This window comes from Agrobacterium sp. 22-221-1, assembly GCF_053522445.1.
The window spans coordinates 1-54,539 of the sequence record NZ_JBNWCL010000024.1; the positions used below are offsets into that span (position 1 = coordinate 1).

A 54,539-nucleotide genomic window follows, 5' to 3' on the forward strand; every position below is an offset into this window, starting at 1 on the left:
ACGAGGAACTTGACCACGACCGCAGACCCGAAACATACCTAACAGGCGGGTCAATTCTCGGTGGAAACGCCGGGTCAGTTCTCAGTGGCAATCAACAGCGTACGACGATCAAGGAGTGGCTCGAATTGCGACATGACGACATCGATACCAAGCGAGCTGCCGCAAGTCGCGCGGCGGATACCGTGCACGACATTCGTAAGCGTCAGGAGGCTACTCGATCGTCTCTGGCAGCAGAGAAGAGCCAGCGGTCAGCCAGCGCGGTGGAAGATGCGCGACTGAGGATCCAGCAAGCAAAAGATCGCCTGAAATAAGAGGGAGAAGACCGATGGCACCACGTCGTCAGCCGCTGCGTCTCTATCTGGAGGACGCGCGCACACACAAGAACGGATGCGTCACACCTGCAACATGGCATATCCGCGGAACGTGCGAATTCACAAATGAGCGGATCAAAAAGTCCACAGGATGCATCATCGATCCGAAGAACGGGATTGACCAAACTGCGGCGGCAGAAGAGGTCCTTGCCGATTTCGTGAAGCAGCGTCGCGCTGCGCAGCGACCCTCGGCAAAGGTCAAGAACGCTAGCGCAGACGAGGTGTACGTCGCTGATGTCGTCAGCTACTACATCGACAACCGGGTGTTCGGCGAGCCGAGCGACCGATATCCGAAACCTCTGTCCCGACCGAAGGAAGTCCTCGCCCGCCTCGAAGTCATCCTTGGCTTCTTCGGTGAGATGACAATGGACGAACTCGATCCGGAGGTCTTCAAAGAATTCCGCAAAACGCGCAGAACACAGGAGGCGGCGCGTCGTCCGCTCGAGGATCTGCGATCGGCTATCAACCTGTATGTCGAGGATGGCAAGATGCGGCACGCGGTCAATGTTCCGCTGCCCGCAAAGCTTCCGGAACGCCGTGATTGGCTGACCCGATCCGAGGTGCGCCATATCGTGAAGGTTGCTTGGTATAAACAGGGGGTCTACTTCGACGAGGACAAGCATCCGGCCAAGGGCTTCATCTGGCGCCACCTCGTGCCATATATCCTTGTGGCCGTGATGACAGGCAGTCGCTATGACAGGATCGTTCGCGCGAGCTTCAAGCGCCGTCCCGGCAAGCCGTGGATCAACTTGGAGACGGGAGAGTATTGGCGCGTCGCACCTGAAGAAATCGAATATAGAAACAAACTCAATCCCGGCATCTTCCTGCCACGCCTATTGATCCGGATCCTGCGCCGCTACCGAGACGCGGGGGCGGAGTATGTCGTGGAGTGGAAGGGGCAGAACGCCACGAACCTGGGTAAGTCGATGCGCAAGCTGCTGGACGAGGCGATTCCGGACGAGAACCGTCACATCGTCCCGCACACGTTCCGCCACACTGCGGCGACCTGGCTCGTGAGTGATCCGACTATTCCGCTGATCGAAATTGCCAACTATTTGGGCATGTCATTTGAGACCATCCACCGTCGGTACGCCAAGATCCGCGACCGCCAGGGCAGTCAGGTGGCTGCAGCTATGGACCGTCTCCGGAAGGAGGAGTTTACCCCACTTTCAACTAAGGGTTCGTGGCGCGATCCCTCGAACCGGAAGAACACTCCTGCAAAGGCTCCGACAACATTCGACAACATCAACGAAAATGAGCAGAAACGAACGCGAACCAAGTCGAACGAAAAGCCAGTAAAATCAACGAAAGCCGCGTAGGTGCTGGGTGGGCGAGGAGTGGCTGATCTCGTTCGGGACGTGGGGGTCGGAGGTTCGAATCCTCTCACTCCGACCAGCTTGAAGCCCAATAGTTACAGCGGCTTGCAACTCATCCCGAAAATTCCAAGATCGAAATCTCGCACCGAAACCGGACCTGTGAAAACCTGTTCCGGCTGGACTGCATTCGCCGCTTGCGTCTGAAATCAGGGCGCAGGTGCGAATAACTGCGTTCAAATTGCCGTTCTTCAACCGGTATCCGCTTTGGGAGGGAGTGTTTCTTTCCACATCCGCTCACGGATGCGAATCGTCGCCGTCAAACAGGGGATGGATCGCTTCGGCGGGCTTTTGTTGTCGCCACCCGGCATCCCAACAAAAGAGGCCCGTCGCTCCGCCAAGCGCCAGGCCTCAATGTCGCGGCCTGTTTCAGGGGACGCGCGACAGGAATCGTCTTAGAAGCCTCAATTCTTCTTCACAATCCAAGAAGTTATCCATCACCGTCATACGCCCTGAATTTCAGGGGCATCGTCACGATCAACTTATCGCGATCAAAAAAGAGGCCCGCTGCTTTTTCAAACAGCGAGCCTCTGTTGGGCCGCTTGGCGGAGCGACCGCATGCAAATTCGCCTTTCGTGCATGAACGTCGAATGAACAAACAGCTTTTTATGCTGCCGAGAAACAACCCGTAAAAATCAGGAGAGCGGCATGGATCGGAAAGCCGCCTCAGCCGTTATTCAACCATACAACAATGGAGGATAGCATGCTGAAGGGTATCGCATTGTGGGCTATGGGCGTTCCGATCTTCGTGATCATTCTGCTTTATATGTTCGTGTTTTAGGCCATCCGCAGTCTCTGACACGGAAAAGGCTCTGAAACGAAAAAGGCGACCGCTTTGACGGTCGCCTTTTGTTTGTTTGAGGGGGCGTGTCAGCCCAGATCGCCGATCAGCCGCGCGGCCGTTGCGCCGTCCGTGCGGCGGATGTCGATCTCGTCGCGGTGCTTGGCGAGGAGCTCGCTGGCCAGCAGTCTTTCCGCAAGATCGGCGGGCAGCGAGAGAATGACCCGGTCGCCCTTTTCTTCCGTCGCACCGACGCTGCGCTTGCCGGCGATCATGCCGCCCGCAACCGTATTGTTGGTGTCGGGATCGATCAGGATGAAGGAGCCGGTCGAGCGGTTCTGTTCATAGGGATCGAAGATCGCCGTCTCGTCGAAGGAAAGCCGCACCTTGCCGATGGCGTTCATCGGCAGCGAGGTTTCATGCGCCTGCCATTCGCCTTCCTTCAGGTTCAGCTGGCTGACAGGCTGCACGCTGACGCGCTGGCGGCGGCTGCCGCTTTTCAGCCAGTAGCGCTTGCCTGCCTCGATACCGCCCGGCTGCAACGCCACGATCTGGGCGTCGAAGGCAAGGCCGGTCTGCGGCTGCGCCTCGATGGAGACGATCATGTCGCCGCGCGACACATCCACCTGGCGGTCGAGGACGAGCGTGACCGCATCGCCCGCGACGGCGGCGTTGCGCACCAGATCGAAGGTGACGATCTGCTTGACATTCGCGACCATGCCGGAAGGCAGGACGACGACACTGTCGCCCGGCTTTACCGAACCGCCGGCAACCGTGCCCTGATAGCCACGGAAGCTTTCACCGGGGCGCGAGACGCGCTGCACCGGCAGGCGGAAGCCGCCGGACTGCGCGGAACGCACCGTGGCAAGCTCCAGCGTTTCCACCAGCGTCGGGCCTTCATACCAGGGCATGGAGGACTTGCCGGAGAGAACGACGTTTTCACCCTTCAGCGCCGACATCGGAATGGCGGTGATCTGCTTGATGCCGAGATTGGATGCGAAATCGCGGAACTCGTGGGCGATGAGCTCGAAACCGGCCTTGTCGTAATGCGTCAGGTCGATCTTGTTGACGGCCAGCACGAATTGCCGGATGCCCATCAGCGCCGCAATGGTGGCGTGGCGGCGCGTCTGTTCCAGAATGCCGGTGCGCGCATCGACGAGCAGCACGGCGAGATCGGCGGTGGAAGCACCGGTCGCCATGTTGCGCGTATATTGCTCATGGCCGGGCGTGTCGGCCACGATGAAGGCGCGCCGGTCGGTGGCGAAATAACGATAGGCGACATCGATGGTGATGCCCTGTTCGCGCTCCGCCTGAAGACCGTCGAGCAGCAGCGCGAAATCGGGCAGGCCGAGATCGTTCTGCTTGCCGCTGTCGCGGTGCAGGGTTGCGGCCTGATCTTCCTTGACGGCCTTGGTGTCCCAGAGAAGACGGCCGATCAGGGTCGACTTGCCGTCATCGACGCTGCCGCAGGTGATGAGACGCAGCGGGCGCGTGTCGCGCGCCGCCTTCGAATGCTCGGCGAAGGGCAGAATGGTTGCGGAAGAGGAGGGGGTGTTGGCGGCGGCAGTGCTCATCAGAAATACCCCTCGCGCTTCTTCTTCTCCATCGAGCCGGACTGGTCGCGGTCAATCGCGCGGCCCTGCCGTTCGGAAACGGTGGCGATTTCAAGTTCCGCGATGACTTCCTGAAGTGTCGCCGCCTCCGACCGGATCGCGCCGGTCAGCGGGAAGCAGCCGAGCGTGCGGAAGCGGATCGAGCCGTGCTTGATCTCTTCGCCGGGCAGCAGTTCCAGCCGCTCGTCTTCGGCAAGGATCATCATGCCGTCGCGTTCGACATAGGGGCGCTCGGCGGCGTAATAGAGCGGCACCAGCGGAATGTTTTCCGCCTCGATGTAACGCCAGATATCCACTTCGGTCCAGTTGGAGAGCGGGAAGGCGCGCACGCTTTCGCCCTTGCGGACCATGCCGTTATAGATGTTCCACAGTTCCGGGCGCTGGTTGCGCGGGTCCCATTTATGGTCGGGCGTGCGGAAGGAATAGATGCGTTCCTTGGCGCGGCTCGCCTCCTCGTCACGGCGCGCGCCGCCGAAGGCCGCATCGAACTGGCCGGCGTCGAGCGCCTGGCGCAGCGCTTCGGTCTTCATGATGTCGGTGTAAAGCGCCGAACCGTGGGTGAAGGGCGTTACGTTTTCGCTCGCACCGCGCGGGTTGGTGTAGGAAATCAGATCGAGATCGTATTCCTTGACGATATTGTCGCGGAATTCGATCATTTCCTTGAACTTCCAGCCGGTATTGACGTGCAGCAGCGGGAAGGGAATGCGGCCGGGGAAAAACGCCTTGCGCGCGAGATGCAGCAGCACGGACGAATCCTTGCCGATGGAATAGAGCATCACGGGCTTGTCGAATTCGGCGGCGACTTCGCGGAAGATGTGAATGGCTTCGTTTTCAAGCGCCTTCAGATGGGGATCGAGCGGCGGCTTGGATGCGACAGTATTCTTGCTGTCCGTCTCGTGGACTGCGTTGGACATTGTGAACTCCGGGAATGTACTGAATGATTATCGTTGCGGGATGGCGGAAACGGCGGGTGTCTGCTCCGCACCGGCGACGTGAAGACCGCATTCGCGCTTCTCGTCGTTTTCCCACCACCATCGTCCGGCGCGCTCAGGCTCGCCGGGCTTGATGGCGCGCGTACACGGCTCGCAGCCGATGGAGGGGTAACCGCGCTGATGCAACGGATTGACGGGAATGTTCTCCTGGGCGACATGCGCCCGGATGAGGTCGATATCCCAGTCAGCCAGGGGATTGATCTTGATGAGATTGCGCTCCGCATCGAATTCGGCGAAAGGCGTCGTGGCGCGATTGCCGGACTGGCCGCGGCGAAGGCCGGTGATCCAGAAGGCAGCACCATCAAGCGCCTTGCCGAGCGGGATCAGCTTTCTGACATGACAGCAGGCGTGACGGGCTTCAACGCTTTCGTAAAAACCGTTCAGGCCGTATTTTTCGGCATAGGCGTCGATATCGTCCTGCTCCGGGCGGAAGCGGCGGATTTCAATGCCGAAACGCTCTTCGGTTTCATCGATGAGATCGACGGTTTCCTTGAACAGCCGGCCGGTTTCGAGCGTCACGACGTCGATCGGCAGGCGATGCGTGCCGATGGCGGCCGTAATGACCTGATCCTCAATACCGAGGCTGGTGGTGAAGACCGCCCGCCCGCCGAGGCCGGCGATAAACGAAAGCCGACCCGCCAGATCGAGCCCGGCAAGCGTGGCGTCGAGGGAAGCGGCATCGGCAGAGGCATTTGCTGAATTGATCGTCATTGTCACGTCCGGGATTTCCATGGCCGATTATTGTTGAAATCCTTATCCGCGAACAGAAATGACAGTCTTTGTGCGCTGCACTTGAGAGCAAAAATGCCTCACGCGCGCAGGGTATGAGCAAAAGATACCCGTTCACCTTCTTCGCAGCTTGGATTTGAATTGTGACAACTTCTGCGCTAAGCCGGAATTGCCGGGTTTCCGGGCTTGTGGTCTACTGGTTTTACGATGATTTCGCAGAAGGCAAAATATGCGCTGAGGGCGCTCCTTTCGCTGGCCAAGGCCGACGGGGCCTGTCCTGTGCAGATTTCCGACATCGCCCGCGAACAGGCCATTCCGAAAAAGTTTCTGGAGCAGATCCTTCTCGAAATGAAGAAGGAACGCCTTGTCGAAAGCCGGCGCGGCAAGCAGGGCGGTTATCTCTTGGCGCGCCCGGCTGCGGATATCACCTTCGGCGAGGTGCTGCGCCTCATCGACGGGCCGCTTGCCCCCTTGCCCTGCCTCTCGCAGACCGCCTATCGCCGCTGCGAGGATTGCGACGGCGAGAAGCAGTGCGAGATCCGCCATGTCTTTGCCCGCGTGGCCGATGCCACCCGCAACATCCTTTTCAACACCACCATCGCCGACGCCGTGGCCGGTGTCGAAGTGCCCGAGCTTTTGACAGCCTGACGAAAAAATCGTCTAAAACCCCGTAATATTTTTCGCCGCCAGCGCAAAAAATCGTCAAAAATGTGAAACGGTTTTGCATTCAGCAAAGTTTTACACGACGCTTGTTGCGCCTTTCGCTTATGCTGCGCTGTATTTGTTGCCCGGGAAAACGCTCTCGGGAAACACTTTTTCGATCGTATTCGGCCTCATTGACCAACTCTACTCAACCGGTAGAGTTAAGCCATCGCAATCAGGAGGGAATACCGATGTCCAAGCTTCTGTCCGGTTTGAGCGTTGTTGCGCTTAGCCTCTCACTGGCACTTGGCGGCGCTGGCTCGGCCGCCGCGCAGACCAAGCTGCTCAACGTGTCCTACGATCCGACCCGTGAACTCTACAAGGACTTCAACGAAGCCTTCGCCAAGAAGTGGAAGGCCGACACCGGCGAGGACGTCACGATCCAGCAGTCGCATGGCGGCTCCGGCAAGCAGGCGCGTTCGGTCATCGACGGTCTGGAAGCGGACGTCGTGACGCTGGCGCTGCAGAGCGATATCGATGCCATCGTCCAGAACTCCGGCAAGATCAACAAGGACTGGCGCACCCGCCTGCCGCATAATTCCTCGCCTTACACCTCAACAATCGTGTTTCTGGTGCGCAAGGGCAACCCGAAGGGCATCCATAATTGGGGCGATCTGGTGAAGGGCGACATCCAGATCGTCACGCCGAACCCGAAGACCTCGGGCGGCGCCCGCTGGAACTATCTGGCGGCCTGGGCCTGGGCCAACGAAGAGTTCAAGGGCGATCAGGACAAGATCAAGGCCTATGTCGGCGAGCTCTACAAGCGCGCCCCGGTTCTCGATACCGGTGCCCGTGGTTCCACGGTGACCTTCGCCCAGCGCCAGATCGGCGATGTGCTGCTGGCCTGGGAAAACGAAGCCTATCTCGCCGGCCAGGAATTCGGCGCTGACGCCTTCGATATCGTCGTGCCGCCGATCTCGATCCTTGCCGAACCGCCGGTCGCCGTGGTTGACGCCAATGTCGACGCCAAGGGCACGCGCAAGGCGGCGGAAGCCTATCTGCAATATCTCTACTCCGACGAGGGCCAGAATATTGCGGCAAAGCACTTCTACCGTCCGTCGAACCCGGCTGTCGTCTCCAAGGATCTGCTCAAGCAGCTGCCCGACATCAAGCTCGTCACCATCGACGACCCGCAGTTTGGCGGTTGGGCCAAGGCGCAGCCTGAACATTTTGGTGACGGCGGCATCTTCGACCAGATTTACAAGCCCGCAAAGTAAGCGGATGATGGGCTGAAAAGAGATCGCCCGCGTCCGCACGGACAACAGAAAACAAAACCTGATCGACCGGACACCGTGCCGGTCGATACTTTATAATAAACGCCGGGGAACACCGGCTCCCAGAGAGCATTTCCAGGAAAAGCGGACCCCGGTTTCCTGTCCGGAAATGCGCAAAACTAAAGATTATCCGGAGCCTTGATGAGCAATAATACTTCCGGAAACAGGTGGAAATGGCGGCAGTCGAGCGTCATACCGGGCTTCGGCCTGACGCTTGGTTACACAGTGACCTATCTGTTTCTCATCATTCTTATTCCGCTGGGCGGCCTTGTCTGGTCCACGGCGAAACTGGGTTTTTCAGATTTCATTGCGATTGCCACGGATAGCCGCACGCTGAATGCGCTGCGTGTCAGTTTCGGCACGGCATTTCTTGCCGCGCTGGTCAACGCGGTCTTCGGCGTCATCGTCGCCTGGGTGCTGACGCGTTACCGTTTTCCCGGTCGCCGCTTCGTCGATGCCATCGTCGATCTGCCTTTCGCCCTGCCGACGGCGGTCGCCGGTATCGCGCTGACCACGCTTTACGCCAATCGCGGCTGGGTCGGTTCGCTGTTCGAACCCTTCGGCATCAAGATCGCCTTTACGCCGACCGGCATCGTCATCGCGCTGATCTTCATCGGCCTGCCTTTCGTGGTCCGCACCGTGCAGCCGGTCATGGAAGAAATCGACCGGCAGGTGGAGGAGGTGGCCGCCACGCTTGGCGCCAATCGTTTCCAGACCATCACCCGCGTCCTGCTGCCGAGCCTCACGCCCGCGATCCTCACGGGTTTCGCGCTCGCCTTCGCACGCGGCGTCGGGGAATATGGTTCGGTCATCTTCATCGCCGGCAATATTCCCTACGTCTCGGAAATCGCGCCGCTCCTCATCGTCATCCGGCTGGAGGAGTTCAATTATGCGGCCGCGACCGGCATCGCCACCATCATGCTGATCATCTCGTTCGCCATGCTGTTCCTCATCAATCTCATTCAGGCCTGGAGCCGCAAGAGGTACGGTTATGTCTGAGACCGCTTCCCGCACGTCCCCCCGGCCGTTCCGCGACCCCGCCAGCGAGAGCTTTCCCGCCCGGCTGGCGTTGATCGCGATTGCCTTCGTCTTCCTCGCCGCCTTTCTGGTTCTGCCGCTGATATCGGTCTTTTTCGAAGCCTTCCGCAAGGGTGCGGAAAGCTTCTGGGAGGCGATTGTCGAGCCGGATGCACTCTCCGCCATTCGCCTGACGCTGCTCGTCGCCGCCATTTCGGTGCCGCTCAACCTCATCTTCGGGGTGATGGCCGCCTGGGCGATTGCGAAATTCGAGTTCAAGGGCAAGGCCTTCCTGATCACGCTCATCGACTTGCCGTTCTCGATCTCACCGGTCATATCGGGCCTGGTCTATGTCATCCTGTTCTCGTCCCACAGCGTGCTGGGGCCATGGCTGAAGAGCTACGGCATCGAAATCCTCTTCGCCGTGCCGGGCATCGTGCTCGCCACCATCTTCGTCACCTTTCCCTTCGTCGCGCGCGAACTGATCCCGCTGATGCAGGATCAGGGCAATGGCGACGAGGAGGCGGCGATTTCGCTCGGTGCTTCCGGCTGGCAGACCTTCTGGTATGTCACGCTGCCGAATATCAAATGGGGCCTGCTTTACGGGGTGCTGCTCTGCAACGCCCGCGCCATGGGCGAGTTCGGCGCCGTCTCGGTGGTCTCGGGCCATATTCGCGGCGAGACCAACACCATGCCGCTGCATGTCGAGATACTCTATAATGAGTACAATATGGGCGCGGCCTTTGCGGTGGCGACGCTGCTCGCCGGTCTGGCGCTCGTGACGCTCATTCTCAAAACCATTCTCGAAATACGCTTTGGCGCGGGCAACGCAGCCGGCAAGCATTGAAAGGCATCTTCATGGAAGTGAAAGTTTCCGGCATCACCAAGCAGTTCGACCGCTTTCCGGCCCTGAACGATGTGTCGCTCGACATTCGTTCCGGCGAGCTGATCGCGCTGCTCGGTCCTTCCGGTTCCGGCAAGACGACGCTGCTGCGTCTCATCGCCGGTCTCGAGCAGCCGACGACCGGCCAGATTTTCTTCGGCAACGAGGACGCCTCGCACCGCACGGTGCAGGAGCGCAATGTCGGTTTCGTGTTCCAGCACTACGCCCTGTTCCGCCATATGACGGTGGCCGACAATATCGCTTTCGGTCTCAAGGTGCGTCCCTCCGCCAAGCGTCCGCCGAAGGCCGAAATCCGCAGGCGGGTCTCCGAGCTTCTCGACATGGTGCACCTCTCCGGGCTTGAGAAGCGTTACCCCTCGCAGCTTTCTGGCGGTCAGCGCCAGCGCGTGGCGCTTGCCCGCGCCGTCGCCATCGAGCCGAAGGTGCTGCTTCTCGATGAACCCTTCGGCGCACTGGACGCCAAGGTGCGCAAGGAGCTGCGCCGCTGGCTGCGCGAATTCCACGACCGCACCGGCCATACCACCGTCTTCGTCACCCACGATCAGGAAGAGGCGCTGGAACTGGCCGACCGCGTCGTCGTCATGAGCCAGGGCAAGATCGAACAGGTCGGCACGGCGGACGATGTCTACGACACGCCCAACTCGCCCTTCGTCTTCTCCTTTATCGGCGAATCCTCCAGCCTGCCGGTGACGATCCGCGACGGCCACGTGCTGTTCCAGGGCGAAAGCATCGGCATCGACGAGAGCGGCTCTGGCGAGGGCGAGCTTTTCTTCCGTCCGGAAGATGTGGTGCTGACGCAAGAGAAGGACGCGCTTTACGGCAAGGTCACCACCTGTCGCCGCCTTGCCGGCACCCGCATCGCCGAAATCGACATCGCCAATAACGGCCATGAGCCCTATCACCTCGAAATCGAGGTGCCGCTCAACGCCGCCGTGGCCGTGGGGGCGGAACTACGTTTCAGGCCGACGCGATGGAAGGTTTTCGGGAAGAAATAAGGGAGAAGTGAGCGCAGTTGACGGTCGATGATCCGGCGCTCTCCCCCAGTTCTCCGTCATACCGGCCTCGAGCCGGTATCCAGCCAGCCCAAGTCTTTGGGCTGAAAGGAGTCCTCTCGTCGCGCAGACGCGCGCCGGCTGGATGCCGGGTCATCCTCGGGCTTGCTCCGGGGACCGGCATGACGGAAGAGACGTGTCACGAGTAGCATCGAGCATAGAGCTTGCCGCCCCGGCATTCGAGGCACAGATTTCCCCAATAGTCGAAACAATACGCAAAAACGGAAAAGGGCCGCCGAAGCGACCCTTCCATGAGTTTGGTCCTGTTTACAGACCCGGGACTGTTTCTCAACGTTCCGAAGGCAGAAGGTTTACAACGAGGGCTGCCCCGTCGAAAACACACCCTTTCCATTGCCTGCACCAGAGACCGAAATCTCACTAGACATTGGATCACCTCCTTCCGATACGTTGAACATAACTAGAAGGTAGTACGATTCGTCAGTAATGCAAGAGGGATTACTTCCAGGGGGACGCCCTGCACCTATGCCGCATCTGCGGCCTTCACGTCGAATTCGAAGTGGATGCTGTCATAGGGAAACTCGATGCCAGCCTCGTTCCGGTCGATAACGCCCGCATGGAGGAGCGACGTCACGTCGCGATGAACGGCCTGTACGTCCCGTCCGACCCGACGGGCAACCTCCCGGATAGAAAGCGGCCCCTGTCCGGCCAAAGCCTTGACGATGGCAAGGCGAAGCGGCGCGAGAATGCGGTGCAGGTCCTCATAGCTGGAAAATTCGACGGATGGTTTCGCCTCCACCGGCTTCCCGGACATGGCCAGATTACCGGCGGCAACAAAGCGGCTCTTGATATCCTTGATCGTGCTGAGACGGACGGTGAGTGCGGTCATGACAAAATCCTTTCCATATCCGCCTGAACAACGATCCAGCTCAAAGCGTCACGACACCCGCATCACGATCTTGCCGATATGATTGCTGCTTTCCATCAGCCGGTGCGCTTCCACGACCTCGTCCAGCGTAAAGACCCGGTTGATGACCGGTGCCAGCTGACCGCTTTCGATGAGCGGCCAGACCTCTGCGACGAGGTCGTCGCGGATGGCGCGTTTTTCGTCGGCCGTGCGGGGGCGCATGGTGGAGCCGGTGACGGTGAGGCGTTTGACCATGATGGGGGTGAGGTTGACCTTCTCGGCCACGGCGCCGCCCAGAAAGGCGATGATGGACAGGCAGCCGTCCTTGGCAAGTGCCGAAAGGTTCTTTTCGAAATAGGCCGCACCGATCATGTCGAGAACGACATCGACGCCCTTGCCGTCGGTTTCGGCCTTGATGACGGCGGCGAAATCCTCCTCGCGGTAGTTGATCGCCCGTCTGGCGCCGAGCTTCACGCAGGCTTCGCATTTCTCCGCAGAACCCGCCGTCGCATAGACTTCCGCGCCGAAAGCCCTGGCGAGCTGGATCGCCGTCGTGCCGATGCCGCTGGTGCCGCCGTGGATGAGGACGCTTTCCCCTTCGGTGAGGCCGGCCATCTGGAAGAGATTGGCCCAGACGGTGAAGAAGGTTTCCGGCAAAGCCGCCGCTTTGACGGCGTCGTAACCCTTGGGGAAGGGAAGGGCCTGCCCGGCCGGCACGGTGCAATATTGCGCATAACCGCCGCCATTGGCGAGCGCGCAGACCTTGTCGCCCAACTTGAATTCGGTAACGCCTTCACCCAGCGCAACCACCTCGCCGGCGATTTCAAGGCCGAGGATCGGGCTTGCATCCTTCGGCGGTGGATAGATGCCCTGCCGCTGCGCGACATCCGGCCGGTTGACGCCCGCCGCCTCGACCTTCACCAGAACCTCGCCTTTTGCGGGCTTCGGCAAAGGCGCTTGCGAAAGCCGCATCACCTCCGGGCCGCCATGGGAGGGAAGGTCGATGAAGCGCATTGTTTCGGGCAGGGTCTTGGTGTCGGGCATGGCCAGGGGCAACTCCTCACGTGTCGGCGTCGCCTGAAGATGTAGGTCAGATGCACCGCTTAGGGAAGGAGGCCGTTTGTCACGAGTGTCAATTTGTCTCGCCGAAGACCCGGACGACGAGACCGCCTTCGTTTTCCTTCGCAGCCGCCTTCACACCCGCGATCTCGCTGCCGATCCGCTCGGGATTGGCGATGATAAGCCCTTTCGGCAAGGTCAGAACGCCGATGGAGCAGCGCAGCAGCGCGAAGTCCCGCTCATTGCCGTGGCGGTCCTGGCCTTTCATGCAGCCGGCGGCGCGGTCCTCGTCCGAGTAGAGTTCGGCGACGTCGTCGTGAAAATCGCTGAGCAGCCGTTCGAGGATTTCCGTCAGTTCTCCCACCGTCCAGTCGCGCACGCCGATGAAGAAATCGTCGCCGCCGATATGGCCGAGAAAGCAGTCGCCGGCAAAAAAGTAACGACGCATCAGCGCCGAAAACAGGGTGATGGCGTGGTCGCCGGCGTTGAAGCCGTATTTGTCGTTGAAGGGTTTGAAATTATCGAAGTCGCAATAGCAGAAGAAGCGCGCCTCGTCGCCATCGCTGCAACGGTCGGCAATGAAGCCGCCAATTGCGCGGTTGCCGGGCAGCGCCGTCAACGGGTTCTGGTCCTGCGCCATCTTCAGCTGTTTTTCGTTGATGACCTTGATGAGCGAAGCGGCGGAAACAATGCCGGCGTAACGCATGTTTTCGGTGAGGATGATGCAGGCGCTGCCGCCCATGCTGGCGAACATGTTCATCAATTGGTCGGCATCGGCATCGAGGCCGACAATCGGCGCGGGATCGACGAAGTGGGAAATGGTGCGCTCGTAGATCTTGTTCTTGAGCAGGTCGCGGCCGAAGGGCCGGTAGATATATTCCTTGAGGTGATATTCGTTGATGACGCCGCGCGGTTCGCCATTGGCGTTGAGAACCGGGAAAAATGCCTGCTGCGGATTTCTGCGGAACAGTTCGAAGACGCTGTCGACGCTGTCATGCTCGAAGACGGTCGGAAGACGCTCGATTTCACGGCGGATGAGAATCTCATCCAGCGTCTGGCTGCTGCGCCGCGCCACGCCGATACGGTTGATATGGGGAAAGCTCTCCGGCAGCTCGCTGGTGAAGACCGTGGGCCTCGCGATCAGCCAGCCCTGCACCAGATCGACGCCGAATTCGCGGCAGGTCAGAAATTCCGCTTCGGTTTCGATGCCTTCCGCAATGACCCTGACGCCAAGAACATGGGCGATGTTGACGATGTTGCGCACAAGGTGCTGCTTGCGCGGCAATTGGTCGACGCCGGTGATGAAATGCCGGTCGATCTTCAGGTAATCCAGCGGAAAATCGCAGAGCAGCTTCATCTCGCCATGGCCGGCGCCGAAATCGTCGATGGCCAGCTTGAAGCCTTCCTTGCGCATGCGGGCGATCAGCGCCGTGAATTCCGGCACGCTGGTATTGTCGAAACGTTCGGAAAGCTCGAAGCAGATGGAGGAGGCGGGAATGCCCGCTCGCGCCAAGTGGCCGACGAGCTTGTCGAGAATGGCGTCGCCATGCGGGATCAGCCGCACATCGAGATTGAGGAACAGGGTGGCGGAGGAGAAATCGGGCAGGGTGGAAAATTTCGCCAGCGCCCGGCTCGCCAGCATCTGCTCGAAGGCCTTCAGCTCGCCATCCGCGGCAGCCTGATCGAGCAGCGCCAGCGGATTGGAAAAACCGAGCCGGTCATGGCCGCGCATCAGCGATTCATAACCGAAGATCGTGCCTGTCGTCGCCTCGACAATCGGCTGAAACGCCGTTTCGAGCACCAGTTTCGCCATGGGAAACATGTGCCCGGAGGCAAAACGCCTTATGACATCGTTCTCCAGCGTGACGGCCTGCATTTCTATTCTCCGCTATTGCCGGTCCCTTTGGTGACGCGCCGTGTGGAATGCGTCATCGGGAACCCGTCTCTTTTGCGGCGAACAATCGCAGATTACAGGTCAACAAAAGCTTTCACGACTGTGAAGCTTTGATGAACGTTTTGTTACAACCCTTTCAATATGGAGGGTTGTTACGCCGGGCCTTATGCCCGGCGGACATGCCCGCTGTGTGCGGCATAAAGTTCCGCAACGTTCATGCGTTCCCGGTCCGCTTCGACAGGCTCCGTGGACTTTGCGCCCACGCCATGTTCGGCGGAGGCCGCCCATAGTCTCAGCGCTGCCCTGACGACCTCGCTGCCGGACGCGTAAGCGCCGCAATTCACGGCCTCGCGCATTCTTGCTGCCTGTTCCGGGGAAATCGATACTGTCACCATTGGCATGATATCACTCCCTTCTTTCCATGGCCGCCACGCGAACCCGATAAATGCCCGTTTTACGGACGGGGCGGGGGCGGTCTTTTATGGGCGGTCGTTTTTAAGAGCTTTCGTCTGGGCGCCGCATCCAGCGAAATTGGTATCATCGCTTATCTTACCACGAAACGCGTTCCATACCCAATTTGCAGTATATTGGGGTTTAGTTTTTCCCCGATCGGCATGGATCCGATACGGGGACGCATACTACCCTTAGGAACGCATGGCCATGGCCAGTGCGATCGTTGCAAAACCCTGCATGATAAGGTCTATCGCCAGAAAAAGGCCCAACACCCAGAGGCTGTTGACCGGCCAGCCGGCGGCGATCACCAGGCCCGCCAGTGCCGTCACCGCGCCCGCCGTGGCAACCCAGCCCCAGCCCGTCGCCGGTTTCAGCCGGAAGCCGACGACGAGGCGGAAAATGCCGGCGACAATGAGAGAAATCGCCATCAGCAAGGTCAGCACGGCCGCCGTCAGATCGGGGTTCTGGAAAGCGATGACGCCGGCAATGGCGTAAAGCAGGCCGCTCAGCGTCCAGAACAGCACGCTTTCCCATCCCTTCACCTGAAAGGCATGAAAAAGCTGCAGCACGCCGCCCATCAGCATCATGACCCCGACATAAAAGACGGAGGCGACGGTGGCGACCAGAAGATTGCCGAGCGCGATGATGCCGAAGGCCAGGAGAACGAGGCCAAGCGCCAGCAACCAGCCCCACTTTGCTTTCAGCGGTGAAAATCCAGATGCATTGAGACTCTGCGTCATGTCGCTGTCTCCCTGAATGGTCGGGGTAACGCTATCACGATTGCACCGTAGCGCAATGCGTCTGTCGAAGATTTGATCCAGATCATGAGCCGGAAGACGGGAAAACCGCTCTCGTTTTCTCCCCTGCCGCGCAGGTGCCAATCCGCGACATGAAATGGCGCGTTTTTTATTGATTGATCGATCAATCAAGAATATTTTGCCGCCATCAAGGAGACGCTTATGCCCAAGATCGGAATGGAGCCTCTGCGCCGCAAGGCGCTGGTGGATGCGGCGCTTCGCACCATAGGCCACCATGGTTCGCTGAATGTGACGATGTCGGATATCGCCCGGGAAGCGGGCGTGTCGGCGGCGCTCGCGCATCACTATTTCGGCAGCAAGCAGCAGCTTCTGCTGGAAACCATTCGCAGCCTGCTGCGCGATCTCAGGCGTGATGCGGTCGCGGCTTTGACCCGCGCTTCCGGCCCGCGCGAAAGGCTGAGCGCCATCGTGCATGTCTCCTTCCAGAGCGACCAGTTCACGCCCGAAACGGTGGCGGCATGGCTTGCCTTCTATGTCGAGGCGCAGCGCTCGGAAGAAACCCGCCGCCTGCTGGTGCTTTATTCCCGCCGCCTCAGGTCCAACCTCATGGCGAGCCTCAACCGGCTCTGCCCGCCGGACGATGCCGCGCGCATCGCGGAAGGGGCGGCGGCCCTGATCGACGGGCTTTATATTCGCCACAGCCTGCGCTCGGCGCCGCTCGGCCTCGCCTCCGCACCGGCGCTTGTCGAGGATTATTTCGACATGCAGCTCAAATCTTTTCCCGATGGACAGCGCCAAAAGCCGTCCATCCGCGTTCTTTAAGGAGACTTCGACATGACCACGCTCAAGGCGCAGCCGAAAGCCTCGCATTTCATCGACGGGGTGTATGTCGAAGACACGGCCGGCACGCCGTTCGAGAGCATCTTTCCGGCCACCGGCGAGGTGATCGCGCGGCTGCATGCTGCAACGCCTGCCATCGTCGAGCGGGCCATCGCCTCGGCCAAACGTGCGCAGAAGGAATGGGCGGCGATGAGCCCGATGGCGCGGGGCCGCATTCTCAAACGCGCCGCCGATATCATGCGCGAGCGCAACGATGCGCTTTCGACGCTGGAGACGCTGGATACCGGCAAGCCCATTCAGGAAACCATCGTCGCGGACCCGACGTCCGGCGCGGATGCCTTCGAATTTTTCGGCGGCATCGCGCCTTCGGCGCTGAACGGCGATTACATCCCGCTTGGCGGCGATTTCGCCTATACCAAGCGCGTGCCGTTCGGAGTCTGCGTCGGCATCGGCGCCTGGAATTATCCGCAGCAGATCGCCTGCTGGAAGGCGGCACCCGCGCTGGTCGCCGGCAACGCCATGGTCTTCAAGCCTTCGGAAAACACCCCGCTCGGTGCCTTGAAGATTGCCGAAATCCTCATCGAAGCCGGTCTGCCCAAAGGCCTGTTCAACGTCATTCAGGGCGATCGCGATACCGGCCCGCTGCTGGTCAATCACCCCGATGTGGCCAAAGTCTCGCTCACCGGCTCAGTCCCGACCGGCCGCAAGGTGGCCGCTGCCGCTGCCGGGCATCTGAAGCACGTGACCATGGAACTCGGCGGCAAGTCGCCGCTGATCGTCTTTGACGACGCCGATATCGGAAGCGCTGTGGGCGGGGCCATGCTCGGCAATTTCTATTCCTCCGGCCAGGTCTGCTCCAACGGCACCCGCGTCTTCGTGCAGAAAAAGGCGAAGGAGCGTTTCCTCGCCAATCTGAAGCGCCGCACCGAGGCGATGATCCTCGGCGATCCGCTGGACTACGCCACCCATCTCGGCCCGCTGGTCTCCAAGGCCCAGCAGGAGAAGGTCCTTTCCTATATCGAAAAGGGCAAGGCTGAGGGCGCGACGCTCATCACCGGCGGCGGCATTCCGAACAATGTTTCGGGCGAGGGCGCCTATGTGCAGCCGACCGTCTTCGCCGATGTGACTGACGACATGACCATCGCCCGCGAGGAAATCTTCGGGCCGGTCATGTGCGTGCTGGATTTCGACGATGAAGACGAGGTTCTTACCCGCGCCAACGCCACCGAATTCGGTCTCGCCGGCGGCGTCTTCACCGCCGATCTCGCCCGCGCCCATCGCGTGGTCGACCGGCTGGAGGCGGGCACGCTTTGGATCAACACCTATAATCTCTGCCCGGTCGAAATCCCCTTCGGCGGCTCGAAACAATCCGGCTTCGGGCGGGAGAATTCGGCGGCGGCGCTGGAGCATTATAGTGAGCTGAAGACGGTTTATGTGAGCACGGGGAAGGTGGACGCGCCTTATTGACGGTCAGCGGGTGGGACTTACCCCCCTCTGTCCTGCCGGACATCTCCCCCTCAAGGGGGGAGATCGATATGCGGCGACGTCGCGCCCGTCTCAACGTTTGCGAATGAAGTGGTGGTGGCGCCGCTTGCCGATCTCCCCCCTTGAGGGGGAGATGCCCGGCAGGGCAGAGGGGGGTGAAGCCCCAGCCGCATACGGTCATCGGAACCAACGCTCATCGGAGAGAGCAGATCATGCAAGCAGATTACGTCATCGTCGGTTCGGGTTCCGCAGGCTCCGCCATCGCCTATCGCCTGTCGGAAGACGGCCGTTATTCGGTGATCGTCATCGAGGCAGGCGGGTCGGATTTCGGCCCCTTCATCCAGATGCCGGCCGCACTTGCCTGGCCGATGAGCATGAAGCGCTATAATTGGGGCTATCTCTCCGAGCCCGAGCCGAACCTCGACAACCGCAGGATTACGGCGCCGCGCGGAAAAGTCATCGGCGGTTCGTCCTCCATCAACGGCCTCGTTTACGTGCGTGGCCATGCCGAGGATTTCAATCGCTGGGAAGAGCTTGGCGCGCATGGCTGGGCCTATGCGGATGTGCTGCCATACTTCAAGCGCATGGAACATAGCCATGGCGGCGAGGAGGGCTGGCGCGGCATGGATGGGCCGCTGCATGTGCAGCGCGGTCCGGTCAACAATCCGCTGTTCCACGCCTTCATTCAGGCCGGCGCGCAGGCCGGTTTCGAACTGACTGACGACTATAACGGCTCAAAGCAGGAGGGTTTCGGCCTGATGGAGCAGACCATCCACAATGGCCGCCGCTGGTCCGCTGCCAATGCCTATCTGAAACCGGCGCTGAAGCGCGGCAATGTCACGCTGGTCAACGGTTTCGCCCGCAAGGTCGTCATCGAGAACGGCCGGGCCGTGGGTGTCGAGATCGAGCGCAAGGGCGTGGTGGAAACCATCGCGGCCAATCGCGAGGTCATCGTTTCCGCCTCATCCTTCAATTCGCCGAAACTGCTGATGCTCTCAGGCATCGGCCCCGCCGCGCATCTCAAAGACATGGGCATCGAGGTGAAGGCGGATCGCCCAGGTGTGGGCGAGAATCTTCAGGACCATATGGAGTTTTATTTCCAGCAGGTCTCCACCAAGCCGGTCTCGCTCTATTCCTGGCTGCCATGGTTCTGGCAGGGCGTGGCGGGCGCGCAATGGCTGCTGTCGAAAGGCGGGCTTGGCGCTTCCAACCAGTTCGAGGCCTGCGCCTTCCTGCGCTCAGCACCCGGTTTGAAGCAGCCCGACATCCAGTATCATTTCCTGCCGGTCGCCATCTCCTACGATGGCAAGGCGGCGGCGAAAAGCCATGGTTTTCAGGTGCATGTGGGTTACAATCTGTCGAAATCGCGTGGCAATGTCACATTGCGCTCGGCCGATCCGCATGACGACCCGGTCATCCGCTTCAACTATATGAGCCACCCGGAAGACTGGGAGAAGTTCCGCCATTGCGTGCGCCTGACGCGCGACATCTTCAGCCAGAAAGCCTTTGACGATTTTCGCGGGCCGGAAATCCAGCCCGGCGAAAATGTGGAGACGGATGAGGAGATCGACGCCTTTTTGCGGGAACATCTGGAAAGCGCCTATCACCCCTGCGGCACCTGCCGCATGGGCGACAGGGACGACCCGATGGCCGTCGTCGATCCCGAATGCCGGGTGATTGGCGTGGAGGGCTTGAGGGTGGCGGACAGCTCGATCTTCCCGCATGTGACCTATGGCAACCTCAACGGCCCGTCGATCATGACCGGCGAAAAGGCGGCGGACCACATTCTCGGCAAAACCCCGCTGCCACGCTCCAATCAGGAACCTTGGGTAAACCCGCGCGCGGCCGTCAGCGACCGGTGAGGGTCAATGGTAATCGTCCTCGCGCTGGTGGCGGATCGCGAGGATTGTTACTTTCTCGGCATTCTCTATCTCAAACAGAATGACATAGCCTGACGATCCAAACGGAACGAGAAATTCCCGCAGAAACGAGTTTTCCGCGCCAACTTTTCTGCAACTCAAGGGAAAATCCGCAAGTGCAGAAATCCCTTTTTCTATTGCCCTGTAAGCTCGTTTCGCCGCGTGTTTGTCTTGGCGCAGGAGATGAGAATAGAGACGCATTATATTGTCGCGCGCTCTGTCGGCCAGAAAAACCTGATATGTCACTTGTCGTCGTCTTCGGCGAGCTTTGCGTCGAGCATGGCCTTCAGTTCTGCAAGAACGTCTTCCGCCCTGTGGTAAATGCCGGTTTTCTTCGACTCTTCACGTGCCGCCAGGCCGCGTGCGATGAAATCCGCCTGCGATTTACGGATTTCAACTTCCCGCCTCACAGAATTCTCAACGAAGGATGATAGCGTCTCACCATCCTTCAGTACACTTTCTGCTGCTTCACGGAAATCGGCCGTCACACGCAGTGACGGTAATGTCGAAGTTTTCATCTCGTCTCTCCGCGCGTCGCATTTGCGATGCGCATCATCTCCCACCTCCTGAAAAGAGTCAAATGCAAAACTTGCAAAGCTGGGTATCCAGGCAGATAAAAGGCCGTCCTACCCGCCTGTACCGAAATCACCGATCTGGACCGCCATGCCCGTCGACTACAAAAAGCTGAAGATGCTCCGCCGTTCCCGTGTCGTGTGGGGTTCGTGGCGGGTGTGGAGGCCGAGGGCGGTTTTCTGGATTGGCGCGATTGCCGTTGGCCTTATCAGCGTCGGGTTTGCGTGGGCGGCGGATCGCGCCCAGCACCTTTTCTTTGCGGCGACCTCATCGGGCGAATGGGCGTTTCTACTGCCGCTCATCATCACGCCGCTCGGGTTTACGCTCTGCGCCTGGCTCGCGATCACGGTTTTCCCCAATGCCGGCGGCAGCGGCATTCCTCAGGCGATCGCCGCTCGACACCTGCGGGAAGATGCGGACCGTTCGCGGCTTCTGTCGCTGAAACTCGCCTTCGGCAAGGTGGTGCTGACGGTGGCCGGGCTTTTGTCCGGTGCTTCCATCGGCCGTGAAGGCCCGACCGTTCAGGTTGGCGCCTCGATCATGCTGCAGGCCGCCCGCTGGGGCGGCATTGCGCAGGCGAAGGGTCTCATTCTCGCTGGCTCGGCGGCGGGCATCGCGGCGGCTTTCAATACGCCGCTGGCCGGCATCGTCTTCGCCATCGAGGAAATGAGCAAGACCTATGAATCCCGCGCCAATGGCCTCGTTCTCACTGCCGTCATCCTGTCGGGCCTCGCTTCGCTGGCGCTGGTCGGCAGCTATACCTATTTCGGCACCAGTTCGGTGATGGCGAAAACGACCATGGACTGGCTGCTGGTTCTGGTCTGCGGCATTGGCGGCGGCGCGTTCGGTGCGCTGTTCAGCGCAGGCGCCTTGCGTCTTTCCGCCCGCATCCGGCGCTTTGCGCAGGCCATGCCGCTGAAGCGGATGCTGGCGGTCGCCGCCGCCTGCGGCCTTGCCTCCGCCGTCCTCGGCATCGCAACGGGCGGCGCGACCTTCGGAACCGGTTACGAACAGGCGCGCGCGGCAATCGAGGGCGAGGCCGCGCCGGCATTCTTCTTCATCGAAAAACTGGCGGCGACGTTCCTTGCCATGATGTCGGGCATTCCCGGCGGCATCTTCGCACCGTCTTTGTCGGTGGGCGCGGGTTTCGGCAGCACCATGGCCGCTTTGCTCGGCACCAGCGTCGGCCTTGGCGCCATCGTCGGCATGGCGGGTTATTTTGCGGGCGTGGTGCAGGCGCCGATGACGGCCTTTGTCATCATCCTTGAAATGACCGGCAATCATGAAGGCGTCATGCCCATCATGGCCGCATCGATGCTCGGATATCTGACGTCGCGGCTTTTCTCCCGCGAGCCGCTTTATCATGGCCTGTCGCGGGTCTTCATCGCCCAGAGCATCCGCGCCCGACGCGCCGCTCAGGCCAGCGAAACGTAACCGCTTACGCGCGGATGCCGGCCACGCCGAAATAACCGAGCCCCGGTATCTTCACGCCGGGCCGGCTGAAATCGATGCCGGCGACAAGACCGAGAAAATTGATCTCGAAACCGCTGCGCGCACCGGCCGAAATGCCGAACAGGCCGCCGAGCGAAACGCTTGCATCCTTCCAGTCGTCGGCGATGTGGTAAAACGCGCCGTCCGGCAGATAATCGCGGCCCACGGCATCCGGCGGCAGCACGACGCCGAGTTCCGGCACGCTGCGCAGCACATGGGCGACGAAGGTGTTGGAGTTGGGGCCGGGATAGATGCGATAGCCGCCCGGCCGGCCATAGGGGTAATCGGAAATAGCCTGCTCGATCTTCGGGATCAGCTTTTCCGCCTCTGCGCCATGAATGGCCACCACCTGGCGCGGTGTGTTGGAATACCAGAAGGCATCCGCCGCATAACCATTGCGGCGGATCGGCGTGCCCCAACCCACCTTGTCATAGCGGTCATAGGCTTTCGCGCCCGGCTTTTTCAGCACGATCCAGGCATGACTGGCGACAGAGCCCTTGAAGCCGCCCGTCATGGCGGAAAACACATAGACCGCAGCCTGTTCATCGGCGTCCGCCTGGGGAAGGACGCCGGACGAAGACCAGCGGGCATCGCGCCAGCCCTGCGGATGGTCCCGCATGGCCCACAGCCCGGCCGATGCCAGTGCGGGAAGCAGATAGATAACGGCAATCGCCAGCAGCAGACGTTTTGCAAATTTCACTGATAGCCCCGTGCATCGAAAAATCAATTGCGGTATCAACCACATGAAATCAGAATTTTTTGAGGCTGCGAAAATGAACAATTCCGTTACCGTCGAAGTCACCCGCGGCAACCTCGTGGAAAGCCGCCATCAGGGCCTTGCCGTGGTGGTGGATGGCGATGGCGGCGTGCTGTTTTCGGCTGGCGATATCGAGCGCGGCATCTTCCCGCGTTCCGCCTGCAAGGCCATGCAGGCGCTGCCGCTGGTGGAAAGCGGTGCTGCGGATGCCTATCAGTTCGGCAACCGCGAACTGGCGCTTGCCTGCTCCTCCCATTCCGGCGAGGACGCGCATGTGGAACTTGCTGCTTCGATGCTGGCGAAGGCGGGCAGGGATGCCGATACGCTGGAATGCGGCGCGCACTGGTCTTCCGACCAGAGAACCATCATCCATCAGGCCCGCACGCTGGAAAAGCCGACGGCGCTTCACAATAATTGCTCCGGCAAGCATTCGGGCTTCATCTGCGCCTGCTGCCACACCGGCACCGACCCCAAGGGCTATGTCGGTTACGATCACCCGCTGCAGCGGGAAATCCGCGCCACGATGGCAAGCCTGACGGGTGCGACACTCGGCCATGACAATTGCGGTGTGGATGGCTGCTCCATCCCCACCTATGCCGTTCCGCTCAAAGGGCTGGCGCACGGTTTCGCAAAGATGGCGACGGGCAGAGGGCTGGAACCGGGCCGTGCGAAAGCCTCGCGCCGTCTCGTCGAGGCCTGCATGGCGGAGCCCTTTTACGTGGCGGGCACCGGCCGCGCCTGCACGAAACTGATGCAGATCGCGCCGGGAAAAATCTTCGCAAAGACCGGCGCGGAGGGCGTCTTCGTCGCCGCCCTGCCGGAAAAGGGCATTGCCATGGCGGTGAAATGCGAAGACGGCACGACGCGGGCGGCGGAAGCCGTGGTCTCGGCACTGCTGGCCCGCTATTTCGATGAAGGCAGCGCCGAGCAGCAGGCTTTGAGCGGCATGGCGAACCGGCAGATGCGCAACTGGAACGGCATCCATGTCGGCGATATCCGCGTCGTCGGGCTTTAAATAACCTTTGACGCGGCCGGTTGCGGGCACGATGATGATGTGCCCTGCGTGTGACGGCCATCCCATGGCCGCCGAGGGGCGGCGTCCGCGTGAGGAAGAAACGGGCGCTTCATTGCTTTGGAGGTCGCATATCCATGTTCACACTGTTCTTCTCCCCCGGTTCCTGCTCCCGCGCCAGCCATATCGTGCTCGAGGAATCCGGCCTGCCTTACAAGGCCCACCGCGTCAATTTCGCGGAGGGCGAGCAACGCTCCGAGGCATTTTTAAAGATCAATCCGAAGGGCCGCGTGCCCGCACTGGCCACGGCAAGCGGCGTGCTGACGGAGACGCCCGCCATCCTCGCCTTCATCGCGCAGATGGCGCCTGAAAAGAAGCTCGCACCGCTCGACGATCCCTTTGAATTCGCACTGATGCAGTCCTTCAACGCCTTCATTTCCTCCACCGTGCATGTCGCCCACGCGCATGGCCGGCGCGGCAGCCGCTGGGCGAATGAGGAGAGTTCGCTTGCGGATATGAAGGCGAAAGTGCCGCAGACCATGGGCGAGTGCTTCGAACTGATCGAGCACGGCATGCTGCACGGCCCATGGGTTCTTGGTACGGCCTATTCCGTTGCCGATCCCTATCTTTTCGTCATGTCCGGCTGGCTGGAAAGCGATGGCGTGGATATTGCCCGCTTCCCGAAAGTGCACGACCACTTCCGCCGCATGAACGACCGCCCTGCGGTGCAGCGGGCGCTGGCGGGAGAGAGGGGCTGAGTGGCTCAGTATTTCCGTCATTCCGGCCCTGAGCCGGAATCCAGCCGACGCGCGTCTGCGCGGCGAGAAGAGTCCTTTCAGCCCAAGGACTTGGGCTGGCTGGATGCCGGATGAGGTCCGGCATGACGGAGGGGTAAGGGGCTTAACCGCTCAGGCCGCTTCGGCGGCCCGGCTGTCCCACATGGTCTTGAACGCCGTGCGGGCCTGGCAACGATCCAGCCAGACTTTCAGCGCCGGATGGGCATCGAACAGCGGCTTGTGGCCCTGCGCGTAACGAACGATTTCCGCCGCGTTGAGATCGGCGACGGTGAAACGGTCGCCCACCAGATAGTCGTGGCTGGAGAGATGCTGCTCCAGCACCCGGAAGGGGCGCTTCAGCAGGCGGGCGGCGACATCGATCACGGCCTTGCCGCTATCGCTTTCCGACAGGCCTTCGGCGATGGCGGAGGAAATCTTCAGCGAATTGGTCTCGATTTCAGTGGCGGCGAAGAAAGACCATTGCAGCATCGCCGCATCTTCCTTCAGGTCGATGGGGGCGAGCGGCCCGCCATATTTGCGGGCAAGGTAGAGATTGATGGCCATGGATTCGTAAAGCACCATGCCGTCATCCTCTATGCAGGGAATGGTGCCCATCGGGTTGACGGCGAGAAATGCGGGAGACAGCGTGTTGAGCGGCGCATCCGCAGCCAGCGGATCGGCAAGGCGGCGGGCCTGTATCACGGGCACATGCTTGAATTCTATGCCCAGTTCACCCGCAAGCCACAGCGTGCGCGTGGCGCGGGAACGGTAGACACCGTAGATCGTCAACATCGAATTTACCCCCTTGAGAGCATTTCCAGTGAAAACCGCGTCGCAGTTTTACGTCCGGACAATGCGGAAAACAAAAAGCAGAATACGGCCGACGATGTCGGCAAACGGCGTGCTCCGGCCTTTTCGATGCGGCACGTTACGGTTTTGCACTTTTAAAGTGAAGTTGCGGATCGCAGGGCCAGCTATGATTTTTTCTGATCCGCCAGAAAGTCCGTATCCGGCGACAACCGGTATTCGAAACGGTCGATGAAACGTTCGAACAGGCGGGCGAATGTCTCCACATCCTCCGCCGGCCATCCATCCATCACGTCCTCGATGACGCTCATCTTGGTCCGGCGCATTTCCTGCAAAAGACTGGTGCCGAGCGGCGTGATCTCGACAATGCTGCGGCGGCCGTCCTCCTGGGAAACGCCGCGTTTCAGCAGGCCGCGCGCCACCATATCCGCCACCACCCGGCTGCCGCGCGAGGGGTCGATGCGCATGCCCTCGGCAATCGCACCCACGGTAACATCGCCTTCTGCCCGGCGCAGAATATCAAGAACGTCGATATGGGAGAGTTCGAGACCCGGAGCGAGCTTGGCAAGCGCCATGCGGCCGATGATGCGGCGGCCGATCATGATGCGCATGCGCGTCATCGTGTTGCCGATCCGCTTGATGTCCTCGGGCAGATCCTCGTTCCAGTTTTCCTCAGTCGCCACGCTTCATCGTCCCTTTCGATGCTGTTTTCCGATCACATTTAGCGGCATTAGCACAGATGTCAAAAACTTGCCATTGACATATATATGCTGATAGCACACAAATTGTCGCAGCAAAACTGCCGGAAGCCAACGAGATTTTTCATGGATATGTCCACCGCCCCCGTGGCGCCGCTTGTGTCGGATCATCGGCGCAGGCTCATCGTCTTTCTGTTTCTGATGCTGGCCATGTTCATGGCGACCCTCGATAACCAGATCGTATCGACAGCACTTCCCACCATCGTCGGTGAATTCGGCGCGCTGGAGCGTTTCGGCTGGATCGGCTCGGCCTATCTTCTGGCGACCAGCGCGGTCATGCCTGTTTATGGCAAGCTCGGCGATCTGTTCGGCCGCAAATATGTGATGATCGCGGCGGTCGTCATCTTCACGCTCGGTTCTCTCGCCTGCGGTCTGGCATGGTCGATGGATTCGCTGATTGCCGCCCGCGTTCTGCAGGGGCTTGGCGGCGGCGGCATCATGGTGTCGATCTTTTCCGTCAATGCGGATCTGTTCGAACCGCGCGAGCGCGCCCGCTACCAGAGCTATTCCAGCCTCACCATCATGGCGTCGGGCAGCGTCGGCCCGATCCTCGGCGGCACGATGAGCGACCTGTTCGGCTGGCGGTCGATCTTCCTCATCAACCTGCCGCTTGGCATTATCGTCATTGCAGGACTGGCGCTGATGCTGCCCTATCGCCGTCCGGCGCGTCAGCCGAAGATCGATTATCTCGGCGCGGTCCTCTTGGCAGCCACCATTGCCAGCGTGGTCTTCTGGGCAGACAGCAGCGAATTGTTCGGCTCGCTGATCGCAGGCCCCAGCCTCGGCATCATCGCTTTCGCCGTCATTGCCGCCTTTCTCTGGGTGCAGGTGGAACGCCGCGCGCCGGAACCGGTCGTGCCGCTGCGTCTTTTCAAGGACAGCACCTTTCCGCTGTTGATGATCGTCTCGCTGACCAGCGGCGGCATCGGTATCGGCATGGTCAATTATTATGCCCTGTTCCTGCAGACCACGACGGGGCTTTCGCCCTCCCATGCCGGCCTGTTCTTCATCGCCGTCACCGGTGGCATCGTCATGGGCTCGCTTTCGGCGGGACGGCTGATTTCGATTACCGGCGTCTACAAGCCCTTCTCGGTGGCGGGTCTCTCCATCAACCTTATCGCCATGCTGCTGTTCACGCAGATGCATGCCGGAACGCCGCTTTGGGTGATTGCGGTCCTCATGTTGGCGCAAGGCTTTGCTGTCGGCCTCGGCCAGCAGGCGCCGATCATCGGCGTGCAGAATTCCGCGCCCAAGGCGGATATCGGTGCGGCGAGCGGCGCGGTGACCCTGACCCGCATGGGTGGTGCAGCCATTGCCATTTCGGTCTATGGCGCCATCGTGTCATCGAGCCTCAAGGGCGTGCCGGTCGATATTCCCGGCGTCGGCAAGATCGAGGAACTGACGCCGAAAATGCTCTCCGAACTCCCCGCCGCCTCGCAGGCCGCCGTCGCCTCGCTCTATTCGGATGCGTTTACGCCGCTCTTCTTCGCCGCAGCCGCAACCGCCGCCATCGGCCTTGCGGCGGCGCTGATGCTGAAACCGGTGCGGTTGCCGGCGGCGGTGCAGGCGAAGCCGGCCGAAGGGGCGGGGGAGTAGTGACGCGTAGTCGTAAGGCTGGCGTAAATCCCAGTCTTACGCGGCGTTCAATGATTTTTCGACGGCCAGTCGGAAGCCCAGCGCATGCAGGACTTTCTGCACGGTTTCATAGCGAAGCTTCGAACCGGGCTTAAGTGCTTTGTAGAGGCTTTCGCGGCCCAGACCCGAAGCATCCGCAACCTGTGACATTCCGCGCGCCCTGGCGACTGCGCCAAGGGCGGCAATGAATACGTCAGGGTCTTCGTCTTCCATCGCGACCGCCAGATATTCGATCATGGCTTCATCGCTATCCAGATAGTCTGACACATCGAATTGGCTAAATTCCGTCACGGCCATCCCTTCCTATTGTCTGCGCCATCCCGATTGCGCGTTTTATGTCCCGCTTTTGCGAAGACTTGTCCCCGCTGACCAGCGTACAGCCGCGGCTCAACGCCGAAATGACGGGCGGCAAAACAAAAACACTGCCGCTGGAAATTTAACGCCCGTTCCGCGTTATTCTCGCAGCACTTTACATTCGCGCGGGCGGCCCTATCTCAATGAATATGAAGCCGGAACAGCTCCTGAATTCCACGCCCAAGGGCCTCTATTGTCCGGCGGGCGATTTTTATATCGATCCCGTGCGCCCGGTGGCGCGGGCGCTCATCACGCATGGCCATTCCGATCACGCCCGCGCCGGCCATGGCGCGGTACTGGCCACGCGCCAGACGTTGGATATCATGCGTATCCGTTATGGTGAGGACTTCTGCGGCAGCGAGCAGGCAGTGGCATTCGGCGAGAGGGTGGAGGTGAACGGCGTCACCGTCGGTTTCCATCCCGCCGGCCATGTGCTGGGTTCGGCGCAAATCTCGGTGGAAATGAACAGCCTGCGCATCGTCGCATCGGGCGATTACAAGCGCGGCGTCGATCCCACCTGCGCGCCCTTCGAGACCGTTCCCTGCGACGTCTTCATCACCGAGGCCACCTTCGGCCTGCCGGTGTTTCACCATCCGCTGCCGCGCGTGGAAATCGGCAAGCTGCTTACTTCGATCCGGCAATTTCCCGAACGCACCCATCTCGTCGGGGCCTATTCGCTCGGCAAGGCGCAGCGCGTCATCAGGCTTTTGCGGGACAACGGTTATTCCGATCCCATCTATATTCACGGCGCGCTGGCGCGGCTTTGCGATTATTACGTCTCGCAGGGCATTGATCTCGGCGATCTGCGCCCCGCAACGCTCGAAAAAAGCGATCCTTCCGCCTTCAAGGGCGCGATTGTCGTCGGTCCGCCCTCGGCGTTTCAGGAACGCTGGGCGCGGCGCTTCAACGAACCGCTTATTGCCTTCGCTTCCGGCTGGATGATGGTGCGGCAACGCGCAAAGCAGGGCGGCGTGGAGCTGCCGCTGGTGATATCAGATCATTGCGACTGGCCGGAACTTCTGGAGACCATCAGGGAAATTTCCCCGCAGGCCGTTTGGGTCACCCATGGCCGTGAGGAGGCGCTGGTGCGCTGGTGCGAATTGCAGGGTATTGCCGCCAAGCCGCTGCATCTTGTCGGTTACGAGGATGAGGGGGATTGAGATGAAAGCCTTCGCCACGCTGCTCGACCGCCTCGTTCTCACTCCCTCGCGCAACGGCAAGCTGAAGCTGCTGACCGATTATTTTCGCGATACGCCCGATCCCGACCGGGGTTACGGACTAGCGGCCATTGCCGGCACGCTGGATTTGAAAAGCGTCAAGCCCGCCCTGCTGCGCGAGCTGGTGCTGGAGCGGATGGACGAGGTGCTGTTTCGTTATTCCTATGATTATGTCGGCGATCTTGCCGAAACCATTTCGCTGGTCTGGGGCAATATCGGCGGCGCGGATGACGCCGAAGCGCAGGATCCACGCCTCGGCGACATCGTGACATTGATGAATTCGCTCGGCCGCACGGAGGTGCGCAGCGCGGTGCGCGATCTTCTCGACCGGCTCGATACGTCCTCGCGTTTCGCTTTTCTCAAACTCGCCACCGGCAGTCTGCGCATCGGCGTTTCGGCGCGGCTGGCACGGCAGGCGCTGGCGGATTTCGCCGGGAAAGACATCACCGAAATCGAGACCCTCTGGCACGGGCTGACGCCGCCCTATACGCCGCTTTTCGCCTGGCTGGAGGGGAAATCCGGGCGGCCGGTGCTGGCGACGCCCGCCATCTTCCATTCGGTGATGCTGGCCACACCGGTGGCCGATGGTGACCTCGATGCACTGGACCCGGCCGATTACGCCGCCGAATGGAAATGGGACGGCATTCGCGTGCAATTGTCCCGCGCCGGCGCCACGCGAAAACTCTATTCCCGCTCCGGCGACGATATTTCCGGCGCCTTTCCCGATGTTCTGGAGGCGATAGATTTCGAAGGCGTGATGGACGGCGAATTGCTGATCGGCGGGACAGTGCGCTCCAACAATCTCACCCGCACCTTCTCCGACCTGCAGCAGCGGCTGAACCGCAAGACGGTGACAGCGAAGATGCTGGATGACTATCCCGCCTTCATCCGCGCCTATGACCTGCTGTTCGAGGGCGAGAGCGATATTCGCGCCGAAAGCTACATGGATCGCCGCGGCCGCCTGTCGGATATCATCGAGCACGCACCGCATGACCGTTTCGACCTCTCGCCGCTGATCGGCTTTTCCAGCTGGCAGGAACTCGACACGCTGCGCGCCGCCCCGCCCGATCCGGTGATCGAGGGTGTGATGATCAAGCGCCGCGACAGCGCCTATCAGGCCGGCCGCGCCAAGGGGCCGTGGTTCAAGTGGAAACGCGATCCCTATAATATCGATGCCGTCATGATGTATGCCCAGCGCGGCCACGGCAAAAGGTCGAGCTATTATTCCGATTTCACCTTCGGCGTCTGGGCGGAAGGGGAGGATGGCGAACAGCTCGTGCCGGTCGGAAAGGCCTATTTCGGCTTCACCGATGCGGAGCTGGAGGTGCTGGACAAGTTCGTGCGCGACAATACGGTCGAGCGTTTCGGCCCGGTGCGGGCGGTGCGCGCCACGCCGGATTTCGGCTTCGTGCTGGAGGTGGCCTTTGAGGGCATCAACCGCTCCACCCGCCACAAATCCGGCGTCGCCATGCGCTTCCCGCGCATTGCACGGCTGCGCGCCGACAAGCTGCCGGCGGAGGCGGACAGGCTCTCGACGCTGGTGGCGATGATCGATGGCGTGGAAGTGTAGGGTGCCTTGGCCGCCCCCCTCATCCTCCTTGGCAGGCACAGGAGCAGGGAAGACGCTGTCCAGAAATTGCCACGATGGCTGCGAATACATTGTTGTCATTCGCGAATCCGTGATTGGACAGCCTCCCGCCGCAGTGTTGAACTGCTGTTACAACCATCCCTTCAGGTGACCATATGGCAGACAAACGCTTTCTTTCCTCAGCCTTCGGACAGGAAGAGAGCGGCACTATCTTGCCGAGCCTGACGCGGCGAAGCCTGCTGGTCGGCGCCATGGGGCTGTCAGCGGCTGCATTTTTGCCGCTGCGTGCGAAAGCGGGCGTTGCCGCGCCCGAGGTTTTGCCGCTGGAGCGGCAGGATTATGCGGAGGCGCGCAAACGGTTCCACACCCATCTCTTGCGAAAAATGGCTGCGCCGGAAAAATCCTCGGCGCTCGGCACGCCGCCCGGGGCGGAACGTGTCACCTATCCCGGCGGGCCGGATGGCTCCATCGAACTTGTCGCCTGGCTCTCCCACTACCAGCCGTCAAAAACGCTGAAACCCGCCGTGCTTTTCCTCCATGGCGGCAACGCCACCGGAGACGGCCATTGGGCGCTGATGAAGCCCTATTGGGAAGCGGGTTATGTCGTGCTTTTGCCGTCCTTCCGTGGTGAAAACGGCCAAAGCGGCAATTATTCCGGTTTCTACGACGAAACGGCGGATGCGCTGGCGGCGGCCACCTATCTGGAAAACCTTCCCGGCATCGACAGAAACCGCTTCTTCATCGCCGGCCATTCCAACGGCGGCACGCTGACGCTGCTGGCCGCCATGAGCCGCAGGTTCCGCGCCGCGGCACCCATTTCCGCCGGCGTCAATTCCTGGCGTTATTTCAACCGCTATAGCGACGAGATATGCTTCGACGAGACCGACGAGCGCGAATTCATCATGCGCTCCTCCGTCTGCTTCGGACCCAGCCTCAAATGTCCGGCGCTGCTTCTGCGCGGCACGGAGGAGCGGCCTTTCGATGCCGATCACCAGCTTTTCGTGGATCGCGCCCTGACATCCGGCTTCAAGGTCGACAAGAAGCTGTTGCCCGGCACCCATAACGGCGTGGTGCCGCATGCGGTGGAGGAAAGCATCCGCCTTTTCAACGCCTTCGTCTGAAATTCGAACTGTGCTGCTGTTTAGGAACGTCTGAGGGTTCAGGAGCACGTCCGGCCAAACCGCTTCGCACGTTTACCGGAGATGCCCTAGTTCTTGACGATGGACGTCTTGGCCTGCTCCGCCCACCATGCGCCGTCTTTTTTATCGGCATATTGGGCGCGCTTGTTGGTGAACTGACCCTGGGTGCACATTTCGCGGTAATTGCGGACCGGAAGCCCCAGTTCCTTGACGACGGCATGCACCACCGTCGGGCCGGTCATGTCGTAGACGCTGGCGAGCGTTCCGTCTTCGATATTCTGGGAAATACGGTCGGCCATCAGCCTGAGCGCCGGGTGGTCGGGCCTGGAGGCCATGAAGTAATTCGTGATCTCGCCGCTTTTCATGGCGATGAAAACGGCCTCTTCCTGAGCGCCGATCACATCCTCGGGGCGGGCAGCAAAATTGGAATCGATATCGAGATAGATGCCGCCTTCCTGCAGCAGCACCAGAATACGCCAGAAATCCGCCTTGGCGGCGCCCACCTGCAGGCGACGGAAGGCGTCGGCGTAACGTCCGGGAAAATGCCGGTCGATATAGGTCTGGCACGCCTCGTCATCATGGTAACGATATTCGAATTCCGGCGTCAGCCAACGGTTGAACAGGAAATTCGCATAGATCGGCGTCGTTACCCGGTTGGAGTAATTCGTCTGCCAGATGATGCGGGGAATGGCCTTTTCCGATTTCGGGCTGCGTCTGGCAGGCTGATACTGCGGAAGCGTTTTTCTTCTGCCGGGCCGGATGAACAAATCGATGGAAAAGATGACCTTGGCGATGTTTCCACCGATCTTGATCGCGCGGTACGCGATGCGGTTATAGCCATGCTTTGCCAAGTTCAGCGCTCCTGCGCGTGGAATCGATTGTCACGCGCGTGGAAACGGCGGTACGCGGTATTTATTGGACGCAATTAGTTTGTCAATATGCCGTAAATGAGACGGCCGGGCCTCGATTGACGAGACCCGGCCGTCTTGCACGCAAATGGAATGTCAGCCCTTGTTGCGGTTGAAATAGCCGAGCAGCCGCATGGCATTGGCGGTGACCAGAACCGTCGCACCGGTATCGGCGAAAACGGCGAGCCACAGACCCGAAACGCCGGTTACAGTGGTGACAAGGAAGACCGCCTTCAGGCCGAGCGCGATGGTCACGTTCTGGCGGATATTCAGCATGGTGGCGCGCGACAGGCCGATCAGGCGGGCGGCGTCGCCGACATTGTTGCGCATCAGCGCCGCATCCGCCGCTTCCATCGCCACGTCTGTTCCTGAACCGATGGCGACGCCGACGCTGGCCGCCGCAAGGGCCGGCGCATCGTTGATGCCGTCGCCCACCATCACCACGGTCTTCTTTTCGGCAAGCTTGCGGATTTCTTCGACCTTGTTCTGCGGCAGCAGTTCGCCCCGCGCCTCAAGGCCCAGCTTGTTGCCGATGGCACGCGCCGTGCGGGCATTGTCACCCGACAGCATCAGCGAGGAAATGCCCATTTCCTTCAGCGCTTTCACGCCTTCCGCCGCATCCTTGCGCGGCTCATCGCGCATGGCGAAGAGGCCGCTTGCCGCCCCGCCGGTCATGACGACAGCCACCGTCTTGCCTTCGCTTTCCAGTGCGGAAATGCGATCGGCCAGTTCCTTCGAGAGGGTGCCGACTTCCGTTGCAAAGCGCGGTGCGCCGATGAACAGGTCTTTCCCGCCGACATTGCCCTGCATGCCGCGACCGGAAATCGCCTTGATGTTGGAGCCGGGCAGGGGCTTAACGCCGCTCTTTTCGGCATGATTGACGATGGCGCGGGCGAGCGGATGGCTCGATTCGTGCTCGATGGTTGCGGCTTGCGCAATCAGCTCGGCCTCGTTGCCGTCAAGCGCCACCACGTCGGTCACGACAGGTTCGCCGAGCGTCAGCGTGCCGGTCTTGTCGAAAGCGACGGTTTCGGTGCGAGCCAGCATTTCGATGACCGCGCCGCCCTTCACCAGCATGCCGTGGCGTGCCGCGGCAGAAAGGCTGGAGGCGATGGCCGCGGGAACCGAGATGACCAGCGCGCAGGGGCAACCGATCAGCAGCAAGGCAAGACCGCGATAAATCCAGGTATCCCAGTCGCCGAGGCCGACAAGCGGCGGCACGATGATGGTCAGCACCGAGATCGCCACGATCAGCGGCATGTAATAACGCGAGAAGCTCTGGATGAAGCGCTCGGTCGGGGCACGCGCATCCTGCGCTTCCTCGACGAGTGTGATGATGCGGGCAATGGTGTTGTCTTCCGGCGCGCGGTCGACGCGGATGCGCAGCGAGCCGTCATGGTTGATCGAGCCGGCAAAGACGCGTGCGCCTTTTTCCTTGGCGACGGGAATGCTCTCTCCGGTCATCGGCGATTCGTCGACGCTCGACTGGCCTTCCATGACAACGCCATCGGCGGCGATACGGTCACCGGGACGCGCCAAGACCACCTGGCCGATGCGCACCTGATCGGCCGCGACCTGCCGCAGCGCGCCGTTTTCCTCCACCAGAGCCGTTTTCGGCAGCAGCGAACCGAGCGCCTTGATGCCCGAGCGTGCGCGGGCAGCCGCGAAACCTTCCAGCAATTCGCCGACGGAGAAGAGCAACACGACGATGGCCGCCTCTTCCGCCTCGCCGATGATGATCGCGCCGATGGCGGCAATCGTCATCAGCATTTCGATGGTGAAGATCGCGCCGAAACGGGCGGCGTTGAAGGCGTTCTTCGCGATGGGGAAGAGCGTGACCAGCGTGGCGATGATGAAGGCGTAACCGCCCCATGCCGGGAAGCTCAGTTCCGCCGCATAGGCGATGGCGACCAGAACGGTGCCGGTGAAGGTGTTGCGCGCCTTTGCGGTGCGCCACCACGCGCCTTTTTCATCCGCGCCATGGGCATGTCCTACTTCCCCGCTCTGCACTGCAGCCGCCGGAGCGGAACCATGCGAATGGCCCGCATGGTCGTGGCCGGAATGATCGTGACCAGAATGGTCATGCTTGGAGTGGTCATGATCATGCCCGCCGCAGGACGCGTGATCGTGCGCGGAATGGTCATGCCCCGAATGGTCATGATCTGAATGATCGTGGTCGTGGTGATGGCCGCCGCATGATCCGTGGTCATGATCGTGATTGTGATCTGCGGCTTTTTCTCGCGCGGTCTTTTCCTGCGGCAGCAGGGCCGGCTTGAATCCGAGCTTGCGCAGCGTGTCCTCGATTTTTTCGACCGGGGTTTTGCTCTCGGCCAGCGAAAGGTTCAGCCTTTCGCGTGCAACGGAAACCTTGACGTCGGCAACGCCCGGCAGGCGCGAAAGCGCGGTCTCGATCTTGGCCGCGCAGCTGCCGCAATCCATGCCGCCGACCGAAAAGGTCAGCGCATTGCTGTTGTCGGCGCTCGTTCCGGTATCGGCATGGTGGCCGCCGCAGGACGAATGATCGTGGTCATCATGGTTGTGGCCGTGATGATCCGCCTCGACTTTTGCGCGGGAGACTTTTTCCTGCGGCAGCAAAGCGGGTTTGAAACCGAGCTTGCGCAGCGTGTCTTCGATTTTTTCGACCGAGGTTTTGCTTTCGGCCAGCGAAAGGTTCAGCCTTTCGCGCGCAACGGAAACCTTGACGTCGGCAACGCCCGGCAGGCGGGAAAGCGCGGTTTCGATTTTCGCCGCGCAGCTGCCGCAATCCATGCCGCCAACGGAGAAGGTCAGTTGCTCGCCGTCTTTGCCCTTGATGTTTATGCCTGTCGAAATATTCATGGTTTCCGCTCCTGAATTCCAGTCGACAGCCAATCTGGCACCTCTAGCAACTAGAGCTTCAAGAGCAAAAATGCGTTTTTTCGATTTTTTTTGAAAAAACGACGCCAGCTTCGCGCCAGCCGCACGGTTCATCATGTCGGTAGATTGGATTCCATGAAGCGGTTCAGATGATAGCACTCCTTTTGAAAAACGGTCGCCGGGCGGCCTCTCTGGCGGGGCTTGCCCTGCTGCCTCTCATGAGCGGCTGCCTTTTCGTGACGGATACGACCCGGATGGACCCGGATGTTTTCGTCAGGGAAACGGCGCCGGTATTCAATTTCAACTCCGTCAGCTCCAATCGCCAGCCGGAACTGCCGCCGCAGCCGGGCCAGCTTTCGACGCGCCCGCCGGATCTGTTCAGAACCCGCTTCCATCAGGAATACGGTCCGCCGGTGCGCGGGCAGGGGCTGCAAGCCCCGCAGGTGCAGGGTTATAACGCGCCGCAACCGCAGGGCCAGGCGATGGCCTACGGCCTGCCTGTCTCCAATCCGCTGCACCGGGTCATGTATGGCCCGATCCGCGATGAGGACCGCTCGCTGCCGGCCATTCCTTATGGCCGCATCGATCCGCGTTATCTCAGGCAGGAAGTGAGCTACCAGACGGCGGAAGCCCCCGGCACCATTATCGTCGATACCAGGCAGCATTTTCTCTATCTCGTGCAGTCCGGCGGCAAGGCGATCCGTTACGGCGTTGGGCTGGGGCGCGACGGTTATGCCTGGTCGGGCCGCGGCAAGATCCAGTGGAAGGCGAAATGGCCGCGCTGGACGCCGCCCGATGAAATGGTCAAGCGTCAGCCGGAACTCGCCTCCATCTCCGCCGCCAATGGCGGCATGACGCCCGGTCTCAACAACCCGCTCGGCGCGCGTGCGCTTTATATCTTCAAGGATGGCAAGGACACGCTTTACCGCGTGCATGGCACGCCGGACTGGCAATCCGTCGGCAAGGCGACGTCCTCCGGCTGCGTGCGCATGCTCAATCAGGATGTGATCGATCTCTACGAGCGTGTGCCGCAAGGGGCGCAGATTGTGGTTATCTGAACACGTTCTAAAAGAAAGAGATATTGGACCCATTCCGCCAGCGCCTTGTGACTGGCTTTTAGCGGTCGGTTAACTATTTTCGCAATACGCATGACACGGAACAAATGACGTACAACGGCGATATAGCCGTTCGAAATGTGGGACAAACCGGCCTTATGACAAGCACCGACACAGATCTTTCCAGACGCACCTTCCTTTCCCTTCTCGGCATCTCCTCCGCCTCGCTTCTCGCAGGCTGTGCCTCATCAGGTCCGGGAGGCGCCATTCGCCAGCAGGCAAGCGCCATCGGCAGCGATTTCCGGCAGATGTTCTCGCCGGGCGTCAGCGATGCGGAACTGGCCGTCATGTACGGCTCGGTTGAGGATGGCGGTTACGTCATTCCCGCCGTCCCCTATCAGAAAATCGACCGCCGTTATTACCGCCAGCGGGTTGTCGACCCGACCGGCGAACGCCCCGGCACCGTGGTTGTCGATACGCGCTCGCGCTTCCTTTATGTCGTGGAGCAGGGCGGCAGCGCCATGCGTTACGGCGTCGGTATCGGCCGCGAAGGTTTCGCCTGGTCGGGCGAGGGCGTCATCCAGTGGCGTCAGAAGTGGCCGAAATGGACCCCGCCGGACGAAATGGTCGCCCGCCAGCCGGAACTGGTCAAATATTCCTCCAAGAACGGCGGCATGCCGCCGGGCCTGAAGAACCCGCTCGGCGCGCGCGCCCTTTATATCTTCCAGAACGGCAAGGACACGCTCTACCGCCTGCACGGTTCGCCGGAATGGAACTCCATCGGCAAGGCCGTCTCTTCCGGCTGCGTGCGCCTGATGAACCAGGACGTAATCGATCTTTACGACCGCGTGCCGCAGAAGGCGCGTGTGGTGGTCTGGCAGTAAGCCGAGCCTCCTTCGCATAAAAAGGCGGCCCTGTGCCGCCTTTAATTTAAGGAAAACCTGTCCCCCATACTCGACGTCATCCTCGGGCTCGTCCCGAGGATCTAATCACGTCGCACTAAATCAATACGCTGCAGATGCTCGGGACAGGCCCGAGCATGACGGAAGAGAGATTATCAGCCCTTGTGACTTGCCGGAGGATTAGGGCCGGCTGAGGCTGTCCTTCAGCGCATTCACCCGGTCACGAATCTGCACCAGCTCCTCCAGCCCGCAGCCGGTGGCGCTGCCGATTGCCGTCATGATCTTCACGCCCTCTTTTTTGAGGTTCGCGCCCTTCGGCGTCAGGGCCACCAGCACCTGCCGCTCATCCACCGTGCCGCGCTTGCGGGTAATCAGCCCCGCATGTTCGAGCCTTTTCAGCAGCGGCGACAGCGTGCCCGAATCAAGGCCCAGCATTTCGCCGAGCGCCTTGACGGTGGATGTCTCTTTTTCCCATAGCGCCATCATGACAAGATATTGCGGATAGGTCAGCCCGATCGGGTCGAGCAGCGGCTTATAGGCGCGTGTGAAGGCGTGTGCCGCGCCATAAAGGGCAAAACATATCTGCTGGTCCAGCCTCAACAGGCTTTCCATCTTCTTCTCGTCGCCCTCTGCGTCCATTTTCCTGCTCCAAAATCAACCGGGAAGGGAACAATCAGCCCCCGCTTTCGGTTCCTGCCGCATGGATGCGCGGCGAAATTTCGTGAAAATTATCGCAAAAAACAAAATTTCATTCAATGCGCAAAACTATATTGCGCACAATTTAATTGTGCGTTATAAGATGCCCAACACCAACCCGAAGGAGTAAATGTCATGCCCATTCTCTACACGACCAAAGCATCCGCCACCGGTGGCCGCGCCGGCAACGCCAAGTCGGAAGACGGCGTTCTCGACGTGACGCTGACCGTTCCGAAGGAGCTGGGCGGCGATGGCGCCCGTGGCACCAATCCGGAGCAGCTTTTCGCAGCCGGTTATTCCGCCTGCTTCCTGGGCGCGCTGAAATTTGTCGCCGGCAAGGAAAAGGTAAAGATTCCTGAAGACACGACTGTGACGGCAACCGTCGGCATCGGCCCGCGCGAAGATGGCGGTGGCTTCGGCATCGAAGTGTCGCTGAAGGCCAATATTCCGGGCGTCGAGCGCGAAGTCGCCGAAAAGCTGGTTGCCGCCGCTCACATCGTCTGCCCGTACAGCCACGCCATGCGCACCTCCACGGAAGTGCCGGTCTCGGTGGCCTGATCCAATTCGCGTGAGTAAGCTATCTGAATAACGAGGCCGGGTTCATCCCGGCCTTCTTGTTTTCAGAAAGAAAAATGCTATATTCTTTCCAAGGAAAGGATATGCGCCATGAATATTCACGCCAAGAGCGCCATGGATCCCGCCTCGCAGGGCAGGGTCGTCACCAAGGCCGTTATCGCCGCCGCCGAACGGCTGGGCCTGAATGCCGCGCGCACGGCCGATATTCTCGGCGTTTCCGCCCCCACCGTGTCGCGCATGAAACGGCTCGATTTCCTGCTGGAGCCGGGCGCCAAATCCTTCGAGCTTGCGGTGCTGCTGATCCGGGTTTTCCGCTCGCTGGATGCGATTGCCGGCGGCGATGAGGCCGTGGCGAAAAACTGGCTGCGCAATCACAATGTCGCGCTGAACGCCGTGCCTGCCGACAAACTGACCACCATTACCGGATTGATCGATGTCCTCTCCTATCTGGACGCCCGACGCGCTCCTGTCTGAAAAATGCGCCGTATCGGGAAAATACTGGCGGCTGGTGGAAGCGCAGCATCAGGTCTCCACCATGAAACTGGTGGATACGGTGGAGGAGCAATCTCTGCTGGAAGATATTCTGGAGATGAGCAAGCGGCCGTTTCCGCCGGAATGCGCCGGTTTCGATTATCTTCTCGCCACACCCTTCCGGTATGGAGCCGCCTATCCGCATGGTTCGCGCTTCCGCCGCGCGGGCTATACCGAAGGCGTTTATTACGCCGCCCAGAAAGTGGAGACGGCGCTGGCCGAAATGGCCTTTTACCGGCTGCTGTTCTATGCCGAATCGCCGGGCACGCCGCTGCCTGCCAATCCCGCCGACTATTCCGCCTTCGCCGCCCGTATCGCCACCGATGCGGCGCTCAACCTGACGAAACCGGAACTGAGCCGGGATGCTCGCCTGTGGACCGATCTGCAGAATTACGAGCCATGCCAGGCGCTGGCCGATCAGGCGCGTCTGGCGAAGATCGAGGCTATCCTCTATCGCTCGGTACGCGACCCCGCCGGCGGCCTCAACATCGCGGTTCTGTCGCCGAAGGCTTTTGCCGCGAAGACGCCGGTGGAACGGATGAGCTGGCGTATCCACCTGTCGAAAACGGGGGTGCAGGCGCTCTGCGAATTTCCAATGCGCAGAACGGGTTTTGCTGTTTTGGATTTCGCCGGCGATCCACGCCTCGCCAGCCTTTTGGGCTGACGGGCGTTTGCTTTTCAAGACCATCAGGCCGAGGCGAAAAACCCTTCGGGATCGTCGACTTCCACCAGCCTGCGCTTGTCGATCAGCCAGAAGCGGGTTCCGACAGCCCGCACGAAACTCCTGTCGTGCGAGACGAACACGCAGCTGGCCTCGCGGCTGATGATTTCCGCCTCCAGCGCTTCCTGCCCCTCAATATCCAGATGGTTGGTGCGCTCGTCCAGCAGGTAGAAATTCGGCTCCGCCAGCCGCAGCGCCAGCATGGCAAGCCGGGCCTTCTGCCCGCCGGAAAGGGCGGCGATACGGCGTTTCTGCATTTCCATGTCGATCCCGGCGCCCGCGAGCAGGCCATGGATGCGCTGGTCGCCAATATCGAAGCGGCGGGACAGCAGTGAAACGGGCGTGCTGTCGTCATCGATCTCGGCGAGCGACTGATCGACATATCCGGCCACCAGCGAGGGCGTGGCCTTGATGCCCTCCTGTATCTGGCCTGCGCCCGATACGGCCGCCTGCAGAAGCGACATCAGCCGTGTCTTGCCGACGCCGTTGCGGCCGAGAATGACGATGCGGTCCCCCTGACGGACAAATTGCCGGCCGGTGCGAAACAGCACTGTTCCGTCCGGCGTCGAGACCGACACATCTTCCAGAGTGACCAGAACCCTGGCATGGGTGCCGCGATTGGCGAGCTGGATCTTGCCGGCGGATCGCTCGATATAAGCGGGCCGCGCCTTTTCCTCGATCTTTTCCGCACGCTCACGCAATTGCTTGGTCTTGACGGTCAGAAGATCGCTGCCGGAATTGATGCCGATATTGTTGAGCTTGGCGGCCTGCCGGCGCAATTGCTGGGCGGTTTTCATGTCGCGCTGGAAACGCCGCTCATCGGCGGCATCCTCTTCTTCCAGCACCGCCCGTGCGTAGCCATAGGGCAACCGGAACAGCGCCGAATTTTCCGGCCGCAGGAACAGCGTGCTCCTGGTGACATTATCGAGAAAGGCGCGGTCATGGCTGACGATGATGACAGCCGTATCGCGCGGCAATTCACCGAGCCAGTTTTCCAGCACATTGATCTTTTCGAGGTCGAGATGGTTGGTCGGTTCGTCGAGCAGCAGCACATCCGGCTCGGTGATCCATGCCCGCGCCAGCATGGCAAGCCTCTGCCAGCCGCCGCTCAGCTCTTTCAGGCGGCGCTCGCGGAATGGCTCCGGCACCAGCATGGCGTCGAAAATAATGTCGGCACGCCAGCTCTCGCTGTCGATCGTATCCGCCGGCAGGGCGGAAAGCACGGCGTCCCGCATCGTCCGTTCCATCAGCGGTGAGGGCAGATGCTGGTGGACGATGGACTGCGTCAGCCCGCGCAGCCGGGTGATATCGCCGCTGGTGGGCTCCATGTCACCGGAAAGGCAATTGAGAAGGGTGGATTTGCCGCAGCCATTGGCGGCGACGATGCCGATGCGGTCTCCCGCATTCACGGTGAGGCTGAGATTGGAAAAAAGCGGCTTGCCCAGAATGATTCCGAGGTTTCGAAGCGTGATGATGGTCATGAAGTCGTCTCTGGCAAGACGGACCCGTTGACGAACCGTGGTCTGCCAAAGGCAGTACGGGGTTTCGGTTCGGGGTGATCCGTCGTGAAAACATGCGCAACGGCAGACAAGCTGCATTCTGCGCGGCCTTTTGGGCAAACCAGAGTGTTGGTTGTTCCGGTCAGCCCTGCAAACGTGTCTGCAGGGCAAAAAGGTGGCAGAGCTGACGATTGCGCCAGAAGCAGGAAATATCCATGCGAAGCCTCCTTTCTTGAAACGGGTTGAACCGCTTCACCATTAACAGCGGCGGTTGTTCGAGGCAACGGCTTTTGCAGCGGCAGGCGGTGGGGGAGAGTGCGGCAAGCCCGCGCCCTCCCATTTTAATCCGGCCTTCGCCTGAGCGGCCTTTATTGCTTGGCGACGCGCGCGCGCAGTTCTTCCACATGCGCGGCGATTTCCGGCGTTACGGCGTCGCCGAAGTCTTCCATTTCGAACATCGGGCGGATTTCGATTTCGCTGCGCTCCAGCATCGGGTTCGGGCAGCGTTTCACCCAGGCTACGGCCTCGTCCATGTCCTTCACAGTCCAGATCCAGAAGCCGGCGACCAGCTCGTTGGTGTGCGGGAAGGGGCCGTCGATCACCGTGCGGCTGTCACCGTCGAACACAACCCTCTTGCCCTTGGAGGAGGGATGCAGGCCGTCGCCGGATTGCATGATGCCGGCATTGACCAGTTCCTCGTTGAATTTTCCCATTGCCTCGATCAGCTCGGTCGTGGGCATGACGCCGTCTTCGCTGCTTTTGGTGGCTTTTACAAAAACGATTGCACGCATGATCATTCCTCCTTGATTGCGCTTTCTTCGTAGTGTCGCTCCCCGGCACGACGGCCGGATGACATTGTCGCCGACAAAAGTGGCGCCATACCGTCAATCCTGTCAGCCGAGGTCGATAAGGTCACGGCGCAACCGGTCGGGGTCGCCGCTGCCGATGCGGGCTTCGATTTCGGCATGGGTCTGTTCCCAGATGGGGAAGGCGGCGGCGAGCACGGCCATGCCGTCCGCCGTCAGCCGCAGCCGCTTGCCGCGCTTGTCCTTCGGGTCCTGCTCGATGCTGACCAGCCCGCGCCGCTCCAGCGGCTTCAGCGCCGCCGTCAGCGTCGTGCGGTCCATGGCCAGAAGATTGGCGACCGGTCCCATCGGCGGTGGCTCCGGCCGGTTGAGCGACATCAGCAGCGAAAATTGTCCATTGGTGATGCCGACCGGCTTCAGTGCATTGTCGAACAACCGCGCCAAAGCCCGTGCGGCGCGCTGCGCATGCAGACACAAACAGGCATCCCGCACGAAAAGAGTTGCCGAAAAAGGAATCACGCTGGCGTTTGACATGGGATAAATATGTTGATATCAACCTAATTAGTCAAGCGGAACTTGATGCCCCGCAGACTGTTTATTGACTTTCAGCACAGAAATAGCCGGCGCCCACCGTTAAAGCGGGGCGGTGCCGTGGTGAAAGACGGATCCAAGGAGGAAAGATCATGTCTCATCCCGTCGTTTCGAAAGAGGAGTGGCTTGCGGCCCGCCGCGATCTGCTGGTGAAGGAAAAGGAAATGACCCGCGCCCGCGACAGGCTGAACGAGGCCCGGCGTGCGCTGCCCTGGGAAGAGGTGACGAAGGATTATATCTTCGATGCCCCTTCCGGCCCCAAATCGCTGAAGGAACTGTTCGGCACCTGCAGCCAGCTCATCGTCTATCACTTCATGCTGGCGCCGGACTGGGAGGAGGGCTGCGTCGGTTGCTCCTTCTTTGCCGATCATGTCGATGGCGCGCTGATCCACCTAAAGCATGGCGATGCGGGTTTCGTTGCCGTGTCGCGCGCGCCGCTTGAGAAGATCGAAAGCTACAGGAACCGCATGGGCTGGAAATTCCCGTGGGTTTCGGCCGAAAGCAGCGATTTCAACTACGATTATCAGGCCTCGTTCCGCGACGAGGACATGGCCAAAGGTGAAATCACCTATAATTACCGTGACATGGCGCCCTATGGCGACCTGAAGGACCTGCACGGCATCAGCGTTTTCGCCAAGGGCGATGACGGCAAGATCTACCACACCTATTCCACTTACGCTCGCGGCGCGGAGCAGACGCTCGGCACGTTGATGCTGCTCGATCTGGTGCCAAAAGGCCGTAACGAAGAGGAGGTAATGGATTGGGTGCGCCGTCACGACCAGTATGAGGACGCGCCGAAGGCAGCAGCCTGCTGCCACTGAAAACGGACGGACGAGGAGGAAACAACAATGGAAATGGAAATCGCCAAGCCGCAGAAGGAACATGAGTTCCTGAAGAGGATCGTCGGAGACTGGGTCATGACCTCCAGTTCCGGCCATGACTGCTATGACGCCAACGATCCCTCGCAGCGATTTACCGAGACGGTCCGCTCCATCGGCGGGCTGTGGATTGTCGGTGAGGGCACTGGCAGGATGCCCGATGGCGACCAGATGACGGCCGTGATCACGGTCGGCTTCGACCCGGCCAAGGGCAATTTCGTCGGCACCTGGGTAGGGTCGATGATGACCAATCTCTGGGTCTACAGGGGCTGGCTGGAAGAGGACGGCAAGACCCTGACGCTGGAAGCGGAAGGCCCGGCCTTCGACGGTTCCGGCCGCACCGATACCTATCACGACGTGCTGGTGCTGCATGACGACAATCACCGCAGCTTTTCCGGCAGCGTCAGGCAGCCGGACGGCACATTCAAGACCTTCATGACATCGGAATTCCGCCGCAAGGCCTGAGGCCCTGCGAAAATTTCACCCGAACCACCGGCGCCGCCGCATCCTGCGGCGGGCGCTTGCCGAAACACACCCGCCAAACCCTCCATAGGAGACGACAATGTCCGATACACATGGAAAATTCATCTGGGTCGAGCTGATGACGCCCGACATGGAAGCGGCAGCCCGCTTTTATGGTCATGTCGTCGGCTGGCAGACCAAGGATTTCGGCTCGCCGGAAATGCCCTATCTGGTGCTGGAGGCCGATGGCAAGGGCATGGGCGGCGTCATGGAGCTGACCGACGAGCACAAGGGCCAGGGCATTCCCCCGAACTGGACCGCCTATGTCGATGTCGACGATGTGGACGCCACGGCGAAACAATTCGCTGAAAAGGGCGGCGCGGTCAGACGCCCGCCGCAGGACATTCCCGAAATCGGCCGCTTCGCCGTGGTCGCGGATCCCTTCGGTGCGGTGCTCTGCATCATGACGCCGCTGCCGATGGAAACCGGCGGTTTCCCTGAGGATATGCAGGAAAAGCAGGGCCATGTCGGCTGGCACGAGCTCTTCACCGATAATGTCGATGAGGCCATGGCCTTTTACGGCGATGTGTTCGGCTGGACCAAGGACCATGATTTCGACATGGGCGACATGGGCCCGTACCGCATCTTCGCCTACAGGGGCAAGGCCGTCGGCGGCATGATGAAACGCATGCCGCAGGTCCCCGTCTGTCACTGGGGTTATTACTTCAATGTGGACGGTATCGATGACGCCATTACCCGCGTCAGCACCGGCGGCGGCAAGGTCGTCAACGGTCCGATGGAGGTTCCCGGCGAAAGCTGGATCGTCAACTGCGTCGATCCGCAGGGCGCTTATTTCTCGCTGGTTTCGCAGAGGAAATAGCCCTGTTTTCTAACGATCTGCCGGGGCTCGCTCCGGCAGATTACCGCTCTCTCGACAGGCGGACGTGATCGATGAAGGCGCGCAGCTTCGGCGCAAGATTGCGGCGGCTGGGATAATAGAGATAAAATCCCGCAAAGCTCGGGGAGTTGTTTTCCAGCATGGAAACGAGCTGCCCGCTCTCCAGATAGGGGCGGAATGTCTCTTCCATACCGAATGTGATGCCCGCACCGGCGCAGGCCAGCTTGATCATCAACTGCATGTCGTTGGTGGTGAAGGCCGGCTCCACCGCCACCGCAAATTCGCGGCCGTTTTCCGCAAATTCCCACCTGTATGGCGCCACACCCGGACGGGGTCGCCAGCCGATACACCTGTGCCCTATCAATTCGCGGGGCTGCGCCGGCAGGCCGAAGCGATCCCGATAGTGCGGCGAGCAGACGGCGAGCTGCCGCTGCGGAGCGGAAACCGGAACCGCAATCATGTCCTGCGCGATCAGTTCTCCAAGACGCACGCCGGCATCGTAGTGCTCGGCGACGATATCGAATTCCTCGTCCGTCACGACGATATCGAGCTGCACTTCGGGATGTATTTCCGCAAAGCGCGCAAGCAATGGCCCGGATAAAAAGCGCTCGGCTATCGAGGAAACCGCAAGGCGCAACTGCCCGCGCACGGCGTCGCTCAGGGACGACGCGGCATTGGCAGCCTCAACGAGATTGCCGATGGATGGCGAGACATCCGCATAAAGCTGCTGTCCCGCTTCCGTCAAGCTGACGCTGCGCGTGGTTCGTTGCACCAGCGCTATTCCCATTGTCTCTTCAAGCTTGCGGATGGTCTGGCTGACGGCGGAGCGGGTTACGCCGAGCCTGTCTGCAACGGCCCGGAAGTTGCGTTCCTCGGCAACCATGCAGAATGTCGAAAGCGCGTTGAGATCGATGTTCATTGGTTAGAAATTCTACCCATTGAGGTTATGATTGAGGTGGTTATCACGACAATGCCCAAGCTTTATCTTGTCCGCAATGGCCGCTTCCAGAAAAAGCCGGCCGTAACACCAAGGAGAAAGCCATGACATTGAACAAAGTCGTTCTCATCACAGGTGCATCGAGCGGGATCGGTGAGGGTATCGCAAGGGAACTGGCCGCCGCCGGGGCGAAGCTGGTGCTGGGTGCACGCCGCATGGACCGCTTGCAGGCGCTTGCCGAAGAATTGCGCGGGAAGGGCGCCGAGGTCGTCATCCAGCCGCTGAACGTGACGGACAGACAGAGCGTCGAGGCCTTTGCGGAGGCGGGGCGCAAGGCGTTCGGGCAGGTCGACGTCATCGTCAACAATGCCGGCATCATGCCGCTGTCGCTGATGTCGTCCCTGAAGGTCGACGAATGGGACCGCATGATCGACGTTAACATCAAGGGCGTGCTTTATGGCGTCGCCGCCGTTCTGCCCGAGATGACCGCCCGTTCTTCCGGCCATATCATCAACATCGCCTCCATCGGTGCGCTCGCCGTTTCGCCCACGGCTGCCGTTTATTGCGCGACGAAATTTGCGGTGCGGGCGATTTCGGACGGGCTGCGGCAGGAAAACCGTGACCTGCGTGTCACCTGCATTCACCCCGGCGTGGTGGAAAGCGAACTTGCCCACACCATCACCGATCCCGCCGCTGCGGAACTGATGCAGACCTATCGGGCCATCGCCCTGAAGCCCGACGCCATCGGCCGCGCGGTGCGCTACGCCATCGAGCAGCCCGACGATGTGGACGTCAATGAAATCGTCGTCCGACCCACCGCCGCCTGAGGAGAGCGACATGAAAGCGATTTTTCCGACCGTGCTTGCAATTGCCATGCTTGCGGCAAGTGCCGCCATCGCCAATCCGCAACGACTGGATGACAGGCTGAAGCGTGGCGATGAAGTCGTCCGCAGCCTCAACAATGGCCAGCCCCAGTCCAATCTGGAACGTCTGCGGCAGGAGTTTCCTTTCCTTGCCGATGCGACTGAAGGCTACGCCCTGGGGGAGGTCTGGTCCCGGCCGGGTCTGGACAACCGGACCCGCCAGCTAGCCGCCGTCGCGGTCATGGCGGCCCTTGGCGAGCGTGATCTGATGAAGGTCCATGCCGGTTATGCGCTCAATGTGGGCGCAACCGACGAAGAGCTGAAGGAAATGGTCTATCTGATCACCGTTCCCGCAGGATTTCCCAAAGCTATCGCCGCATCCCGCACGCTTGCCGAGCTGTTCGAGGAACGCCGCGCCAACGCTGCATCTGGAGGGCAAAGGCAATGAACATTGTTTCGACATCCGTTGCGCTTCTGCTCGCAACGGCTTCCGCCGATACGGGTTCCCGCAAAGCGAGCGACGCCATGGACGTGAATATGACCGAAACGGCTCAAACCCGGAACCACCCCTATGTCGGCATGTGGGTCACCGGCGATGGCCACATTCGCCAGGAACTTCTGCCCAATGGCCGGTATGACGAGGCGCGGGGCAACCGCAAAAGCGCCTATCGGGGGCGGTATGAGGTGAAGGGAAACCATATCGATTATTGGGACGATACCGGCTTCACCGCCGACGGCGAATTCGTCGACGATGTGCTTTATCACGGCGGCATGATCTTCTATCGCCAGAAGTAACGTCCCGCCAATCACGCGCCGCCCGCCCCATCGAGGGCGGGCGGCGTATCTGTTTCTATCGCTTCAAACTACCGAGAATCCCGCGCACGATGGCGCGGCCGACCGAGGTGGCAACCGAGCGGGCAGCGCTTTTCATTGCCGCCTCGATCACCGTTTCGCGCTGGTATCCGGTCTTGCGTGCGCCGCCATTGCGCGAGCCGGTGGAGGCCGGCGCGGGTTCTTCATCGCCGAAGCCGGGCAGGCGCCAGCGGCCGGAAGCGCTCTCGGACTGGCTGGCGGCGTTTTCTTCTTCCGCACGTCTGGCGGCTTCTGCATCGGCAGCCTTCTGGGCGCGGGCGGCGAGGATTTCGAAGGCCGATTCCCGGTCGATATCCTTGTCATATTGCCCGGCGACGGGGCTCACATCGATCAGGGACTTGCGTTCCGCATCGGTGAGCGGCCCGACACGGCCGGATGGCGGACGTACCAGCGTGCGCTCGACGATGGAGGGAGCGCCCTTGTCGTGCAGGGTGGAAATCAGCGCCTCACCGGTGCCGAGCGTGGTGATGGTGTCAGCGGTGTTGAAGGCCGGGTTCTGGCGGAAAGTGTCGGCCGCGGTGCGCACCGCCTTCTGCTCGCGCGGCGTATAGGCGCGAAGCGCGTGCTGCACGCGGTTGCCGAGCTGGGCGAGAACGGTTTCCGGCACGTCGAGCGGGTTCTGCGTCACGAAATAGACGCCCACGCCCTTGGAGCGGATGAGCCGCACCACCTGTTCCACGCGCTCCACCAGCACCCGCGGCGCATCGTTGAAGAGCAGATGCGCTTCGTCGAAGAAGAACACCAGACGCGGTTTTTCCGGGTCGCCCACTTCCGGCAGCTCTTCGAACAGTTCCGAAAGCATCCAGAGCAGGAAGGTGGCGTAAAGGCGCGGGTTCATCATCAGCCGGTCGGCGGCGAGAACCGAAATCGTGCCAACCCCATCCGTGCCCACACGCATGATGTCGGCGATCTTCAGCGCCGGTTCGCCGAAGAAATTCGCCGCACCCTGCTGTTCCAGAACCAGCAGCCCGCGCTGCAGCGAACCGACCGAGGCCTTGGAAATCAGGCCGAACTGGTTGGAAAGCTCGGTTGCGTTTTCGCCCATATAGTTCAGGAGCGATTGTAGGTCCTTGAGATCGAGCAGCGGCAGCCCGCCCTGATCGGCGATCTTGAAGGCGATGTTGAGCACGCCTTCCTGCGCTTCCGAGGCATCCATCAGCCGGGCGAGCAGCAGCGGCCCCATTTCGGCGATGGTGGCGCGCACGCGATGGCCTTTTTCACCGTAGAGATCCCAGAAGATCACCGGCGATTTGCCATAGGCAAAATCGGTGAAGCCGATCTGTTCGGTGCGCTTCTGCACCCAGTCCTTGGCTTCGCCCTGCGCGGCGATGCCGGAAAGGTCGCCCTTGATATCGGCGCAGAAAACCGGCACGCCGGCCTTGGAAAAACCTTCGGCCAGAACCTGCAACGTCACGGTCTTGCCCGTTCCCGTCGCGCCGGTGATGAGGCCGTGGCGGTTGCCGAATTTCAGTTCCAGATATTCGCCCTTGTTCAGGCTGTCGTCCGGATTGCGGCTGGTCCCGATATAGAGCTGTCCGTCCTGCAACATCGACCATTTTCTCCTGCGGCTGGTGCATGACCCTTAAAATCGCGATGGATTTTGCAAAAGTCATGTCCGAATTTAAAGCGTCACTACCATGTTGTGGCCACTTCTGACGATAGCGGCCTTTTCATAGTTTGGTTGTGATGATCTTATAAGGACAGTTTCAAGGCGCAACAACTGCTTGATGGCGATGAAGAAAAACCGCTTGATGAAAGTTGCCGCACCTGACCCTGGCCGCTTGAATGCGGCATGATATTGTTTTACGTTGACGTTAACGTCAGTTATTCGATGTTGGCGTCGTTTTTCAACAGGAGGCAAGAATGAACGAAGTCGTGAGCCAGATCGCCGAGAAGGCGGGAATTAGCCCGGAACTGGCCGAAAAGGCCATTGGCATGATTCTCGGTTTTCTTCAGCGTGAGGCGGAAGACGGCCCGATCGCCCGCATGATCGAAGCTATTCCCGGCGCCAGCGAACTGGTGGCGCAGTATAATGGCGAAGGTGCCGGTGGCGGCGGTCTGCTCGGCGGCCTGATGAGCGCGATCGGCGGCGGCGGCATCATGGGGCTGGGCCAGCAGCTGATGAGCCAGGGCCTCGGCATGGGCGAGATTTCCACGCTCGCCAAGGAAACCATCTCCGTTGCCCGCCAGCATGCGGGCGATGAGGTTGTCGATCAGGTGATCGCCTCGGTTCCGGGCCTCAGCCAGTTCGCCTGAGGCGAAACTACTCCATAGCGGGGCGCGGCGGCTGTTCATTGAACAGGCGCCGCGCCTCTTCTATTTCGGCATGGTGCGTTTCCGCCCATATCCACACGCCGCAAAAGGCGCTGCCCAGCGTGCGGCCGAGGTTCGTCAGGCCGTAATCCACATGCGGCGGGATGACGGGATGCACGGTGCGGCGCACCAGTCCGTCGCTTTCCATCTGCCGCAGCGTTTTCGTCAGCATCTTCTGGCTGATATTGCCCACCAGCCTGCCGATCTGCGTGAAGCGCAGCGTGCCATGCTCTTCCAGCACTTCCAGAATGAGCATCGTCCATTTGTCGGCCACCTTGGCGATGATGTCCTGAACCAGCGCCTCTATTGCCGGATCGGTATCCGTGGGTGGCGGAACCTTGCGCCGGCTTTCGATGGCCGGGTCGGCGGCGTGCCGTTTCATCTTACACTCTCCTTTGGGTAAGTATAAATCTTTTGGGTGCCTACTTTCGATTGGAGAGTATCATAGCTAACTTCCTTTCAGCCAACAAGCAAAGGATGTTGCAATGAAAATCGCTGATAACACCATTCTCATCACCGGCGGCGGTTCCGGCATCGGCCGGGCGCTGGCGGAGGCGTTTCACAAGGCCGGCAACCGGGTCATCATTTCCGGCCGCCGCAAGGCCGTGCTCGACGAGGTGACGGCCGCCAATCCCGGCATGGCCTCGATGGTGATGGACGCGACGGACGCCGCAGGCATCCGCGCGTTTGCCGAAGCTCTGGTAAAGGCCCATCCGACCCTCAACGCCGTCATCAACAATGCCGGCATCATGCGGCCGGAGGACATCGCCGCAGCACCGGATTATCTCGACACGGCGGAAGAAACCATCGCCACCAATCTTCTCGCACCCATTCGCCTGACGGCGGCGCTTTTGCCGCATTTCCTCAAGCAACCTGCGGCCACGGTTCTGACGGTCTCTTCCGGCCTCGCCTTCGTGCCCATGGTGCTGACCCCCACCTACAGCGCCACCAAATCGGCCATCCACGCCTATTCGGTCGCGCTGCGCGAGCAGCTGAAGGAAACGCCGGTGGAGGTCATCGAAATCGTGCCGCCCTATGTGCAGACGACGCTGATGGGCGAGGGGCAGGCGAGCGACGAAAGGGCCATGCCGCTCGACGCCTTCATTTCCGAGGTGATGGATATTCTTGAAAATCGTCCGGACGAGAAGGAAGTGGTGGTGGAACGCTGCAAGCCGCTGCGTTTCGCCGCGCAGAACGGCAATTTCGATCAGGTCTTCGCCATGATCAACCATATGCATCCGTAAACGGCCGCATCTGTCGCGACTGGGCATCCTGTGATAGCGTCGCGCTCTAATTTGCGGAGCGCGCGCTTTCATGGCCCAAGGCCGGTTCCTGATGCCGAAAACCATTCTGTCCGGTGTCGTCGCCGTGGCGGCGGATAGCGACCGTTCCTTTCCGCGCCACATGCACGATCAGTTCGGCATCGGTCTCATCGAACGCGGGGCGCAGAAATCGCTCTCCGGCCGCGGCATGGTGGAAGCGGGCGCCGGCCATCTCATCACCGTCAATCCGGGCGAGGTGCATGACGGTATTCCGCTCGGGGAGGGCGGCCGCGCCTGGCGGATGCTCTATCTCGACATCGATATCGTCCGCGACGCCATTGCCGATATCGGCGAGACGGATCGCGGCGCGTTCGAATTCGCCTATCCCGTCGATATCAGGCCGCTGGCGAAGCGATTCAACGCTGTCTTTGCAGCCATGACGGCAAGGGAACGGCCGGGCGAAACCCTTCGTGGCGACGAGACCCTGCTGACGCTTCTGGCGGGCGCGATGGAGACGGCGGCGAAGCCGGGCGAAATCGCCGCACCCGAGAATATAAAGCGGGCGAAAAGCCGCATCGACGACGAGCCCTCCCGGCCGTTCCGCCTTGCCGATCTCGCCGCGGAAGCCGGCATGAGCCAGTTCCGCTTCCTGCGCGCTTTCGCCAGGGCCACCGGGCTCACGCCGCACAGCTATCTTCTCCAGCGGCGTGTCCATGTGGCCCGCCATGCGCTGGCCAGAGGCACGCGGCCCGCCGAAGCGGCCTTTGCCGCCGGTTTTGCCGACCAGAGCCATCTGAACCGGTTCTTCGTGCGGCAATTCGGGGTTACGCCGGCGGTTTATCGGGCGGCGCTTTCGTAGATGCTTTCTCCGTCCTCATTCCTGTGACAAGCACAGGAATGAGGACGGAGTGGGCTGGCCGATACTCTGACCCGCCACTTCGGCGCGCGCCGACGAGCGTCTGCGCTGCAATTTCATCCAAGACACCCACCCCACGCACCCTCATGCTCCTGTCCTTCACCCACAGGACACACCCTCACCATGACACCCGAATTCCTCATCACATCCTTCATCGTCGCCGCCTCTCCCGGAACCGGCGTGGTCTACACGCTCGCCGCCGGTCTTTCGCAGGGGGCGAGGGCGAGCGTCGTTGCGGCCTTCGGCTGCACGCTTGGCATCGTGCCGCATCTGCTCGCCGCCATCACCGGCCTTGCCGCCATCCTGCACACCAGCGCGCTCGCCTTCGGCATCGTCAAATATCTGGGGGTCGCCTACCTCCTCTACATGGCGTGGGACACGCTGCGGGAGGACGGTGCGCTAAAGATCGACGATACGAGGGAGCCCCGGAAGGCCGCCCGCGTCATCGGCGAGGCGATCCTTATCAATCTGCTGAACCCGAAACTGTCGATCTTCTTTTTCGCCTTCCTGCCGCAATTCATCGCGGCGGATGAGGCTTTGCCGACATGGCGCATGATCGATCTCGGGCTGATCTTCATGGCCATGACGTTTCTGGTGTTTGCGCTTTATGGCTGTTTCGCCGCCTCGGTCCGGCGGCAGGTGGTGTCGCGCCCGGCGGTCCTCGCCTGGCTGAGGCGCAGCTTCGCGGCCGCTTTCGTGGCGCTGGGTGCGAAGCTGGCCCTGACCGAGCGATGAGACGGCTCCGTCGCCTCAGTCGTCCCAATCGGGTGCGAGGTGGCCGGGGTTGACGATGCGGCCATTCGGCTTTGCAAGCGCATGGATCGCCCGCATTTCCTCTTCCGTCAGCGCAAAATCGAAAACATCGAAATTCTCCTTGAGGCGGCTTTCGGTCGCCGTCTTGGAAAGCGCCACGATATCCGGCTGCTGCACCGCCCAGCGCAGGGTCACCTGCGCGGCGGTCTTGCCGTGTTTTGCGCCGATATCCTTCAGCACGGGATCGTTCGGCACCTTGCCGTCGGCCATCAGATAATAGGCCGTCACCGACATCCCGTGCTTGCGCGCCGCCGAAATCACCTTCGTCTGGTCGAGATAGGGGTGATATTCGATCTGGTTGGTGGCAAGCGGCGTGTCGGAAAGCTTCACCGCCTCTTCGGTCAGCGCCACATTGAAGTTGGAAATGCCGATATTGCGCGCCTTGCCGGCCTTGCGCACCGCGTTCAACGCGCCCATGCGTTCGGCAAGCGGCACATCGCTTTTCGGCCAGTGCAGCAGCAACAGATCGACATAATCGGTTTTCAGTTTCGCAAGGCTTTCATCGACGGAAGCGAGAAAATCGTCGTGGCGGAAGCGGTCCACCCAGACCTTGGTCGTGAGAAATATATCGTGCCGGGAAATGCCCGATTGCGCGATGACCTCGCCGACCGCGCCTTCGTTTTTGTAGATCTGGGCGGTATCGACATGGCGGAAGCCGAGTTTCAGCGCCTCCGGCAGAATGCGCCTGACATCGTCTTCCGGAATGCGGAAGGTGCCGAAACCGAGGGCGGGAATATTCGCGCCATTCGCGCTGACGTCATACATGGGATGTCTCTCCTGTTTGCTGAAAACATGGCCGGCGCGGGATGCCGGGCGGGGGAAGCCGTCTTTCATTAACTGGTGTCCGCGCGATCGGTTTCAACCCGGCGGGACGATATCACATCAGCACGTAATCCACCGGGCGCGGATCGGCCGGCAGATCGGTCTCGCCCATCGCCTCGCGAAGATTGATCTCGATGGTGGTGGCGAGCGAATTGATCGGCAGCGCATTGAGG

At 60.9% G+C, this 54,539-nt stretch carries 58 protein-coding genes (1 of these 58 running past the window's edge); 32 read left to right on the plus strand and 26 right to left on the minus strand.

Annotation, left to right across the window (positions count from 1 at the left end):
- The coding region (locus tag ACQZ5N_RS23975) for a hypothetical protein (protein ID WP_448734324.1) at window positions 1-311 on the plus strand (311 nt) is incomplete at its 5' end.
- Between the two features lie 14 nt (window positions 312-325).
- Entirely contained in the window at window positions 326-1,690 is a 1,365-nt protein-coding gene (locus ACQZ5N_RS23980) for a hypothetical protein (RefSeq protein ID WP_448734325.1), read from the plus strand.
- Window positions 1,691-2,614: 924 nt separating this feature from the next.
- Here ACQZ5N_RS23980 and cysN read toward each other — a convergent pair.
- Genes cysN through ACQZ5N_RS23995 form a run of 3 tightly spaced genes read right to left on the minus strand, consistent with a single transcriptional unit; the run spans window position 2,615 to window position 5,862 of the window.
- Complete coding sequence (gene cysN / locus ACQZ5N_RS23985; protein WP_448734326.1) at window positions 2,615-4,099, minus strand: sulfate adenylyltransferase subunit CysN; 1,485 nt, start codon at window positions 4,097-4,099, stop codon at window positions 2,615-2,617.
- Window positions 4,099-5,052, minus strand: coding sequence for a sulfate adenylyltransferase subunit CysD (gene cysD, locus ACQZ5N_RS23990; RefSeq protein ID WP_003520470.1), 954 nt, complete (start codon window positions 5,050-5,052; stop codon window positions 4,099-4,101). Before cysD ends, cysN begins: the two co-directional genes overlap by 1 nt.
- 27 nt (window positions 5,053-5,079) lie before the next feature.
- Window positions 5,080-5,862 carry a phosphoadenylyl-sulfate reductase gene (locus ACQZ5N_RS23995; protein ID WP_448734327.1) on the minus strand — a complete coding sequence of 261 codons (783 nt, stop codon included), beginning with the start codon at window positions 5,860-5,862 and terminating at the stop codon, window positions 5,080-5,082.
- A gap of 204 nt (window positions 5,863-6,066) precedes the next feature.
- Here ACQZ5N_RS23995 and ACQZ5N_RS24000 point away from each other — a divergent pair, with 204 nt between their 5' ends.
- The 5 genes from ACQZ5N_RS24000 to ACQZ5N_RS24020 all read left to right on the plus strand — a co-directional run bounded on the left by ACQZ5N_RS24000 (window position 6,067) and on the right by ACQZ5N_RS24020 (window position 10,751).
- The gene (locus tag ACQZ5N_RS24000; RefSeq protein ID WP_003520468.1) at window positions 6,067-6,507 is read left to right on the plus strand and encodes an RrF2 family transcriptional regulator; all 441 of its coding nucleotides are present in this window, start codon (window positions 6,067-6,069) and stop codon (window positions 6,505-6,507) included.
- A 245-nt stretch (window positions 6,508-6,752) separates the two neighbouring features.
- On the plus strand, window positions 6,753-7,778 hold the full coding sequence (locus ACQZ5N_RS24005; protein WP_448734328.1) for a sulfate ABC transporter substrate-binding protein: 1,026 nt from the start codon (window positions 6,753-6,755) through the stop codon (window positions 7,776-7,778).
- A 198-nt stretch (window positions 7,779-7,976) separates the two neighbouring features.
- Window positions 7,977-8,834, plus strand: coding sequence for a sulfate ABC transporter permease subunit CysT (gene cysT / locus ACQZ5N_RS24010; RefSeq protein WP_003494311.1), 858 nt, complete (start codon window positions 7,977-7,979; stop codon window positions 8,832-8,834).
- Window positions 8,827-9,699, plus strand: coding sequence for a sulfate ABC transporter permease subunit CysW (gene cysW, locus ACQZ5N_RS24015; RefSeq protein WP_448734329.1), 873 nt, complete (start codon window positions 8,827-8,829; stop codon window positions 9,697-9,699). The genes cysT and cysW overlap by 8 nt, the downstream gene beginning before the upstream one ends.
- Before the next feature lie 11 nt (window positions 9,700-9,710).
- Window positions 9,711-10,751, plus strand: a complete 1,041-nt coding sequence (locus tag ACQZ5N_RS24020) for a sulfate/molybdate ABC transporter ATP-binding protein (protein ID WP_003520463.1) — start codon at window positions 9,711-9,713, stop codon at window positions 10,749-10,751.
- A 538-nt stretch (window positions 10,752-11,289) separates the two neighbouring features.
- Here the strand turns inward: ACQZ5N_RS24020 and ACQZ5N_RS24025 are convergent.
- From ACQZ5N_RS24025 to ACQZ5N_RS24045, 5 genes are all read right to left on the minus strand, one after another.
- Complete coding sequence (locus ACQZ5N_RS24025; protein WP_020812514.1) at window positions 11,290-11,655, minus strand: HVO_A0114 family putative DNA-binding protein; 366 nt, start codon at window positions 11,653-11,655, stop codon at window positions 11,290-11,292.
- Between the two features lie 48 nt (window positions 11,656-11,703).
- Window positions 11,704-12,717, minus strand: coding sequence for an NAD(P)H-quinone oxidoreductase (locus tag ACQZ5N_RS24030; protein WP_448734330.1), 1,014 nt, complete (start codon window positions 12,715-12,717; stop codon window positions 11,704-11,706).
- An 88-nt stretch (window positions 12,718-12,805) separates the two neighbouring features.
- Window positions 12,806-14,608: a GGDEF domain-containing protein gene (locus tag ACQZ5N_RS24035; RefSeq protein WP_269830310.1), complete on the minus strand. Its 1,803-nt coding sequence runs from the start codon at window positions 14,606-14,608 to the stop codon at window positions 12,806-12,808.
- A gap of 182 nt (window positions 14,609-14,790) precedes the next feature.
- A complete protein-coding gene (locus ACQZ5N_RS24040; protein WP_020812511.1) occupies window positions 14,791-15,027 on the minus strand; it encodes a ribbon-helix-helix domain-containing protein in 237 nt (78 codons plus the stop codon).
- A gap of 243 nt (window positions 15,028-15,270) precedes the next feature.
- Window positions 15,271-15,819: an HdeD family acid-resistance protein gene (locus ACQZ5N_RS24045; RefSeq protein ID WP_080853227.1), complete on the minus strand. Its 549-nt coding sequence runs from the start codon at window positions 15,817-15,819 to the stop codon at window positions 15,271-15,273.
- A 219-nt stretch (window positions 15,820-16,038) separates the two neighbouring features.
- Between ACQZ5N_RS24045 and betI the strand changes: the two genes are divergently transcribed.
- The 3 genes from betI (at window position 16,039) to betA (ending at window position 20,024) form a co-directional block, all read left to right on the plus strand.
- Window positions 16,039-16,659, plus strand: a complete 621-nt coding sequence (gene betI / locus ACQZ5N_RS24050) for a transcriptional regulator BetI (RefSeq protein ID WP_020812509.1) — start codon at window positions 16,039-16,041, stop codon at window positions 16,657-16,659.
- Window positions 16,660-16,671: 12 nt separating this feature from the next.
- Window positions 16,672-18,144 (plus strand): betaine-aldehyde dehydrogenase, encoded by a 1,473-nt coding sequence (gene betB, locus ACQZ5N_RS24055; protein WP_448734331.1) that lies wholly within the window; start codon window positions 16,672-16,674, stop codon window positions 18,142-18,144.
- A 230-nt stretch (window positions 18,145-18,374) separates the two neighbouring features.
- Window positions 18,375-20,024, plus strand: coding sequence for a choline dehydrogenase (gene betA / locus ACQZ5N_RS24060; protein ID WP_448734332.1), 1,650 nt, complete (start codon window positions 18,375-18,377; stop codon window positions 20,022-20,024).
- A 3-nt stretch (window positions 20,025-20,027) separates the two neighbouring features.
- Here betA and ACQZ5N_RS24065 read toward each other — a convergent pair whose 3' ends face one another.
- Entirely contained in the window at window positions 20,028-20,327 is a 300-nt protein-coding gene (locus ACQZ5N_RS24065; protein ID WP_448734333.1) for a type II toxin-antitoxin system RelE/ParE family toxin, read from the minus strand.
- Window positions 20,324-20,599 carry a YlcI/YnfO family protein gene (locus ACQZ5N_RS24070; protein ID WP_065115092.1) on the minus strand — a complete coding sequence of 92 codons (276 nt, stop codon included), beginning with the start codon at window positions 20,597-20,599 and terminating at the stop codon, window positions 20,324-20,326. Before ACQZ5N_RS24070 ends, ACQZ5N_RS24065 begins: the two co-directional genes overlap by 4 nt.
- Before the next feature lie 145 nt (window positions 20,600-20,744).
- Between ACQZ5N_RS24070 and ACQZ5N_RS24075 the strand changes: the two genes are divergently transcribed.
- Window positions 20,745-22,088 carry a chloride channel protein gene (locus ACQZ5N_RS24075; protein ID WP_448734334.1) on the plus strand — a complete coding sequence of 448 codons (1,344 nt, stop codon included), beginning with the start codon at window positions 20,745-20,747 and terminating at the stop codon, window positions 22,086-22,088.
- A 4-nt stretch (window positions 22,089-22,092) separates the two neighbouring features.
- On the opposite strand, the gene ACQZ5N_RS24080 is transcribed toward ACQZ5N_RS24075, so the two are convergent.
- Window positions 22,093-22,845: a DUF3750 domain-containing protein gene (locus ACQZ5N_RS24080; protein WP_269828012.1), complete on the minus strand. Its 753-nt coding sequence runs from the start codon at window positions 22,843-22,845 to the stop codon at window positions 22,093-22,095.
- Between the two features lie 73 nt (window positions 22,846-22,918).
- Between ACQZ5N_RS24080 and ACQZ5N_RS24085 the strand changes: the two genes are divergently transcribed.
- Complete coding sequence (locus ACQZ5N_RS24085) at window positions 22,919-23,917, plus strand: asparaginase (protein WP_269828011.1); 999 nt, start codon at window positions 22,919-22,921, stop codon at window positions 23,915-23,917.
- A gap of 134 nt (window positions 23,918-24,051) precedes the next feature.
- On the plus strand, window positions 24,052-24,672 hold the full coding sequence (locus ACQZ5N_RS24090) for a glutathione S-transferase family protein (protein ID WP_003522219.1): 621 nt from the start codon (window positions 24,052-24,054) through the stop codon (window positions 24,670-24,672).
- A 150-nt stretch (window positions 24,673-24,822) separates the two neighbouring features.
- Here the strand turns inward: ACQZ5N_RS24090 and ACQZ5N_RS24095 are convergent, their stop codons facing one another.
- Together ACQZ5N_RS24095 and ACQZ5N_RS24100 are read right to left on the minus strand one after the other, a co-directional pair.
- Window positions 24,823-25,482: a glutathione S-transferase family protein gene (locus ACQZ5N_RS24095; RefSeq protein WP_448734335.1), complete on the minus strand. Its 660-nt coding sequence runs from the start codon at window positions 25,480-25,482 to the stop codon at window positions 24,823-24,825.
- Window positions 25,483-25,664: 182 nt separating this feature from the next.
- Window positions 25,665-26,180, minus strand: coding sequence for a MarR family winged helix-turn-helix transcriptional regulator (locus tag ACQZ5N_RS24100; RefSeq protein WP_448734336.1), 516 nt, complete (start codon window positions 26,178-26,180; stop codon window positions 25,665-25,667).
- A 141-nt stretch (window positions 26,181-26,321) separates the two neighbouring features.
- On the opposite strand from ACQZ5N_RS24100, the gene ACQZ5N_RS24105 reads away from it, so the two are divergent.
- Complete coding sequence (locus ACQZ5N_RS24105; RefSeq protein WP_448734337.1) at window positions 26,322-27,851, plus strand: MDR family MFS transporter; 1,530 nt, start codon at window positions 26,322-26,324, stop codon at window positions 27,849-27,851.
- Between the two features lie 36 nt (window positions 27,852-27,887).
- On the opposite strand, the gene ACQZ5N_RS24110 is transcribed toward ACQZ5N_RS24105, so the two are convergent.
- Window positions 27,888-28,187 carry an addiction module antidote protein gene (locus ACQZ5N_RS24110; protein WP_448734338.1) on the minus strand — a complete coding sequence of 100 codons (300 nt, stop codon included), beginning with the start codon at window positions 28,185-28,187 and terminating at the stop codon, window positions 27,888-27,890.
- Window positions 28,188-28,393: 206 nt separating this feature from the next.
- Here ACQZ5N_RS24110 and ACQZ5N_RS24115 point away from each other — a divergent pair, with 206 nt between their 5' ends.
- The 3 genes from ACQZ5N_RS24115 (at window position 28,394) to ACQZ5N_RS24125 (ending at window position 32,170) form a co-directional block, all read left to right on the plus strand.
- Window positions 28,394-29,404, plus strand: a complete 1,011-nt coding sequence (locus ACQZ5N_RS24115; RefSeq protein ID WP_448734364.1) for a ligase-associated DNA damage response exonuclease — start codon at window positions 28,394-28,396, stop codon at window positions 29,402-29,404.
- Window position 29,405: 1 nt separating this feature from the next.
- Window positions 29,406-31,031, plus strand: coding sequence for a cisplatin damage response ATP-dependent DNA ligase (locus ACQZ5N_RS24120; protein ID WP_448734339.1), 1,626 nt, complete (start codon window positions 29,406-29,408; stop codon window positions 31,029-31,031).
- A gap of 173 nt (window positions 31,032-31,204) precedes the next feature.
- A complete protein-coding gene (locus ACQZ5N_RS24125) occupies window positions 31,205-32,170 on the plus strand; it encodes an alpha/beta hydrolase family protein (protein ID WP_448734340.1) in 966 nt (321 codons plus the stop codon).
- An 86-nt stretch (window positions 32,171-32,256) separates the two neighbouring features.
- On the opposite strand, the gene ACQZ5N_RS24130 is transcribed toward ACQZ5N_RS24125, so the two are convergent.
- On the minus strand, window positions 32,257-33,039 hold the full coding sequence (locus ACQZ5N_RS24130) for a glycosyltransferase family 32 protein (protein WP_448734341.1): 783 nt from the start codon (window positions 33,037-33,039) through the stop codon (window positions 32,257-32,259).
- 153 nt (window positions 33,040-33,192) lie between these two features.
- Complete coding sequence (locus ACQZ5N_RS24135; protein ID WP_448734342.1) at window positions 33,193-35,934, minus strand: heavy metal translocating P-type ATPase; 2,742 nt, start codon at window positions 35,932-35,934, stop codon at window positions 33,193-33,195.
- A gap of 167 nt (window positions 35,935-36,101) precedes the next feature.
- On the opposite strand from ACQZ5N_RS24135, the gene ACQZ5N_RS24140 reads away from it, so the two are divergent.
- Together ACQZ5N_RS24140 and ACQZ5N_RS24145 are read left to right on the plus strand one after the other, a co-directional pair.
- Window positions 36,102-37,010, plus strand: a complete 909-nt coding sequence (locus tag ACQZ5N_RS24140; RefSeq protein WP_448734343.1) for a L,D-transpeptidase — start codon at window positions 36,102-36,104, stop codon at window positions 37,008-37,010.
- A 155-nt stretch (window positions 37,011-37,165) separates the two neighbouring features.
- Window positions 37,166-37,891, plus strand: a complete 726-nt coding sequence (locus tag ACQZ5N_RS24145; protein WP_003522229.1) for a L,D-transpeptidase — start codon at window positions 37,166-37,168, stop codon at window positions 37,889-37,891.
- Between the two features lie 198 nt (window positions 37,892-38,089).
- Here ACQZ5N_RS24145 and ACQZ5N_RS24150 read toward each other — a convergent pair whose 3' ends face one another.
- Complete coding sequence (locus ACQZ5N_RS24150; protein WP_448734344.1) at window positions 38,090-38,548, minus strand: MarR family winged helix-turn-helix transcriptional regulator; 459 nt, start codon at window positions 38,546-38,548, stop codon at window positions 38,090-38,092.
- Window positions 38,549-38,740: 192 nt separating this feature from the next.
- On the opposite strand from ACQZ5N_RS24150, the gene ACQZ5N_RS24155 reads away from it, so the two are divergent.
- From ACQZ5N_RS24155 to ACQZ5N_RS24165, 3 genes are all read left to right on the plus strand, one after another.
- On the plus strand, window positions 38,741-39,163 hold the full coding sequence (locus tag ACQZ5N_RS24155) for an organic hydroperoxide resistance protein (RefSeq protein ID WP_003509379.1): 423 nt from the start codon (window positions 38,741-38,743) through the stop codon (window positions 39,161-39,163).
- Between the two features lie 108 nt (window positions 39,164-39,271).
- Window positions 39,272-39,655: an MbcA/ParS/Xre antitoxin family protein gene (locus ACQZ5N_RS24160; RefSeq protein WP_020813119.1), complete on the plus strand. Its 384-nt coding sequence runs from the start codon at window positions 39,272-39,274 to the stop codon at window positions 39,653-39,655.
- On the plus strand, window positions 39,615-40,376 hold the full coding sequence (locus ACQZ5N_RS24165; protein ID WP_448734345.1) for an RES family NAD+ phosphorylase: 762 nt from the start codon (window positions 39,615-39,617) through the stop codon (window positions 40,374-40,376). The genes ACQZ5N_RS24160 and ACQZ5N_RS24165 overlap by 41 nt, the downstream gene beginning before the upstream one ends.
- A gap of 23 nt (window positions 40,377-40,399) precedes the next feature.
- On the opposite strand, the gene ACQZ5N_RS24170 is transcribed toward ACQZ5N_RS24165, so the two are convergent.
- The 4 genes from ACQZ5N_RS24170 to ACQZ5N_RS24185 all read right to left on the minus strand — a co-directional run bounded on the left by ACQZ5N_RS24170 (window position 40,400) and on the right by ACQZ5N_RS24185 (window position 43,272).
- Window positions 40,400-41,914 (minus strand): ABC-F family ATP-binding cassette domain-containing protein, encoded by a 1,515-nt coding sequence (locus tag ACQZ5N_RS24170; RefSeq protein ID WP_448734346.1) that lies wholly within the window; start codon window positions 41,912-41,914, stop codon window positions 40,400-40,402.
- Window positions 41,915-42,074: 160 nt separating this feature from the next.
- A complete protein-coding gene (locus ACQZ5N_RS24175) occupies window positions 42,075-42,338 on the minus strand; it encodes a hypothetical protein (RefSeq protein WP_448734365.1) in 264 nt (87 codons plus the stop codon).
- Window positions 42,301-42,723 (minus strand): YciI family protein, encoded by a 423-nt coding sequence (locus ACQZ5N_RS24180; protein WP_003522234.1) that lies wholly within the window; start codon window positions 42,721-42,723, stop codon window positions 42,301-42,303. Before ACQZ5N_RS24180 ends, ACQZ5N_RS24175 begins: the two co-directional genes overlap by 38 nt.
- A 102-nt stretch (window positions 42,724-42,825) precedes the next feature.
- Window positions 42,826-43,272 (minus strand): MarR family winged helix-turn-helix transcriptional regulator, encoded by a 447-nt coding sequence (locus ACQZ5N_RS24185; protein WP_059754000.1) that lies wholly within the window; start codon window positions 43,270-43,272, stop codon window positions 42,826-42,828.
- A 149-nt stretch (window positions 43,273-43,421) separates the two neighbouring features.
- On the opposite strand from ACQZ5N_RS24185, the gene ACQZ5N_RS24190 reads away from it, so the two are divergent.
- The 3 genes from ACQZ5N_RS24190 to ACQZ5N_RS24200 all read left to right on the plus strand — a co-directional run bounded on the left by ACQZ5N_RS24190 (window position 43,422) and on the right by ACQZ5N_RS24200 (window position 45,549).
- On the plus strand, window positions 43,422-44,150 hold the full coding sequence (locus ACQZ5N_RS24190; protein ID WP_003522236.1) for a DUF899 domain-containing protein: 729 nt from the start codon (window positions 43,422-43,424) through the stop codon (window positions 44,148-44,150).
- Window positions 44,151-44,177: 27 nt separating this feature from the next.
- A complete protein-coding gene (locus ACQZ5N_RS24195; RefSeq protein ID WP_003522237.1) occupies window positions 44,178-44,672 on the plus strand; it encodes a DUF1579 domain-containing protein in 495 nt (164 codons plus the stop codon).
- A gap of 97 nt (window positions 44,673-44,769) precedes the next feature.
- Window positions 44,770-45,549, plus strand: coding sequence for a VOC family protein (locus ACQZ5N_RS24200; RefSeq protein ID WP_142778864.1), 780 nt, complete (start codon window positions 44,770-44,772; stop codon window positions 45,547-45,549).
- Between the two features lie 40 nt (window positions 45,550-45,589).
- On the opposite strand, the gene ACQZ5N_RS24205 is transcribed toward ACQZ5N_RS24200, so the two are convergent.
- Window positions 45,590-46,486: a LysR family transcriptional regulator gene (locus ACQZ5N_RS24205; protein WP_448734347.1), complete on the minus strand. Its 897-nt coding sequence runs from the start codon at window positions 46,484-46,486 to the stop codon at window positions 45,590-45,592.
- A 122-nt stretch (window positions 46,487-46,608) separates the two neighbouring features.
- Between ACQZ5N_RS24205 and ACQZ5N_RS24210 the strand changes: the two genes are divergently transcribed.
- Genes ACQZ5N_RS24210 through ACQZ5N_RS24220 form a run of 3 tightly spaced genes read left to right on the plus strand, consistent with a single transcriptional unit; the run spans window position 46,609 to window position 48,162 of the window.
- Complete coding sequence (locus ACQZ5N_RS24210; protein WP_059753990.1) at window positions 46,609-47,331, plus strand: SDR family oxidoreductase; 723 nt, start codon at window positions 46,609-46,611, stop codon at window positions 47,329-47,331.
- 10 nt (window positions 47,332-47,341) lie between these two features.
- Window positions 47,342-47,815 carry a carboxymuconolactone decarboxylase family protein gene (locus ACQZ5N_RS24215; RefSeq protein WP_003522241.1) on the plus strand — a complete coding sequence of 158 codons (474 nt, stop codon included), beginning with the start codon at window positions 47,342-47,344 and terminating at the stop codon, window positions 47,813-47,815.
- Complete coding sequence (locus ACQZ5N_RS24220; protein WP_174056469.1) at window positions 47,812-48,162, plus strand: Atu4866 domain-containing protein; 351 nt, start codon at window positions 47,812-47,814, stop codon at window positions 48,160-48,162. Before ACQZ5N_RS24215 ends, ACQZ5N_RS24220 begins: the two co-directional genes overlap by 4 nt.
- A 55-nt stretch (window positions 48,163-48,217) precedes the next feature.
- Here ACQZ5N_RS24220 and ACQZ5N_RS24225 read toward each other — a convergent pair whose 3' ends face one another.
- A complete protein-coding gene (locus tag ACQZ5N_RS24225) occupies window positions 48,218-49,789 on the minus strand; it encodes a helicase HerA-like C-terminal domain-containing protein (RefSeq protein WP_448734348.1) in 1,572 nt (523 codons plus the stop codon).
- Window positions 49,790-50,103: 314 nt separating this feature from the next.
- Here ACQZ5N_RS24225 and ACQZ5N_RS24230 point away from each other — a divergent pair, with 314 nt between their 5' ends.
- Window positions 50,104-50,496: a hypothetical protein gene (locus ACQZ5N_RS24230; RefSeq protein WP_448734349.1), complete on the plus strand. Its 393-nt coding sequence runs from the start codon at window positions 50,104-50,106 to the stop codon at window positions 50,494-50,496.
- A 7-nt stretch (window positions 50,497-50,503) separates the two neighbouring features.
- On the opposite strand, the gene ACQZ5N_RS24235 is transcribed toward ACQZ5N_RS24230, so the two are convergent.
- A complete protein-coding gene (locus ACQZ5N_RS24235; protein WP_137003042.1) occupies window positions 50,504-50,935 on the minus strand; it encodes a winged helix-turn-helix transcriptional regulator in 432 nt (143 codons plus the stop codon).
- 103 nt (window positions 50,936-51,038) lie between these two features.
- Here ACQZ5N_RS24235 and ACQZ5N_RS24240 point away from each other — a divergent pair, with 103 nt between their 5' ends.
- From ACQZ5N_RS24240 to ACQZ5N_RS24250, 3 genes are all read left to right on the plus strand, one after another.
- Window positions 51,039-51,797: an SDR family oxidoreductase gene (locus ACQZ5N_RS24240; RefSeq protein ID WP_059753982.1), complete on the plus strand. Its 759-nt coding sequence runs from the start codon at window positions 51,039-51,041 to the stop codon at window positions 51,795-51,797.
- A gap of 70 nt (window positions 51,798-51,867) precedes the next feature.
- Window positions 51,868-52,674 carry an AraC family transcriptional regulator gene (locus ACQZ5N_RS24245; RefSeq protein ID WP_448734350.1) on the plus strand — a complete coding sequence of 269 codons (807 nt, stop codon included), beginning with the start codon at window positions 51,868-51,870 and terminating at the stop codon, window positions 52,672-52,674.
- 180 nt (window positions 52,675-52,854) lie between these two features.
- Window positions 52,855-53,466: a LysE family translocator gene (locus tag ACQZ5N_RS24250; RefSeq protein ID WP_448734351.1), complete on the plus strand. Its 612-nt coding sequence runs from the start codon at window positions 52,855-52,857 to the stop codon at window positions 53,464-53,466.
- Window positions 53,467-53,481: 15 nt separating this feature from the next.
- Here ACQZ5N_RS24250 and ACQZ5N_RS24255 read toward each other — a convergent pair whose 3' ends face one another.
- Entirely contained in the window at window positions 53,482-54,309 is an 828-nt protein-coding gene (locus ACQZ5N_RS24255; protein WP_174056474.1) for an aldo/keto reductase, read from the minus strand.
- 112 nt (window positions 54,310-54,421) lie between these two features.
- Window positions 54,422-54,539 carry the 3' portion of a bestrophin family protein gene (locus tag ACQZ5N_RS24260; RefSeq protein WP_448734352.1) on the minus strand. The gene runs 809 nt beyond the window's last position, so 118 of the gene's 927 nt are visible here — the last part of the coding sequence; the start codon falls outside the window, past its right edge — the gene reads right to left on this strand; its stop codon occupies window positions 54,422-54,424.

Coding starts and splice junctions, on each gene's coding strand:
- ACQZ5N_RS23980 (WP_448734325.1), top strand. CDS start 326: ATGGCACCACGTCGTCAGCCGCTGCGTCTCTATCTGGAGGACGCGCGC.
- cysN (WP_448734326.1), bottom strand. CDS start 4,099: ATGAGCACTGCCGCCGCCAACACCCCCTCCTCTTCCGCAACCATTCTG.
- cysD (WP_003520470.1), bottom strand. CDS start 5,052: ATGTCCAACGCAGTCCACGAGACGGACAGCAAGAATACTGTCGCATCC.
- ACQZ5N_RS23995 (WP_448734327.1), bottom strand. CDS start 5,862: ATGGAAATCCCGGACGTGACAATGACGATCAATTCAGCAAATGCCTCT.
- ACQZ5N_RS24000 (WP_003520468.1), top strand. CDS start 6,067: ATGATTTCGCAGAAGGCAAAATATGCGCTGAGGGCGCTCCTTTCGCTG.
- ACQZ5N_RS24005 (WP_448734328.1), top strand. CDS start 6,753: ATGTCCAAGCTTCTGTCCGGTTTGAGCGTTGTTGCGCTTAGCCTCTCA.
- cysT (WP_003494311.1), top strand. CDS start 7,977: ATGAGCAATAATACTTCCGGAAACAGGTGGAAATGGCGGCAGTCGAGC.
- cysW (WP_448734329.1), top strand. CDS start 8,827: ATGTCTGAGACCGCTTCCCGCACGTCCCCCCGGCCGTTCCGCGACCCC.
- ACQZ5N_RS24020 (WP_003520463.1), top strand. CDS start 9,711: ATGGAAGTGAAAGTTTCCGGCATCACCAAGCAGTTCGACCGCTTTCCG.
- ACQZ5N_RS24025 (WP_020812514.1), bottom strand. CDS start 11,655: ATGACCGCACTCACCGTCCGTCTCAGCACGATCAAGGATATCAAGAGC.
- ACQZ5N_RS24030 (WP_448734330.1), bottom strand. CDS start 12,717: ATGCCCGACACCAAGACCCTGCCCGAAACAATGCGCTTCATCGACCTT.
- ACQZ5N_RS24035 (WP_269830310.1), bottom strand. CDS start 14,608: ATGCAGGCCGTCACGCTGGAGAACGATGTCATAAGGCGTTTTGCCTCC.
- ACQZ5N_RS24040 (WP_020812511.1), bottom strand. CDS start 15,027: ATGCCAATGGTGACAGTATCGATTTCCCCGGAACAGGCAGCAAGAATG.
- ACQZ5N_RS24045 (WP_080853227.1), bottom strand. CDS start 15,819: ATGACGCAGAGTCTCAATGCATCTGGATTTTCACCGCTGAAAGCAAAG.
- betI (WP_020812509.1), top strand. CDS start 16,039: ATGCCCAAGATCGGAATGGAGCCTCTGCGCCGCAAGGCGCTGGTGGAT.
- betB (WP_448734331.1), top strand. CDS start 16,672: ATGACCACGCTCAAGGCGCAGCCGAAAGCCTCGCATTTCATCGACGGG.
- betA (WP_448734332.1), top strand. CDS start 18,375: ATGCAAGCAGATTACGTCATCGTCGGTTCGGGTTCCGCAGGCTCCGCC.
- ACQZ5N_RS24070 (WP_065115092.1), bottom strand. CDS start 20,599: ATGAAAACTTCGACATTACCGTCACTGCGTGTGACGGCCGATTTCCGT.
- ACQZ5N_RS24075 (WP_448734334.1), top strand. CDS start 20,745: ATGCCCGTCGACTACAAAAAGCTGAAGATGCTCCGCCGTTCCCGTGTC.
- ACQZ5N_RS24085 (WP_269828011.1), top strand. CDS start 22,919: ATGAACAATTCCGTTACCGTCGAAGTCACCCGCGGCAACCTCGTGGAA.
- ACQZ5N_RS24090 (WP_003522219.1), top strand. CDS start 24,052: ATGTTCACACTGTTCTTCTCCCCCGGTTCCTGCTCCCGCGCCAGCCAT.
- ACQZ5N_RS24095 (WP_448734335.1), bottom strand. CDS start 25,482: ATGTTGACGATCTACGGTGTCTACCGTTCCCGCGCCACGCGCACGCTG.
- ACQZ5N_RS24105 (WP_448734337.1), top strand. CDS start 26,322: ATGGATATGTCCACCGCCCCCGTGGCGCCGCTTGTGTCGGATCATCGG.
- ACQZ5N_RS24110 (WP_448734338.1), bottom strand. CDS start 28,187: ATGGCCGTGACGGAATTTAGCCAATTCGATGTGTCAGACTATCTGGAT.
- ACQZ5N_RS24115 (WP_448734364.1), top strand. CDS start 28,394: ATGAAGCCGGAACAGCTCCTGAATTCCACGCCCAAGGGCCTCTATTGT.
- ACQZ5N_RS24120 (WP_448734339.1), top strand. CDS start 29,406: ATGAAAGCCTTCGCCACGCTGCTCGACCGCCTCGTTCTCACTCCCTCG.
- ACQZ5N_RS24125 (WP_448734340.1), top strand. CDS start 31,205: ATGGCAGACAAACGCTTTCTTTCCTCAGCCTTCGGACAGGAAGAGAGC.
- ACQZ5N_RS24135 (WP_448734342.1), bottom strand. CDS start 35,934: ATGAATATTTCGACAGGCATAAACATCAAGGGCAAAGACGGCGAGCAA.
- ACQZ5N_RS24140 (WP_448734343.1), top strand. CDS start 36,102: ATGATAGCACTCCTTTTGAAAAACGGTCGCCGGGCGGCCTCTCTGGCG.
- ACQZ5N_RS24145 (WP_003522229.1), top strand. CDS start 37,166: ATGACAAGCACCGACACAGATCTTTCCAGACGCACCTTCCTTTCCCTT.
- ACQZ5N_RS24150 (WP_448734344.1), bottom strand. CDS start 38,548: ATGGACGCAGAGGGCGACGAGAAGAAGATGGAAAGCCTGTTGAGGCTG.
- ACQZ5N_RS24155 (WP_003509379.1), top strand. CDS start 38,741: ATGCCCATTCTCTACACGACCAAAGCATCCGCCACCGGTGGCCGCGCC.
- ACQZ5N_RS24160 (WP_020813119.1), top strand. CDS start 39,272: ATGAATATTCACGCCAAGAGCGCCATGGATCCCGCCTCGCAGGGCAGG.
- ACQZ5N_RS24165 (WP_448734345.1), top strand. CDS start 39,615: ATGTCCTCTCCTATCTGGACGCCCGACGCGCTCCTGTCTGAAAAATGC.
- ACQZ5N_RS24170 (WP_448734346.1), bottom strand. CDS start 41,914: ATGACCATCATCACGCTTCGAAACCTCGGAATCATTCTGGGCAAGCCG.
- ACQZ5N_RS24175 (WP_448734365.1), bottom strand. CDS start 42,338: ATGTGGAAGAACTGCGCGCGCGCGTCGCCAAGCAATAAAGGCCGCTCA.
- ACQZ5N_RS24180 (WP_003522234.1), bottom strand. CDS start 42,723: ATGCGTGCAATCGTTTTTGTAAAAGCCACCAAAAGCAGCGAAGACGGC.
- ACQZ5N_RS24185 (WP_059754000.1), bottom strand. CDS start 43,272: ATGTCAAACGCCAGCGTGATTCCTTTTTCGGCAACTCTTTTCGTGCGG.
- ACQZ5N_RS24190 (WP_003522236.1), top strand. CDS start 43,422: ATGTCTCATCCCGTCGTTTCGAAAGAGGAGTGGCTTGCGGCCCGCCGC.
- ACQZ5N_RS24195 (WP_003522237.1), top strand. CDS start 44,178: ATGGAAATGGAAATCGCCAAGCCGCAGAAGGAACATGAGTTCCTGAAG.
- ACQZ5N_RS24200 (WP_142778864.1), top strand. CDS start 44,770: ATGTCCGATACACATGGAAAATTCATCTGGGTCGAGCTGATGACGCCC.
- ACQZ5N_RS24205 (WP_448734347.1), bottom strand. CDS start 46,486: ATGAACATCGATCTCAACGCGCTTTCGACATTCTGCATGGTTGCCGAG.
- ACQZ5N_RS24210 (WP_059753990.1), top strand. CDS start 46,609: ATGACATTGAACAAAGTCGTTCTCATCACAGGTGCATCGAGCGGGATC.
- ACQZ5N_RS24215 (WP_003522241.1), top strand. CDS start 47,342: ATGAAAGCGATTTTTCCGACCGTGCTTGCAATTGCCATGCTTGCGGCA.
- ACQZ5N_RS24220 (WP_174056469.1), top strand. CDS start 47,812: ATGAACATTGTTTCGACATCCGTTGCGCTTCTGCTCGCAACGGCTTCC.
- ACQZ5N_RS24225 (WP_448734348.1), bottom strand. CDS start 49,789: ATGTTGCAGGACGGACAGCTCTATATCGGGACCAGCCGCAATCCGGAC.
- ACQZ5N_RS24230 (WP_448734349.1), top strand. CDS start 50,104: ATGAACGAAGTCGTGAGCCAGATCGCCGAGAAGGCGGGAATTAGCCCG.
- ACQZ5N_RS24235 (WP_137003042.1), bottom strand. CDS start 50,935: ATGAAACGGCACGCCGCCGACCCGGCCATCGAAAGCCGGCGCAAGGTT.
- ACQZ5N_RS24240 (WP_059753982.1), top strand. CDS start 51,039: ATGAAAATCGCTGATAACACCATTCTCATCACCGGCGGCGGTTCCGGC.
- ACQZ5N_RS24245 (WP_448734350.1), top strand. CDS start 51,868: ATGGCCCAAGGCCGGTTCCTGATGCCGAAAACCATTCTGTCCGGTGTC.
- ACQZ5N_RS24250 (WP_448734351.1), top strand. CDS start 52,855: ATGACACCCGAATTCCTCATCACATCCTTCATCGTCGCCGCCTCTCCC.
- ACQZ5N_RS24255 (WP_174056474.1), bottom strand. CDS start 54,309: ATGTATGACGTCAGCGCGAATGGCGCGAATATTCCCGCCCTCGGTTTC.